Genomic DNA, 54,129 nt, shown 5'->3' with positions numbered 1-54,129 from the left:
TTCCTCCGCGAGATCCTGGCCGGGCGCCTGCCCGCCCCGCCGATCGCCGCCACCCTCGGCTTCACCCTGGAGGAGGCCGAGCACGGCCGGGCGGTCTTCGTACTGGTGCCGGGCGAGGAGCACTACAACCCGATCGGCAGCGTCCACGGCGGCGTCTACGCCACGCTCCTCGACTCGGCGGCCGGCTGCGCGGTGCAGTCCGTGCTGCCCCAGGGCATGGGATACACCTCGATCGACCTGACGCTGAAATTCCTGCGCCCGATCACCGTCGACACCGGCAAGGTCCGTGCCATCGGCACCGTCCTCAACAGCGGCCGCCGCACCGCCCTCGCCCAGGCAGAACTCCGCGACTCCGACGACCGGCTGCTGGCCCACGCCACCAGCAGCTGCATGCTCTTCCCGGTCCCGGCCCGCTGACCACCCCCGGTGTCGCCGGGAAGACGGGAGCGGAACACTGAGACCGAGACACCGAGAGCGGAACACCGCGACCGGAACACCGGGACCGGAACACCGCCACCTCCCACCCGTTGGGAACCGGCCCCGGTCGGTCTATCGTCGGAATTCTCAGGCCAGAACGAGGAGGACGGCCGGTGATGCCGCAGGACGAGGCCGTGGTCGGCTGTACGGGCAAGGTGCTCATAGGGACGCGGGGATCCGCGGGTCCCGGTGAGGTCCTGGTGCGGGTTCGAGGCGGCTCCGAAACGTTTCTGGCATGGTCCGAGGATCCCCTGCCCGCGGGCGCCACGGTCCTCGTGATCGAATCACGGGGATGCCGCGAGGTCGGCGTCATCGAGTGGGTGGATCCATTGGACGCGCTCGGCGGAGAGGCCGCCGGCGCAAGCTGAGGAGTACAGGTATGTTCGGATACCGCGTTCCCGCTCCCGACGAGGCGATGTTGATCTCGGGGGGCCGGCGGGGACTGGGGGGCGCTCCGTTCCGCGTGGTGACGGGCCACGGAAAGTTCGTGCTCCCGGTCTTTCGCAAGGTCCGGTTCCTCACCCTCTCCATGTGTGAGGCCGAGGTCACCGAAACCTGTGTGACCAAGCAGGGCATCTCGCTGCACGTCCGCGCGGTCATCGCCTTCAAGGTCGGCAACGACCACGAGAGCATCATCAACGCCGGCCAGCGCTTCCTCTCCGACCAGGAGCAGATGTCCGTGCTCACCGGCCGGATCTTCGCCGGCCACCTCCGGGCCATCATCGGCTCGATGACGGTCGAGGAGATCGTCACCGAACGGCAGAAGCTCGCCGCCGAGGTGCTGGACACCTCCAAGACGGAGATGGCCAAGATCGGCCTGATCGTCGACTCGCTGCAGATCCAGTCCATCGACGACGGCGACACCGGCTACATCGACGCGATGTCCGCCCCGCACAAGGCGGCGATCCAGCGGCAGGCCCAGATCGCCCAGGCCCAGGCCACCCAGGCCGCGGTCGAGGCGGAGCAGGAGGCGGCCCGCAAGCAGGCCGAGTACGCCCGGCAGACCGCGATCGTCAAGGCCGAGTACTCGGCCGAGGTGGACCGCGCCCAGGCGCAGGCCGCGCAGGCCGGACCGCTGGCACAGGCCCACGCCCAGCAGGAGGTGCTCGCCGCCCAGACGGAACTGGCCCAGCGCCAGGCCAAGCTGCGCGAGCAGCAGCTGGTCGCCGAGGTCGTCAGGCCCGCCGAGGCCGAGGCCGAGCGGGTCCGGATCCTCGCCGCCGCCGAGGCCCAGCGCATGAAGATCCAGGCGGAGGCCGCGGCCTCCTACGACCGGGTCGCGCTGGACCGGATGCTCATCGACCAGCTCCCGCAGATCGTGAAGGAGGCCGCCGGCGGTCTGTCCGGCGCCAACGTCAACGTCCTGAACGGCGCGGACGGCCTCGGCGAGATCGCCGCCGGCCTGGTGTCCCAGGGCCTGACGATCCTCGACTCGGTCCGGCAGGGCCTGGGCCAGGACAAGGACGGCCAGGGCGGCCAGGGCACCAGGGGTGACGTCAACGGCCTGCTCCAGCTGCACTCCGGCAAGGAGCGGAAGTCGGACGACGGGCCGGTGGACGTCGACTAGGCGCTCCGCCGGCCTGGCCGGTCCGGGTCGTCTTTCGTGTGCCGCGCGTGGTGGCTGGTCGCGCCCGCGCGGCGGTAGCCGCATGTCAAAAACGGCCCCGCGCCCCTCAGGGGCGCTGATGTACGACCGTGATGTGGCGGTCCCGCCCCGGGCGCTCCAGCTCGTCCAGCACCGCGACCGCCAGGTCCTCGGCACTGATCCATGACCGGCCGCGGGCATCCGTCAGCAGCGTGTCGGTGCCGCGCCGGTAGCGGCCGGTGCGTTCGCCGGGTTCCAGTACGGCCGGTGGGCTCAGGTAGACCCAGTCGGTGTCGGTGCGGGCCCGGCAGGCGTGCAGCTGGGCGAGGCCGGCGAGCGCGACGGCGCGGTACTCGTCCGGCACGTACGCGGGGTTCTCGGCGACCGGCAGCTCCCGGTCGCCGGGGCTGCGCAGGGCGCCCGCGCCGCCGATCACGAGGACCCGGATGCCGAGCCGGGCGGCGGCGTCCAGCACCGTGCGGGTGGCGCCGACCAGGAACTCCCGGTCGGCCGGGAACGTCCGCACGGTCAGTACGACGGCGTCGGAGCCGGTCAGCGCCTCCGGTACGGCGTACGGGTCGGTCGCGTCCAGCGCGACCGGCGTCACCTCAGGGTCGGCGCTCGCCGGCGGCTTCCGGGACAGCGCCAGCACGCGGTGTCCGCGCGTCCTCGCCTCGCCGGCCACCCGGGCGCCGACCATTCCGGTGGCCCCGAGCACGGCGATCGTCATCGATCCTGTCCTCACCGAGTTCCTCCTCCTTCGTCCGGGGTCCCGTGGGACCGAGTTGCGCGGCCACCAGCGCGGTCAGCGCCAGGGCGAAGCCCAGGGTCTGCGGCAGGCTCAGCGACTCGCCCAGCGCGATCCCGATGACGGCCGCGACGAGCGGGGACAGCAGCACGAGCGGTGCGGACGCGGCGACCGGCAGCCGGCCGATCCCGCGGAACCACAGCGTGTACGCGATCAGTCCGCCCATGCTGCCGAGCCACAGATAGCCGCCGGCGGCGCCCGCGTCGATCCGCTGCGGCACCCCCTCGACCGCCAGGGTGAGCGGGAGCAACAGCAGCCCGCCGACGGTCAGTTGCCACCCGGTCAGGGCGAGCGGGCCGACACCCGCAGGCCGGCCCCAGCGCTTGGTGAGAACGACCCCGCAGGCCATGGTGGTCGTATGGCCCAGCCCGGCGAGCACACCGACGGCGTCCAGCCGGGCCCCCGGCCCGAGGACGACCAGCCCGACGCCGAGCACACCGAGCACGCCCCAGCTCAGCCGCCAGGCCGTGGGCCGGTCGTGGAGCACGGCGAGGCCGATTCCCGCGGCCAGCAGCGGCTGGACGGCGCCGAGGGTGGCGGCCACCCCGCCGGGCAGGCGTTCGGCGGCCACGAACAGCAGAGGCATGGCGCCGATGTTGAGGACGCCGAGGACCGCGGTCTTCCACCACCACACCCCGCGCGGCAGCACCCGGGTGATCAGCAGCGCGAGCAGTCCGGCAGGCAGGGCCCTCATCAGGCCCGCGAACAAGGGGTGCCCGGGCGGGAGCAGCCGCGTGGTGACGACGTAGGTGGTGCCCCAGGACGCGGGGGCGAGCGCGGTCAGCAGGACGGTCGCCGCCTGGGCCTTGTACCGATGCATGGGGGAAGTGTCGGCCGGGCTCGGCAATGCTTCCAAAGCATGGTTGTCATCGCAGCCATGAACAATCACGATTGATTCGTGGATCTTCAACAGCTGCGGTACGTCGTCGCCGTCGCCGACACGCTCAACTTCACGCGTGCCGCGGAACGGTGTCAGGTGGTGCAGTCCGCGCTGAGCCACCGGATCGCCGCGCTTGAGCGGGAGTTGGGGGTGCGGCTGTTCGCCCGGTCCAGCCGCCGGGTGGAACTGACCGGCGCCGGCGCGGCGTTCCTCGTGGGCGCGCGCGAGTGCCTGGCCGCCGCCGACCGTGCGGTCGCGGACGCCGCCGCCGCGACCGGCGTGGTGCGCGGGCGGCTCGCGGTTGGCGTGATCGTGACCACGGCGGCCGTCGACGTACCCGAGTTGCTGCAGCGCTACCACGCCCGGCATCCGGAGGTCAGGGTCGTCCTGCGGTCCGGCCGCAGTGACGAGATGGCGGCGGCGATCCGCGCCGGGGAGCTGGACATCGCGTTCCTGGGCCTGCCGGAGGGTGAGCGGCCGGCCGGACTGGAGACGGTCGTACTCGATCACGACCAGCATGTCCTGGTGGTGCCGGCCCAGCACCGGCTGGCGGGCGCGTCCCGGGTCACGCTGGCGGAGATCGCCGGCGAGACCTTCGTGGACTTCGTGGCCGGGACGCCCGCCCGCGCCCAGTCCGACCGGGCGTTCGCCGCCGCGGGCCTGTCGCGTGACGTCGCGTACGAGGCGGGGGTCGTGGAGCTGATCATCCGGCTGATCGGGCGCGGGCTCGCCATCGCCCTGCTGCCGTTGGCTTTCATTCGGCCGCTCGCCGACGGCGATCCCCGACTGGCCCTGGTGCCGGTGGTCGACGGGCCGCGACGCCTGGAGTATCTGGCCTGGAGCCGGTTCAACCCGAGCCCGGCGACCCGGGCGATGCTCGACGTCCTCGGGGTCAGACAGCCGTCGGCGCGGTCCTAGTACCCGCGTACGGGTCGGCGCAGGTAGGCGTCGGCCAGTTCGCGCAGCCGGCCCGGGCCGAAGGGGCGGCCGTGGCCGGGCAGGACGACGCGGACGTCCAGGTCCGCGAGGCGCGCCAGGCTCCGGCGGTAGGCGGCGGGGTCCGACTCGGGCAGATCGTCGATGAGGTCGCCCTCGTAGAGCGCGTCACCCGTGAACAGCGCGCCCGTGCGCTCCTCGTACAGGGCGATGCAGCCGGGGGTGTGTCCGGGCAGGTGGAGGACGGTCAAGGCGCGGCCGCCGACGTCGAGTTCGTCCCCGTCCAGCAGGGTGCGGGTCACCGGCAGCGGGCCGACGCGATAGGTGCGGGGGTCGTAGCCGGGGTGGGGCAGCGCGTCGATCAGCAGATCCGGTACCGGCTCGCCGCCCGCGTCGATGCCGAGTCGTGCGTACAGCTCGGGGCCGTACAGGCTCGCGGGCACACCTTCCGCCAGGGCCTCGGCGGCGGCCGGGTGCGCGGCCCGCACGCGGAACTCGTGGGCGCCGCCGACATGGTCCAGGTGGGCGTGGGTGAGGACGGCCAGCGGGTCCCGGTCGAAGAGGCGCGGCAGCTGCCGGCGCAGCGCGGCCACGCCGAGCCCGGTGTCCACGACGAGGTCCCGCCCGGTGCCGCGCAGCCACCACACGTTCCCCCGCAGCAGCGGGTGGACATGGGGTTCCCTGATCCGTACGACGCCGTCGGCCGGTTCCGTCAGCTCGTACCAGCCGTCCACGAGAGCAGTCATGGGCGGGATCCCACCAGGGCGCCCGCCGGCCGGGCGAGACATTTACCGTAGGGCGAATGTTGCTGCTCCGGCTCGATGTCGACGACCTGGCCTCGGTGCGGTTCGCGAGTTCGCCGCTGACCGAGACCGTCCTCAGCCTGTGGGCGTGGCAGAACCCGGTGCGGCACGCCGAGCACCAGCCCTTCCTGCGCCGCTCCGCCACGCTGCTACGACAGCTCGACTGGCCCCTGCTGCAGGCTCTGGTCGGCCCGCGCAGGCGGATACCCGACTTCCTCACTCCGCACCCGGCGTCGCCCGTCCCCGACATCGACGACGAGTTCACCGCCCTGCGCGCGACCCCGGCCGACCGGGTGGCGGCCGAACTGGCCGACGCATCGGCCGACTTGGCGCCGCACCCCCTGCTACGGCCCCCGCACGGGGACCCGGCGGCCCTGCTCGCGCGGATCGCCGACGCCCTGCACGCGTACTGGACGCTGGTGATCGCCCCCAACTGGCCGCGGATGCACGCCGTGCTGCGGGCCGACGTCCTGCACCGCGCCCGGCGGCTGGCCGACGGCGGCGCCGCGGCGCTGTTCGCCGGGATCGACCCGGGACTGCGCTGGCGCGGCGGCACGTTGGCCGTGGACGCGCTGCGCCACGAGCAGCGTGATCTCGCCGTGGACGGCCGCGGGGTGACGCTGAGCCCGTCGCTGTTCTGCGACCGCGTCATCACCCTGGTCGACCCCGCGCTCCCGCCCCGGATCGGCTACCCGGCGCGGGGCCGCGGCACCGTCTGGGACCCGCCCGCGCCGGCTCCGCCGGCCGCGCTGGCCGAGCTGCTCGGCCGGACCCGGGCCCGTCTGCTGGCCGCGCTCGCCGAACCCGCGAGCACGACCGATCTGGCCCGCCGGCTGGGCCTGAGCCCCGCCGCGGTCAGCCGGCACCTCGGTGTGCTGCACCGTGCCGGTCTGCTCACCCGGGCGCGGGACGGGCACGCGGTCCTCTATCTGCGCAGTGCCCTCGGCGACCGGCTGTGCGGCTGAGGGCCGCGGGTCGCCGTGCTGCCCAGCGGACGCAGGGCCGCGTCGGACGGCGAGCCGGGCTCGGCCGTGGAACCTTACACCCGAGGTACAGGTGCGGACCGGGTGACGGGCTCACAGTGCGGGAACTCACCGCTGTGGCTGAACAGTTGGCCGACCGCAGGGCCGCCTCCTTCGGGGCGCCGCAGCGAAGGGTGCCGGTCAGGTCCGCGCGGCGCCGGTCCGTCGTACCGCGTCCGCCAGCTCCAGCAACTCCCCCACCCCCCACTGGTCATACGCGTGCTCGCCGTACTTCGCGGCGAGCACGCCGCCGTCCGCGGCGATCAGGAAATCCGCGGGGAGGCCGAGCCGGCCGCCGTGCGGGCGGGACGCCGGGGGCCGCTCGCGGCCGCGCAGGATCGTCCAGGTACTGCGCAGCACCGCCCGCAGGATCGGCCCCCACACCCGTGGGTCCAGCAGCGCCCGGGGCGCCGACTCCACGCCGAACTCGACGTACAGCCGCTTGTCGGGGTCGGCGACGACGGCGAAGGGCAGGTCCGCCGTATGGGCCCGCAGTTCCTCGGCGGGCGAGTGGAAGACGACGACCTCCCTGATGCCGGCCGCCTCGATCTCCGCGTGCCGCCGTGCGAAGGACCGCAGGTGCAGATTGCAGACGGGGCAGCCCGCGAAGCGGCGGAACTGGAGGTGGACCAGGCGAGCCGGGTCGGGCACGGGGAGCGGCGGGCCGAAGACCGGGGTGAGGTCGCGGGGGCCGAGCCGGGAGCCGGGGCCCAGCGGCCGCCGGGGCGTGGACGGCGACATGGGCAACTGCCTCCCTCGTGGGCACGGCACGGACGCGTAGGCGTATGGCGTACACCTACGAGCGTAAGCGTATGCCGTACGCTGTCAAGCACCATGCCCCGACCCCGCTCCCTCACCCCTGACCGACTGGCCTCGGCCGCGCTCGCGGTCCTCGACCGCGACGGACTGGCCGGGCTGTCCATGCGTACGGTCGCCAAGGAACTCGGCATGAGCACGATGGCCCTCTACCGGTACGTGGCCGACCGCGAGGAACTCGAGCGGCTCGTCGTGGAGTTCGCGCTCGGGGCGGTCGACACCGGGGCCCCGTCGGCGGACCTGCCGTGGCGCGAGCGCGTCGAGGTGATGGTGCGGCGACTGCGGGACACGCTGCGCACGCATCCGTCGGCGATCCCGCTGTCGGTCGCCCACCGGCACCACTCCCGCGCCGTGCTGCGCTGGTCGGAGACGGTGCTCGGCATCCTCACGGACGCGGGCTTCGCGGGCGAGCGCCGGGTCGTGGCCCTGCGCAGCCTGGTCGCCTACGTCAACGGCGCCCTGCAGCTGGCGCAGCTCGGCTCCCTGTCGGGCGCGGGCACGGTGGCCATCTCCGCGCTGGATCCCGAGAAGTTCCCACTCATGTCCGCCACCGCGCGGCATGCCCAAGGCGTGGACCCCGAGCGGGAGTTCTTCGGCGGCCTCGCCGTGCTGCTGCGCGGCCTGGAGCCCTGAGGGACGCTCCCGGTTCAATCCAGCTGGAGCCGGTCCGCCAGGCCCGCCTCCTCGAACGCCTCCACCACGTCCTCGCGGGTCTCGGTGAAGTGGGCCCAGCTGTCGCAGTGGGCCGGGACCACCCGGCGGGCGGCGAGCAGCCGGGCGGCGGCGGCCGTCCCCTTGCCGTCTAGGACGAGGAGGGCGTCGTCGAGGACGGGCATCCGGGGTGCGCCGGCGAAAAGGACGGCGGTGTCGACGGGGGCGTACCGGTCGGCGATCTCCTGGACCAGTTCCAGGGATGCGTTGTCGCCGCTGACGTAGACGCTGGGCAGGTCGGCGGAGGTCAGCAGGAAGCCGGTGACCTCGCCGACGAGCGGCTCGGAGCCCTTGGGGCCGTGCAGGGCCGGGGCGGCGGTGACGGTGACCGTGCCGCCGTCGGGGCGGGGCAGGTCGACGGACTGCCAGGGCATGAGCGGTTCGGTGGTGCCGCCGAGCCGCGCGGCCGCTGCCGGCGTGGTGAGGGTGCGCGGGGTGGCGGCCAGCAGGGCGCGGCCGGAGTGGTCGAGGTTGTCGGCGTGCTGGTCGTGCGAGAGCAGGACGACGTCCACCGGGCCGAGTTCGGCGGCGCTCGTGCGGGGCGGGGCGGTCTTGGTCAGGATGCGGCCGCTGGGGGACGGGTAGTCGCCGGGGTCGTCGAAGGTGGGGTCGGTGAGGAGGCGGAGTCCGCCGTACTCGATGAGGACGGTGGGGCCGCCGAGGACGCGCACGGGAATCTGCTCGCCGGAATCGGCGGAAGGGGCGGCCATGGCGGTTCACCTCACGGATAGAAGAACTGACATCCGTGAGGGACGCTACTCCTTTCTCATGGATGACAGCAACCCGTACCATGAGAACCGTGAACCCCGTGCGCCCAGTGACCCCCGCCGACACGGAGGAGAGCGCCGAGCGGGCCGCCCTGCCGCCCGCGCCCGGCGCCGCCCGGCATCCCGCTCTCGACCTGGCCAACAGCCTGGTCGTCCAGCCCGGCGGACAGCGGGTCGACCTGCTCGACACACCCGCCGCCGCCCAGCGCTGGCTGGTGGAGCGCGGGCTCGCGCCGGCCGACGCAGACCTGCGCGAGACCTGCGCGAGCCGGCTGCGCTCACTGCGTGACCGGATCCGCCCCCTGCTCGCGTCCCGCGTCGAGGGCCGCCCCGCCCCCGCCGACGCCCTCGCCGCCGTCAACGAGGCCCTCACCCTCGTCCCGGCCGCCCTGCTGCTGCACTGGTCGCCCGAGCGCGGCCTCTACCGCTCGACGGCCCACCCCACCACCCAGATCGTCGAACACGCGCTGGCCGCCCTCGCCGCCGACGCCGCCGACCTGCTCACCGGCCCCGATGCCGACCGCCTCACTGCCTGCGGCTCCGCCCCCTGCAACCGGTACCTGCTGCGCCACGGCCGCCGCCACTGGTGCTCCACCCGCTGCGGAGACCGCGCCCGGGCGGCCCGCGCCTACGCCCGCCGCACGGCACGGCCCCAGGGCGACTGAGCGCACCAGAAGCGTGGTGCGTGCACACACCTATCGTGATCGTCACCCACAACATGCAGCAGGCCGCCCGCGTCTCCGACCAGTGCGCCTTATTCCTCGCCGAGCAGGGCACGCCCGGCGGGATCGTCGCGCACGGCCCCACGGAGCAGATGTTCGGCTCCCCGGCGGACGCACGCACGGCGGACTATGTGGCGGGCCGCTTCGGCTGATCCGCCCGCTCACCAGATCCCCCGAACACACCCGGCGCACCGGCCGGGGAGTGACAGCCGACACACCGCGCGGCGTTGTCCGGACGTCAGCGGCGCCGACCCCGGCGGACCCTACGTATTGTAGGTTCCCAACCGCCGGCGGTCGCAGGGCTGTCCATTCGTCTGTTCATCGGGGGATTCATGCAGGACACGGAAACGGAGGCCGGCGGGCAGGTCTGTGCGCGCAGTCTGGCACCGACGCTGACCTTGCTGGTCGTCAGCCTTCTCGTCGCCGCCGTCGGCGTGTACGAGCTGTGCGGGTTCGGGCTGCACAGCCTCGACCGGCGGCCGCATCTGTTCAGTGACGGGCTCGCGACCGGCGGGGTGATCGTCGCCGCGGTCGCGGCCGGCGCGGCGGTGGGAAACCTGGCCTGGCATCTGGCGGCGGCCCGGCGCGGCGGGGGAAGGTCCGGGTAAGAGGCACCGCACGGGAAGGTCCGGGTAAGAGCGATTGTAGGTACGCTCCTCTGCGAACACCGCCCCAACCGGGCTACCCTACAGGCTGTAGGGTCAGGGTGGCCCCGACCGGGGTCTCCCCGTCCCCCTCCCCCCCAAGGTGACCAGTCACCATGCCCGCTCAGCAGCAGACCATGCCCACCCCACAGGTCCCCGCACAGCGCGGCACGCGCCGTGCGCCGCGGCTGCCCGTGCCCGGCCCCCGCCTGCGCGCCCGGGCGGCCTCGGCCACCGTCTGGTACCTGCGGCTGATAGCCGTCTTCAACATCATCGCGGTCATGTCGCTGCCGTTCCGCAAAGAGGTGCAGGAACACAACGACGGCAAGCTCTTCACCGCCCGCCACGTGCACGCGCACACACACCACGCCGGCCAGTTCTTCACCCCGTACCTGGCCACCGCCGGCCTGGCCTCGGCCGCGGCGGCGATCTTCCTGGCGCTGGTGATGCGACGCGGCAAGCGCGCCGCCTGGGTGGTCAACCTGCTGTTCGCGGGTCCCCTGTTCGTGCTCTATGTCCTCGCGCTCACCCAGCACCCCTTCCGCGACCACGCCTTCAACTGGGTCTCCACCGCCCTCACCGGCCTCTTCGTGGCAGCGCTGCTGATCGGCCGCCGTGAGTTCAACGCCATCGGCGACCCCTCCAACCCGAAGCTCGCGCTGGCCGTGGGCGCCGGCGGCATCCTGGTGACCGGCGGGCTCGGCACGCTGCTCGTGCACGCCACCAACAAGCTGCCCCGCGCCCCCTGGGGCGAAGAACTCGCCTACACCCTGCTGCGCGGCATCAGCGTCGGCCCGCTCGCCGACCGGGTCGACTCCGTGCACGCGCCCCGCTGGGCCGACATCATCATCAACGTCCTGCTCGCCGCGGCCTTCCTCCTGGTCCTGTACGCCTGCTTCCGCTCCCCGCGCGGTCGCCGACGGCTCACCGAGGAGGACGAGACCCGGCTGCGGGCCCTGCTCGACAAGCACGGCGCACGCGACTCCCTCGGCTACTTCGCGCTGCGCCGCGACAAGGCCGCCATCTTCTCCCCCACCGGCAAGGCCGCCATCACCTACCGCGTCGTCGGCGCCGTCTCCCTCGCCTCCGGCGACCCGATCGGCGACCCCGAGGCCTGGCCCGGCGCCATCGACGCCTGGCTCGCCGAGGCCCGCCGGCACGCCTGGACCCCGGCCGTCATGGGCGCGAGCGAGGAGGCCGGCACGATCTACGCCCGGCACGGACTGGACGCCCTCGAACTCGGCGACGAGGCGATCGTCGACATCGCCGACTTCACCCTGGAGGGCCGCGCCATGCGCGTGGTCCGCCAGGCCCACAACCGGGTCAAGCGGGCCGGCTACACCGTGCGCATCCGCCGCCACGAGGACATCCCCGCCGACGAGATGGCCCTGCTCATCGAGCGCGCCGACCACTGGCGCGACGGCGCCACCGAACGCGGCTTCTCCATGGCCCTCGGCCGCCTCGGCGACCCGGGGGACGGCCGCTGCGTGATGCTGGAGTGCCGCGACGCGAACGACGAGCCGCGCGCCCTGCTCAGCTTCGTCCCCTGGGGCGAGCACGGCCTGTCCCTGGACCTGATGCGCCGCGACCGCGACTGCGAGAACGGCCTGATGGAGTACATGGTCGTGGAGCTGCTGCTGCGCGCGAAGGAGCTGGGCATCCAGCGGGTGTCGCTGAACTTCGCGATGTTCCGCTCGGTCTTCGAACGCGGCGCCCGCCTGGGCGCGGGCCCCGTCCTGCGCCTGTGGCGCTCAACCCTCACCTTCTTCTCACGTTGGTGGCAGATCGAGTCCCTCTACCGCGCCAACGCCAAGTACCGCCCGGTGTGGGAGCCGCGCTTCCTGCTCTTCGCCAAGAGCAGCGACATCCCGAGGATCGGTCTGGCGAGCGCCCGGGCGGAGGGCTTCCTCGAACTGCCGGGGATGGGCGGCCGGCAATCCTGAGCCGCACGCCCACCGCAGGTCACCGTCGTACGACGCCGATCCGGCACGCTGCTGGCCCACTACCGGCCGGCAGGGTGCCGACGGAGAGGGAGTACGGGGGCCGGGCCGGCCGGTACGCCTGCTCAGCCGCCCCGGTGCTCAGCCGCCGACCGTGAAACCGATCACCGCTCCGCCGCCCTCCCGCCGGAAGGCGAACGGTGCTCCACCATGGGCCATGGCGACCTCGCGGACGATGGACAGACCCAGCCCCGACCCCGGCAGGGAGCGCGCGTCGGCGGCGCGGTAGAAGCGGTCGAAGATCCTGATCAGGTCGCCCTCGGCGATACCCGGCCCCCGGTCCAGCACCTCCACCCGCACGGTCCCCGTCCGCGCGGGCCCGGTGATGTTGACCTCGATGGGCCCCTTGCCGTATCGGTCGAACTTGGCCGCGTTCTCCACCAGGTTCGACATGGCCCGCTGCAGCATCCCGGGCCGCCCGTCGGTGATCGTGTCACCGCTGGTGCGCAGCAGGATCTCGCGCCCGGTACGGCGTCTGGCGAGCCCCACGACGTCCTCGGCGATGTCGGCGAGGTCCACCCGCTGCGGCGGCTCGGTGTCGGACTGCCCCGCCGCGAGGTCGACCAGCTCGTTGACCAGGTCGGTCAGCTCCCGCGCCTCCTGGCTGAGGTCGGCGACCAGTTCCTCCCGGGTGGCGGGGGGCAGTTCGTCGATGCGGCGCAGGAGAGAGATGTTGGTGCGCAGGGACGTCAGCGGCGTACGCAGCTCGTGCCCCGCGTCCTGCACCAGCCGTCGCTGGTCCTCCTCTGACTGCGCGAGCCGGCCCAGCATCCGGTCGAAGGCGCGGCCGAGGCGCCCGACCTCGTCCAGCCCCGCCACCGGCACCTCGATGCCCAGCCGGCGGGTGCGGGCCACGTCCTCCGCGGCGGAGGTGAGGATCACCAGGCGCCGGGTGATCCGGCGGGCCAGCCACCAGCCGAACAGTCCGGCCGCCACCACGACCGCCGACATCAGGATCAGCGTCCGCTGCTGCAGCGTCCGCAGCAGATCCTCGGTGTCGCTGAACTCCTGCGCGACCTGGACCGCGCCCCGCCCGTCGCCGAGCGAGACGGTGGCGATGCGGTACACGTCCGAGTCCACCGGCACGTCCTTGTGCTGGACCACCTTCCCGGCCGTCGTCGCGAGCGCCATGGCCTTGTCGCGGGAGGTGACGGGCAGGCTCGGGTTGCCGTGGTCCACGATCTGCCCCTGCGCGCCCAGCACCTGCACATCGGTGCGGGCGGGCCGGACCAGGTCGTGCCCGGGGCGGGAGGAGGAGAAGTCCTCGGGGACCATCTCGTGCTGCCGCACCTCGCCCCGCACGTCCTGCACGACCTGTGTGAACACCGACTGCTGGTCGACCCGGACGAGCCGTGCGGCGCTGCCGTACGACAGGATGCCGACGAGGATCGTGACGGCGGCGGTGACGGCCGCGAAGGAGACGGCGAAGGTGGTGCGCAGGGAGACCAGCTTGGGCCGGCCGGGGGCCAGCAGCCGCCGCAGGCGGCCCACCTAGTCCTCCCGGAGCACGTAACCCACGCCCCGCACGGTGTGGATGAGCTGCGGGGCGCCGGGCTCGTCGAGCTTGCGGCGCAGGTAGCCGACGTAGACGGCGAGGTTCTTCGAGCCGGGCCCGAAGTCGTAGCCCCAGATGCGGTCGTAGATCGTGGAGTGGTCGAGCACGATGCCCGCGTTGCGCACGAGCAGTTCCAGCAGCTCGAACTCGGTTCGGGTCAGCTCCAGCTCGCGCTGGCCGCGCCAGGCCCGGCGGGCCTGCAGGTCCATGCGGATGCCGGCGGCCTCGACCTGCCGGTCGGAGATCTGGACGTCCCGGCCGCCGTTGTCGCCGCCGGTGGCGCCGCTGCCGGCGGGCACCGGGCTGGTGCGGCGGAGCAGGGCGCGCAGCCGCGCGAAGACCTCCTCGACGTCGAACGGCTTGACGACGTAGTCGTCGGCGCCGGCGTCCAGGCCCGCGATCCGGTCGGCGGTCTCCACGAGGGCGGTGAGCATGAGGATCGGGGTGCGGTCGCCCTCGGCGCGCAGCACCCGGCAGACCTGGAGGCCGTCGATGCCGGGCATCATCACGTCGAGCAGGAGGACGTCCGGCGGCGTCTTGTGGGCCTGTGCCAGCGCCTCGACGCCGTCGGCCACCGCCGTCACCTCGTACCCTTCCAGGGTCAGGGCACGCTCCAGGGCATGACGGATGGCACGGTCGTCTTCAGCGAGCAGCACAGTCTGGGGCACGCACCCAGTTTGCCAAGGCCCGCAGCGGTTCGGTCGAGGCGAGCGGACCTACGATCACCCTTTTTACCCCTCTCTCACCGTCAGACGGGCAACCCGGCCCGCCGCCCTACCGTCTTTTCACCTTGCCTGAGCGCCCGGACTAGGCGCCGAGCCGGGCGAGCTGTTCCTCGAACGGCACGACCTGCGGCTCGGCCTGCTGCCCGGCTCCGCCCGCCCGCAGCCCCGACATCAGTGCGGCCAGCTCCCCCGCCGCCCGCTCGATCCGCCCGGCGAGCCCTTCCTCGCCCCAGTCCTCCGACGCCGCGTACACCGCCGTGGGGACGATCACGGCCCGCAGGTAGGCGAACAGCGGCCGCAGGGCGTGTTCCAGCACCAGCGAGTGCCGGGCCGTGCCGCCGGTGGCCGCGAGCAGCACCGGCTTGCCCACCAGGGCGTCCTTGTCCAGCACGTCGAAGAACGACTTGAACAACCCGCTGTACGACGCCGAGAACACCGGTGTGACGACGATCAGCCCGTCGGCGCTCGCCACCGCGTCCTGCGCGGCGGCGAGCGCCTTCCCGGCGAACCCGTTGGTGAAGTTGTGCGCGATCTCGACGGCGAGGTCCCGCAGCTCGATCACCTCCACGTCCGCCTCCGCCCGCCGCGCCACCGCGGCGGCCAGCCGGTCGCCCAGCAGCCGGGTGGAGGAGGGGACGCTCAGTCCCGCGGACACGATCACCAGCTTCATACGGCGCTCGCCTCCTTCGCGGCCAGCAGGGACCGGTGGGTCGGCGCCTCCGGCACGTCCGCGGGCCGGCCGTTCGCGAACTCCTTGCGCAGCACGGGCACGACCTCCTCGCCGAGCATGTCGATCTGCTCCAGCACGGTCTTCAGCGGCAGCCCGGCGTGGTCCACCAGGAACAGCTGGCGCTGGTAGTCACCGGCGTAGTCACGGAAGGACAGGGTCTTCTCGATGACCTGTTCCGGGGTGCCGACGGTGAGCGGGGTCTGGTCGGTGAAGTCCTCCAGGGAGGGCCCGTGGCCGTAGACCGGCGCGTTGTCGAAGTACGGCCGGAACTCGCGTACCGCGTCCTGCGAGTTCCTCCGCATGAAGACCTGGCCGCCGAGGCCGACGATCGCCTGCTCGGGGGTGCCGTGCCCGTAGTGCGCGTACCGGGTCCGGTACAGCTCGACCATCCGCTTGGTGTGGTCGGCGGGCCAGAAGATGTTGTTGTGGAAGAAGCCGTCTCCGTAGTAGGCCGCCTGCTCGGCGATCTCCGGGGAGCGGATGGAGCCGTGCCAGACGAAGGGCGGTACGCCGTCCAGCGGGCGCGGGGTGGAGGTGAAGCCCTGCAGCGGGGTGCGGAACTTGCCCTCCCAGTCCACGACGTCCTCGCGCCAGAGCCGGCGCAGCAGGGCGTAGTTCTCGATGGCGAGGTTGATGCCCTGGCGGATGTCCTGGCCGAACCAGGGGTAGACCGGCCCGGTGTTGCCGCGGCCCATCATCAGGTCCACGCGCCCGTCGGCCAGGTGCTGGAGCATCGCGAAGTCCTCCGCGATCTTCACCGGGTCGTTGGTGGTGATCAGGGTGGTGGACGTGGACAGGATCAGCTTCTCCGTCTGCGCCGCCACATAGCCGAGCATCGTCGTCGGGGACGACGGCACGAACGGCGGGTTGTGGTGCTCACCGGTGGCGAAGACGTCCAGGCCGACCTCCTCGGCCTTGAGCGCGATGGCGACCATGGCCTTGATCCGCTCCGCCTCGGTCGGCGTACGCCCCGTGGTGGGGTCCGGCGTGACATCGCCGACCGTGAAGATCCCGAACTGCATGGTCGCTCACCCTCCAGGTTGTTTACGGTTCAACTATATCCGCTGAACCGCCACCCCTGCCGGGTTATTCCGGTCACCCCGCGAGTCCGCCACCTCAGAGCTCAGGGCACGAGCACCAGCCGCCCGCGCACCCCGCCCTCCGCGAGCCGCGCATGCGCCTTGGCCGCCTCCCCCAGGGCGTACGTCTCGGCCACCCGCAGGGTCAGCACCCCCTCGTCCACCAGCCGCACCAGCAGTGCGTAGCTGACCCGAAGGGAAGAGCCCATGGCGACCATGACCGCCGCCCAGCGCCGCGAGCAGGCCCGCGCCGACTACGACGCCTTCCTGCGCGAATGCCCCACCAACCAGCTCCTCGGCCGGCTCAGCGACAAGTGGGTCAGCCTCGTCGTCGCCGCCCTGGCCACCGGTCCCATGCGCTACAGCGACCTCGGCCGCAAGATCGCCGGCGTCAGCCCCAAGATGCTCACCCAGACCCTGCGCACTCTCGAACGGGACGGCATCATCAGCCGCACGGTCACCCCGTCCGTCCCCGTCCGCGTCGACTACGAACTCACCCCGCTCGGCGGCAGCCTCGCCGCCCTGCTGACCGCCGTGAAGGACTGGGCCGAGACCCACTTCGAGGAGGTACGAGCGGCCCGCGAGCGCTACGACGCGCAGAACCCCGCCTGAGCCCCCGATCGGCGGGCCTCAGAAGGCGTACGCGTCCCCGGTGTCCAGCACCAGCACCTTCGCCTGGTCGTTCGTGCGGCCCTCGTCCGTCGCGCCACCGGCCCACACCGTGTCGATGTCCAGCGTGACCTCCGACGGCTTCTCCTTCAGCCGCACCGGCACATCCAGCTGCTCCCCCACCCCGTTCGCGGCCAGCGCGCCCGTGCCGCACAGCACCGTCCGGTCGTCCTCCCGGACGCACCGCGCGGGCAACCGCTGTTCCTCGGCCAGCGCCACCGACCAGCGCAGCCGCACGGTCGCGTCCGGCACGGCGGCGGGCCCGCCGTTGCGCGGGGTCAGCTTCACCTCCACCCGGTCCCCGTCCATCACCGCGCTCCCGTGGAACGCCAGACCGGCCGCGGGCACGGGCGCCGGAGCGGCCACGGCACCCCCCGCCCCCAGCACCACACCGGCCAAGGCCCCCGCCGCACCCCAGGTCCACATCCGCACGCCGCTCACCACTCCACGCATCCGATCCGACTGGCGTAGGGATGTATGCCACGCGGACAACGGGGCAGGCGCCGTCCATCAGGTGACAGGCCGCGCCGGGGCCCCCGCGGCCCGCATGCCAAGCTGCTGACCATGTCGATCCTCCGCTCCGCCGCCCTGTTCGTCGTCGCCGCCGTCTTCGAGATCGGCGGCGCCTGGCTGATCTGGCAGGGCGTGCGCGAGCACCGGGGCTGGCTGTGGATGACCGGCGGGGTCCTGGCCCTCGGCGCGTACGGATTCGTCGCCACCTTCCAGCCGGACGCCCACTTCGGCCGCATCCTGGCCGCGTACGGCGGCATCTTCGTCGCCGGCTCACTTCTGTGGGGCGCGATCGCGGACGGCTACCGCCCCGACCGCTACGACATCGTGGGCGCGCTGATCTGTCTCGCCGGGATGGCCGTGATCATGTGGGCCCCGAGGAACGGCGCCTGAGCCTCACTTACGCTGGACGGAGCCGATAGCCACCAGAACTCCAGGAGCTGCCCATGGCCCCCGCCTCCCGCATCGCCGTCGTCACCGGTGCGAGCAGCGGCATCGGCGCCGCCACGGCCCGGCAGCTCGCCGCGGCCGGCTACCGCGTCGTCCTCACCGCCCGCCGCAAGGACCGTATCGAGGCGCTGGCCGAGGAGCTGACCAGGGCGGGCCACTCGGCGGTCGCCTACCAGCTGGACGTGACCGACCGCGCGGCCGTCGACGAGTTCGCGACGGCCTTCCAGACCATCGGCGTCCTGGTCAACAACGCGGGCGGCGCCCTCGGCGCGGACCCGGTGGCCACCGGCGACCCCCAGGACTGGCGCACGATGTACGAGACGAACGTCATCGGCACCCTGAACCTCACCCAGGCCCTGCTGCCCAAGCTGGTGGCGAGCGGCGACGGCGTGGTCGTGGTCGTCTCCTCCACCGCCGGCCACGGCACGTACGAGGGCGGCGGGGGCTATGTCGCCGCCAAGCACGGCGCCCATGTCCTCGCCGAGACCCTCCGCCTGGAGATCGTCGGCCGCCCGGTCCGCGTCATCGAGATCGCCCCCGGCATGGTCAAGACCGACGAGTTCGCCCTGACCCGCTTCGCCGGCGACGAGGCGAAGGCGGCCAAGGTCTACGAGGGCGTGGCCGAGCCCCTCACCGCCGACGACGTGGCCGAGACGATCACCTGGGCGGTCACCCGCCCCAGCCACGTCAACGTCGACCTGCTCGTCCTGCGCCCCCGCGCCCAGGCGTCCAACACCAAGGTCCATCGGGAGCTGTGATGCCCGAATCCCCCGAGACCCCCGACGCCGCCGACTCCCTCGAGAAGGCCCGCCTCGCCCAGGAAACAAAGGACGAACGCAAGGTCTGGTACTTCCTCGGCTACTTCCTCTTCGGCATCCACATCGTGGCCTTCGTGATGATCTACGCGGTACGGCACGCAAAGTGAGCCCGGCCCCCGGCACCGGCCGGGGGCCTTTGCGTGTCAGCCCTTCACGCAGACAACCTGCTTCAGCTTCGCCACCACCTCAACGAGGTCGCGCTGCTGCGCCATCACCTGGTCGATGTTCTTGTAGGCACCCGGAATCTCGTCCAGCACGCCGGAATCCTTACGGCACTCCACGCCCCGGGTCTGTTCCTCCAGGTCCTTGGTCGTGAAGTGACGCTTCGCCGCGTTACGGCTCATTCGCCGACCCGCCCCATGCGAGGCGGAGTTGAAGGCCTTCGCGTTCCCGAGCCCCTTCACGATGTACGAGCTGGTGCCCATCGAGCCGGGGATGATCCCGAAGTCACCGGATCCGGCCCTGATCGCCCCCTTACGGGTGACGAGCAGGTCCACGCCCTCGTACCGCTCCTCAGCAACGTAGTTGTGATGGCAGGAGATCTCCTGCTCGAACGTCGGCTTGGCCTTCTTGAACTCCTTGCGGACAACGTCCTTCAGGAGCGCCATCATCAGCGTGCGGTTGTACTTGGCGTACTCCTGCGCCCAGAACAGGTCGTTGCGGTAGGCCGCCATCTGCGGGGTGTCCGCGACGAAGACGGCGAGATCGCGGTCGATCAGGCCCTGATTGTGCGGCAGTTTCTGGGCCACGCCGATGTGGTGCTCGGCAAGTTCCTTGCCGATGTTCCGGGAACCGGAGTGAAGCAGGAGCCACACCGAATCGGACACGTCAATACATATCTCGACATAGTGGTTCCCGGCGCCGAGTGTACCCATCTGCAAAGTCGCCCGCTCCCGCCGGAACTTCACAGCATCGGCGACCTGGTCGAACCGCCCCCAGAAGTCCTCCCACCCCGCCGTCGCCAGCCCATGGAAGTCCCCCGGCTCCACGGGATCCTCATGCATCCCCCGCCCCACCGGAATCGCCTGCTCGATCTTCGACCGCAGCCGCGACAGGTCACCCGGCAGGTCGTTCGCCGTCAGCGACGTCTTCACCGCCGACATCCCGCACCCGATGTCCACCCCGACCGCCGCCGGGCACACCGCGCCCTGCATGGCGATGACGGAGCCGACCGTCGCGCCCTTGCCGTAGTGCACGTCCGGCATCACGGCCAGGCCCTTGATCCACGGCAGGGTCGCCACGTTCTGGAGCTGACGCAGGGCCACGTCCTCGACCGTCGCGGGGTCGGTCCACATCCGGATCGGGACCTTCGCGCCCGGCATCTCCACGTACGACATACGTTCCTCATTCCCCCGAAAATGACAACAAAGGCTTACGCAAGGCTCATAAGCAGCAAAGCGGAAAAGCGGCGCCGGCGCCGGTGAAAAAGGACAAGGGACCGGCGGCCACGGCAGCGCGTGCGATACACATTGTCTCCAGGGGACGCCCCGCTGCGGCAAGCGAATAACCAGCGGGGACACTGGAGCACCAAGCGAGCGCACACCCGAGAGGAGCCCGACCGTGCAGCGGAAGGCGTACGTAACCGGCACCGCCGCCCTCCTCGCGGCGCTGCTGGCCGGCTGCACGAGCGGCACGAGCGGCGGCAGCCCGACGGACAACGCCAATCCGGGCAACGCCGGCACCGCCTCGCCCGTCGCCCAGCCCGGCAAGTACCGCACGCTGCCCGAACCCTGCCGCGCGATCGGCCACGACACCCTCGACTCGATGCTGCCCGGCATCAAGCAGATCGCCGACCCCGGCCAGCGGGACAAGGCCTACCAGGGCCAGGCCGCGCTCACCTATGACACCGATCGCAAGGTCGGCTGCCACTGGAAGGTGGAGTCCACGGACGCCACCGACCGCCTCTCGGTCGACTTCGAGCGCGTGGTGTCGTACGACAACACGGTCAGCGACGACGACCAGGCGAAGAAGCTGTTCGAGGGCAAGGAGTCGGCCGCCGACCTCCCCGCGCCGAGCAGCTCCTCGACGACGGGCGGGACGACCGGCACGAGCCGGACGAGCGGGACGAGCACGCCGACGCCGACGTCCTCGCCGTCGCCCAGCGGCTCGGCCTCCTCCTCCGCGAACGCCGGCGCCTCCGCCTCCGGCTCCTCCTCCGCCTCCTCCTCGGATTCCGCCGCGGCCGATCTGCAGCCGCGGGTGCTGACCGATCTCGGTGACGAGGCGTATATCGACGACCAGCTCGGTTCGTCCGGTTCGACGGCCGAACAGCGGACGGTGACTGTGGTGTTCCGCACGTCCAACGTGGTCGTCACCATCGAGTACGAGGAGCAGCCGACGACCGTGGGAACGGCCCCCGACAGCAAGGAAATGCAGGACAGGGCCCGTAAACTGGCCGCTCAACTGGACGACACGCTGGGCGGTTGACCGCCACGGGAGCCGTTCGCCGCACCGCGCGGAAAGCGCCCGAACCGAAACCGCACAGCTCCTTCACCGCGTACCGTGGGCCCCCGCAGGAACCCGCACGAACACCGAGCGTCATGAGTGAAGGAACCATGCAGCGAGCAGCCCAGCGAGACGACCGTGCCCAGCGAGAGATGCGTGGCAAGCGCCTGAGCCGTGTTCTTGTCTGCGCCGCAGCCGTGCCGGCGGTGCTGATCACCGCCGCCTGTTCGTCGGACTCGGGCGATTCCAAGGGCAAGGCCACGGACAGCAGCGCGCAGCAGTCCACGGGCGGCGGCACGACGCCCTCGGCGGGCGCGTCCGCGTCCGTTCAGGCGGCCGCGTACCAGAAGCTGCCCGACGCGTGTGCGGTGCTGTCGAAGCAGACCCTGACGGATCTGGTGCCGAAGGACACGTCGGGCAAGAAGGGCGGTTCGGACGATCCGTCGTCGCGGACCTCCTGCTCCTGGAGCAGCCTGGACAACAACGGGGTGAAGGGCTCGCAGTTCCGGTGGCTGAACGTGTCCCTGCTCCGGTACGACTCGGACAGCACGCGCGGTGCCGGGGACACGCAGGCCCACACGTACTTCGTCCAGCAGGTCAAGGATTCCGCGTCGGTGGCCGGCGCGCAGAACGTCAAGCAGCTCCCGCTGTCCGGCACGGGCGCGGAGGCGACGGCGGTGCGCTACGACCTGAAGAAGAAGGAAGGCCTGTTCAAGCAGCAGACGGTGGTCGCGCGGGTCGAGAACGTGGTCGTCACGCTCGACTACAACGGCGCCGGTCTCGCGGGCGAGAAGACCCCGGACGCCGACGCCCTGACGAAGGCCGCGGAGAGCGCGGTCAAGGAGGCGGTGGGCGCGGTGGCGTCCGCCAACGGCGGCTCGTCGTCGGCGGGTTCCGCGTCGTCGGCCCCGTCGAAGTCGGCCTCCCCGTCCAAGTCGGCCTCTTCCAGCGCTTCTCCGTCCAAGTCGGCCACGAAGAAGAACTGACCGAGGGGTCCGGAGGGGTCCGAAGCCCCGACCGGTACCACGTTCGCCGTTCGCGTGTGCCACCCTGTTGCGCGCAACAACAGGCAAAGGGAGGGGAGTACGCGTGGCCGCGCCACTGCAGCTGACTCGGATGCACCGCGTTCTCATCGGCGTGGTCGTGACCGGCGCCTTGATCATCGCCGGCATCGGCTTCGCGGGTTCCTACGCGGCCGTCCGTGCGCTGGCCCTCAAGAAGGGCTTCGGGAACTTCTCCTATGTGTTCCCGGTGGGCATCGACGCAGGCATCTGTGTCCTGCTGTCCCTGGACCTGCTGCTGACCTGGATCCGCATCCCCTTCCCGCTGCTGCGCCAGACGGCGTGGCTGCTGACGGCGGCGACGATCGCGTTCAACGGCGCCGCCGCCTGGCCGGACCCGCTGGGCGTCGGCATGCACGCGGTGATCCCGGTGCTGTTCGTGGTCGCCGTGGAGGCGGCCCGGCACGCGATCGGCCGGATCGCCGACATCACGGCGGACAAGCACATGGAGGGCGTCCGGCTGACCCGCTGGCTCCTCTCCCCCCTGCCCACCTTTCTCCTCTGGCGCCGTATGAAGCTGTGGGAGCTGCGCTCCTACGACCAGGTGATCAGGCTGGAGCAGGAACGTCTCGTCTATCAGGCGCGCCTGCGCTCCCGCTTCGGCCGCGCGTGGCGCAGGAAGGCTCCCGTGGAGTCCCTGATGCCCCTGCGGCTGGCGAGGTACGGGGTCCCGCTGGCAGAGACGGCCGCGGCCGGCCTCGCGGCGGCGGGCATCGAGCCGAGCCTGATACCCGCCGCGTCAGCGGGCAGTCGTGCCGCCGGTGCGGCCCCCCTCCCACAGCAGGCGGCACCCGTCGGCGGGCAGCGCCCCGAACTGCCCCGCCAGAACACCGGGCAGCCGGAAAGCGCTCCCGTGGACGAGCAGAGCCCCTGGTTCCAGACCCCGCGCGAGGTCGAGTACCACGGCGGCTACGACCCCACCTACGACCCGATGCTGCAAGAACCTCAGTACGCCCCCGAGGAGCAGTACGAGGAGTGGTACGAGGAACAGCCCCCCGAGCAGTTCCAGCAGCCCTCGCCGGAGGAGACCGGCAGCTTCCCCATCCCGGTGGGCCCGAACCGCACCCGTGAACTGGGCGAGGGCGGCGGCCCCCCCGAACCCGACGAGGAGGCCTACTACCAGGTCTTCCGCCAGTCGATCGACGGCAGCTACCCCACGCCCCGGGTCCTCGGCGACAACATCCAGGCGACGTTCGGGACGACGCTGAGCCCCAGCGCGCTGAAGGCCCTCGCGGAGCGCTTCCAGCAGCGCCACTCCGCAGAACTCGAAGCGGACCACATCGCGTGACGCAGACGAGGAGGGGGCGCCCGGTGTCACCGGGCGCCCCCTCCTCGTATGTCGCGGCTACTCCCCGAGCAGGGCCCGCACCCGCTCCTGCCCCACCGCGAGCAGCAGCGTGGGCAGCCGGGGGCCGGTGTCCCGCCCGACGAGCAGGTGGTACAGCAGGGCGAAGAAGGACCGCTGAGCCGTCTTGATCTCGGCCGGCAGCTCCTTCGGTGTGGCGTCGGCCGGGAAGCCGGCCTGCACCTTGGGCACTCCGTACACGAGGTGGGTCAGGCCGTCGAGCGACCAGTGGTCGGCGAGCCCGTCCAGCAGCAGCCGCACCGACTGCTGGGAGGCCTCGTCGAGGGACTTCAGCAGCTCGGCGTCGGGCTCCGCGCGCACGATGGTCCGCTGGTCGGCGGGCACGTGCGTGTTGATCCAGGCCTCGGCCCTGTCGTACCGGGGCCGCACCTCGTCCAGGGACGCGAGCGGCTGGTCCGGGTCCAGTTCGGACAGGATCCGCAGGGCCTGGTCCTCGTGCCCGGCGGTGATGTCGGCGACGGACGCGAGCGTGCGGTACGGCAGCGGGCGCGGCGTCTTCGGCAGCTCACCGGCGGCCGTGCCGACCGCGCGGGTGTACGCGGCCACGTCGGCCGGCAGCGCGGAGCCGTCGGCGACCTTCCCGGCCAGCTTGTCCCACTCGTCGTAGAGCCGCTGGATCTCCTGGTCGAAGGCGATCTTGAAGGACTGGTTGGGCCTGCGGCGGGCGTAGAGCCAGCGCAGGATCTGCGGCTCCATGATCTTCAGCGCGTCGGCGGGGGTCGGGACCCCACCGCGCGACGAGGACATCTTCGCCATGCCGCTGATGCCCACGAACGCGTACATCGGGCCGATCGGCTGCTTCCCGCCGAAGATCCCGACGATCTGCCCGCCGACCTGGAAGGACGAGCCCGGCGAGGAGTGGTCGACACCGCTCGGCTCGAAGACGACGCCCTCGAACGCCCAGCGCATGGGCCAGTCGACCTTCCAGACCAGCTTGCCGCGGTTGAACTCGCTGAGCCGGACCGTCTCGGCGAAGCCGCACGCGGTGCAGGTGTAGGCCAGCTCTGTGGAGTCGTCGTCGTACGAGGTGACGGTCGTCAGGTCCTTCTCGCAGTTGCCGCAGTACGGCTTGTACGGGAAGTACCCGGCGGAGCCGGAGCTGCCGTCGTCCTCGGACGCGGCGCCCGAGCCCTCCTCGGCCTCCAGCTCGGCCTCGTCGACGGCCTTCTGCTGCTGCTTCTTCGGGGCCTTCTTCGTGCGGTACTGGGCGAGGATCGCGTCGATGTCGCCGCGGTGCCTCATGGCGTGCAGGATCTGCTCGCGGTAGGCGCCGGAGGTGTACTGCGCCGTCTGGCTGATCCCGTCGAACTCGACACCCAGCTCGGCGAGCGAGGCGATCATCGCGGCCTTGAAGTGCTCGGCCCAGTTCGGGTACGACGACCCGCGCGGCGCCGGCACCGAGGTCAGCGGCTTGCCGATGTGCTCGGCCCAGGTCTCGTCGATGCCCGCGACGCCCGCCGGGACCTTGCGGTAGCGGTCGTAGTCGTCCCAGGAGATCAGGTGCCGGACCTGGTACCCGCGGCGGCGGATCTCGTCGGCGACCAGGTGCGGGGTCATGACCTCGCGCAGGTTGCCGAGGTGGATCGGGCCGGAGGGGGAGAGGCCGGACGCGACGACAACGGGTTTACCCGGGGCCCGGCGCTCCGACTCCTCGATGACCTCATCCGCGAAACGGGAGACCCAGTCGGTGGTCTCGGTGCTCTGAGCCACGATCGGCACGTCCTTCTTTCTGAACGGGGTGGCACTCCGTCTGATCGGGGTGACACTCCATTCTCACAGACCGGGATGCGACGGCGAAAACGGCTTTACCTGCCGTGGGATACTGGCTGGGTCTATCCATTCCCACGAGGAGAACGGCACCCATTCCTATGGCCTCGGTCACGTCCCTCAGCGACAACGTCCAGCAGCACCTCGCGTCCGCCCTCTCGGCCACCCTGCCTCAGGCCGCCGGCGCGGACCCGCTGCTGCGACGAAGCGACCGGGCCGACTTCCAGGCCAACGGGATCCTGGCCCTGGCCAAGAAGGCGAAGGCCAACCCGAGGGAGCTGGCGACGCAGGTCGTCTCCCAGGTGGTGACGGGTGACGAGCTGATCAAGGACGTCGAGGTCTCCGGCCCCGGCTTCCTGAACATCACGATCGCGGACCGCGCGATCACCGGGAACCTGGCCGCGCGGTACGCGGACGAGACGGGCCGCCTCGGCGTGCCGACCGCCGCGCAGCCGGGCACAACGGTGATCGACTACGCGCAGCCGAACGTGGCGAAGGAGATGCACGTCGGCCACCTGCGGTCGGCGGTGATCGGCGACTCGGTGGTCCAGCTCCTCGAGTTCACCGGCGAGAACGTGATCCGCCGCCACCACATCGGCGACTGGGGCACCCAGTTCGGCATGCTCATCCAGTACCTGGACGAGCACCCGCACGAGCTGGACCACAAGGCGTCCACCGAGGACACGCTGGCTTCGGGCGAGGAGGCGATGTCGAACCTCGACCGCCTCTACAAGGCCGCGCGGAAGCTCTTCGACTCCGACGAGGAGTTCAAGACGCGGGCCCGCCGCCGGGTGGTCGACCTCCAGGCCGGCGACCCGCACACCCTGGCCACGTGGCAGAAGTTCGTGGACGAGTCGAAGATCTACTTCTTCTCGGTCTTCGAGAAGTTGGACATGGAGATCCGCGACCCCGACATCGTCGGCGAGTCCGGTTACAACGACATGCTGGCCGAGACCTGCCGCCTCCTGGAGGAGTCGGGCGTCGCGGTCCGCTCGGAGGGCGCCCTGTGCGTCTTCTTCGACGACATCAAGGGCCCGGACGGCAACCCGGTCCCGCTGATCGTCCAGAAGTCGGACGGCGGCTACGGCTACGCGGCGACGGACCTGTCCGCCATCCGCGACCGCGTCTTCAACCTGAAGGCGAACAACCTCGTCTACGTGGTGGACGCCCGCCAGGCCCTGCACTTCAAGATGGTCTTCGAGACGGCGCGCCGGGCCGGCTGGCTGAACGAGGACGTCACCGCCTTCCAGCTGGCCTTCGGCACGGTCCTCGGCAAGGACGGAAAGCCGTTCAAGACGCGTGAGGGCGAGACGGTCCGCCTGGTCGACCTCCTCGACGAGGCGATCGACCGCGCCTCGGCCGTCGTACGGGAGAAGGCCCAGGACCTGTCCGAGGAGGAGATCGCCGAGCGGGGCGCCCAGGTGGGCATCGGCGCGGTGAAGTACGCGGACCTGTCGACGTCGGCGAACCGGGACTACAAGTTCGACCTGGACCAGATGGTGTCCCTGAACGGCGACACGTCCGTCTACCTGCAGTACGCGTACGCCCGTATCCAGTCCATCCTCCGCAAGGCCGGCGGGACCCGCCCGGCCGCGCACCCGGAGCTGGAACTGGCGGAGGCGGAGCGCGCCCTGGGCCTGCATGTCGACGCCTTCGCGGAGACGGTGGCGGAGGCGGCGGCGGAGTACGCCCCGCACAAGCTGGCCGCGTACCTCTACCAGCTGGCGTCCCTGTACACGTCCTTCTACGACAAGTGCCCGGTCCTGAAGGCCGAGACGCCGGCCCAGGTGGAGAACCGCCTCTTCCTGTGCGACATCACGGCCCGCACCCTGCACCAGGGGATGGCCCTGCTGGGCATCAGGACGCCCGAGAAGCTCTGACTCCCTGACGGGCAGCCGGCGCGCGGGTCGGGAGCGGAATTAGGACGGCAGCTGTCCTACTTGCGCCCTAGGGTCCTCCTCATGACTACGGAGACCGCTTCCGCACCCGCGTTCCGCTACGCCGCCGTCACCTTCGACTGCTCCGACCCTGCCGAAATGGCCCGTTTCTACGGCGAGTTGCTCGGCATGTCCATCCAATACTCCACCGACGACTTCGTCCTCCTCGGCAAGGAGGGCGCGACCGGCCTCGGCTTCAACCGCCTCGCGGACTACCGCCCGCCCACCTGGCCGGACCCGGCGCAGGAGAAGCAGGCGCACATCGAGCTGGGCGTGGACGACCTGGACCTCGCCGAGAAGCGGCTGCTGGAACTGGGCGCCGCCAAGCCGGAGTTCCAGCCGGGCGGGGAGCGGTGGCGGGTGCTGCTGGATCCGGCCGGGCACCCGTTCTGCATCACGACGCTCGTCTGAGGAGGTTCCCCGCTCCCCCGCTCCTCCTAACCGGTGGCCGGCGGGGTGTACGGCTGCCACTCGTCGGCGCCGTCGGCGTTGTACCAGTAGGCCTTGTCGCCCCTCATGGCGACGGTGCGGAACGGTTTTCCGTGGTCGTCGATCCGGGCGGTGCCCTGCTGGTCGCCGCTGCTCCAGCTCAGTTCGAGGTACCAGGTGACGTCGTGGCCGTCGGTGCTCGCGTCGATGTTGAGCACCTCCGGGTCGTCCACGGACACCTTGTACGGGAAGTTCGTCGCGCTGCCCTCATCACCGGGCACCGGCCGCGCATTCGGGGACGGTGCGTCGAGGTCGACGGCGAACGAGGAGGGGGTGAGGCCGCCGCCGCACTGGCTGCCCATCGTGTAGGCGTTGCCTCTCGGGGCCGCCCCGATGCTGGTCGTCACGACCCTGAGCGCGTGCAGCACCACGGGCCGACTGTTGCTGCCCTGCACGGTGACCTGCAGCCGCAGATGCCCGGCGGGTACGGCATCCTCCGCGGCGGCCCAGCCGCCGGTGGCCTGACTCGCCGGCGGCGGAGGCACCCTGCCCGGCGGCCGCTGGACGAGGAACCACTGGTCGCAGGGCATGTCCCAGTTGTTCGTCAGGACGTTCACATGGAAGGGCGGTGTGGTGCCGGCGCCTGGGGTGCCGCCGCCCGAGGACACGTCGGCGTCCGCCGCCGTCCCGGCGGAGGGGCGGGCGTGTGCCGACGGGGACGGTGACTTGCCGGAAGGCGGGGCGGAGGTTCCGGCCGGGGCGCGCCCGGAGGCGGTCACCCCGTGACGCGTGGCACCGGGTCCTCCGGCCGCGTGCGTCGTGCTCCCCCGCCGGCCGCCGGTGTCCGAGCCGGACTGTGCTGCCACGGCGACCACAGCGGCCGAGACGGTGACGGCACAGGCGACGGCGGCCACGAGGGCCGACCGGCGACGGCGGGTCCGGGCGGCCGGAGCGGGGAGAGCGGCCGTCGGCGCGAGGTCGCTGCCGGCTTGGGCGGGCGCCGGAGCCTCGGCGGCCAAGGGGGTGCCGGTGGCCAAGGGGGTGTCGGAAGCCTCTCCCACCCCTGCAACGGCGTTCTCCGCCCGGTCCCCGGCCTCCGGCACCCTCCGCCGAGCGGCGTCCGCCAGGATCCAGCGGCGGTGCAGTTCCACCAACTCGTCCGGGGTGGCCCCGCACACCCGCGCGAACCGCTCCAGCGGGGCGTACTCGTTCGGCACCGTCGTGCCGTTGCAGTAGCGGTGCAGCGTCGACGTACTGACGTGAAGCCGCTTGCCGAGCGCACCGTAGCTACGGCCGGAGCGCTCCTTCAACGCGAGCAGCAGCTCGCCCAGTTCCCGGGACTCGTCCGCCATCGTCTCTCCCCACCGTCCCGGAACGGCGTTCCAGGCCCCCACGTTTCCCCAGTTCAGACGGGGCGGAACCGTTCCAGGGTTCCCAACTCCCCCGGAAATCTAGCGCGTGGGACGAATCGCCCCGCACGGTTCAGGTCATCGGCCGGTTCACCCGATCCGGCCCCGAGCGAACCAACCAACGGGAGAAGCACCACATGTCCTTCCAGCGCGTTCTCACCTCCGCGGCCACCCTGGCCCTCGGCTCCCTCGCCCTCGTCGCCTGTGACCCCGCCTCCGCCACGGGTGCCGCCCCCACCGGCACGGCCACCACCGCCTCGGCGGCGAAGACGCCCGCCTCGGCCTCGCCCGTCTCCGGGTCCTCGCGTGGCTCCGCCGGCACCGCGGCCGGGGGCGGCAGCTCGGCCGGGGCCGCGCCGACCGCCGGGAAGAAGCCCGGCCCGCACGGTTCGGGCACCGCGTCCGGATCGGGCACCGGCAGCCGGGCCGGGCTGTGCCGGGCGGGGCAGCTGACGGTCACCGCCGCGCCGGTCTCACAGCCGCTCAACCACCTGCTGATCACCGCGAAGAACACCGGCGGCACGCCCTGCGACCTCGGCATCATCGGCCTCGTGACCTTCGACGGTCACATCCGGGCCACCACCCCCGACGGCATCGGCGGCGGTCCCGACATCCTGCGTCCCGGGCAGTCCAACTACGAGGGCGTCGCACTCGACCAGCAGGACGCACCGGGCCAGGGCAGCGACACCTCGTACCTCACCGTCAGGCTCGACAGCGGGGACACCCTCCGCATCCCGGTGAAGGCCCACGTTCACGCCCCCCGGATCTCGGTCTGGGAGCCCTCCGCGGCCGACGCGCTCTCCGCCGCGTAGGCGTCCGAGGTGCCCCGGTACCACTCGCACCACACCACCTTGCCGGGGCACCGCTCGGCCACCCCCCACTTGTCCGCCAGCGCCGACACCAGCAACAGCCCACGTCCGCCCTCGTCCGGATCGTCCACGACCTCGGGAACACCGGTTCCGCTGTCGTGCACCTCGACCCGGACGAGGGCGCCGTCGTACCGGAGACGGAGGAGAAACCCGCGCCCCGGCGGCACTCCGTGCGTCAGCGCGTTCGTGGCCAACTCGCTCACGCACAGCGACACGTCCGCGCTCCGCTCCCATGCCGCCAGCCCCCAGTAGGTCAGGGACCAGTCGGTGAACCGCCTGGCGGCGGGGACGGATCGGCGGGTGCGGCCGTAGAACTGGTCGCGCTGGCAGGGGAGTTCGATGTGTGCGTTCACGAGGCGAATGTCGCGCAGGGTGACTAGTCTGGATCAGTGCGTGATCCCGTACAGATTGTTTGTACGGGTTCGTGCGGGGTGGTGCCGGGCACGTGCGGGGAGTTCAGCAGGCATGACGCCTACGCGGAGGAAGAACCGGTCGGCCATGAAGATGCTGGGCCGACAGCTGGCGGCGGCGCGGCGGGCGGCGGGCTTGAGCCAGTCGGCGCTGAGTGCCGCACTGAACCTCAACGAGGAGACGATCGCGTCCATCGAGCAGGGTCGGCGACTGCTGAAGCCGGACATCGCCGAGCTGCTCGACGCGTTCCTGGGGACGAAGGGCACACTGGCGGCCGGGGTGGCCAACCTGCCGGAGATCGACCAGTTCCCGCTGTGGGCCGAGGAGTACATGGAACAGGAGAAGGTGGCCATCAGCCTGTCCTGGTACGACAACGCCGTCATCCCGGGTCTGCTCCAGAACGAGGCGTACGCGCGGGCCGTCCTGCAGAACCGCGTCCCCCCTTACGAGGAGGAGGACCTGGAGAAGACGCTCCGGCTGCGTCTCGACCGTCACGAGATCCTGAACCGCAGGTGTCCGCCGACGCTGAGCTTCGTGGTGTGGGAGCCCGCGTTGCTGCTGCGGATCGGCACGCAGGAGACCCGCAGGGAGCAGTTGCGGTTCCTGCGGGAGATGGCACGCCTGCCCTGCCTCTCCCTCCAGATCCTGCCGCTGGACAGCCCCTTCCACGCGGGGCTCGCGGGACCCTTCGCGCTGCTCGAAACCCCCGACCACCAGCACCTCGCCTACACCGAATCGCAGCGCGGCAGCCAGTGGGTTTCCGACGCGGAAGAGGTGTCCATCCTGGCGCGCAAGTATGCGATGCTGCGGACACAGGCCCTGACGACTCAGGACTCGTCGGGTCTGCTCGACCGCCTGCTAGGAGAGCTATGAGCAGCCAAGCACTTCAGTGGTTCAAGTCGACGTACAGCAGTGACGAAGGCGGCGCGTGCCTCGAAGTGGCCGTCGCCTGGCGCAGGTCGAGCTACAGCGGCAGCGAGGGCGGCCAGTGCGTGGAAGTCGCCGCCTGCCCCCACACCATCCACGTCCGCGACTCAAAGAACAGCCCCGCCGCGAGCCCCGCCCTGCACCTCGCGCCAGCCACCTGGGCCGCCTTCACCGCCTCCCTGAAGTGACCGTCGGCCCCGTCTGCCGCGAGGCGTCCGTTGGGGCCAGAACAGGACATACGCCGCCGAGCCGATGCAGAACGCCAGTCGGATGAGGCCCCGGGTGGAGTCCGAGGGGACCAGCAGGGCGCTGCCGTAGAGGGAGATGAGGGCGATCCAGCTGACCCAGGGGACCAGGCGGCGCTGGCCGATCGAGTCCCAGATGAGGGTGCCCAGGAGGACCGAGGCGTTGTAGTACGTGTACACGCTGGGGTCGAGCAGGATGCGGGCGTCGGCGGCCAGGAAGACCACCGCCGGCCAGCGGCTTCGTCGTACCGCCAGCGCGCCGAGCCCCATGCCGAGCGCCATCTGCGCGGGGCGGTCCCACCAAGGGGTCGCGGGGGCGTTCACGCCGAACCAGCGCAGTGAGGACGCCCGTTGGTTGGGGATGGTGAAGCGGGCCGCTTGCAGGGTTTCCAGGTGGGTCAGGTAGAAGGGCAGCCAGGCCACCGCCACCAGGCCGACGGTCCAGGTCGCCGCGCGCAGGCGGGTGGGCCGGGGAAGGGCCAGGAGCAGGGGCAGGAAGCCGACCGCCCAGGGTTTGGAGTCGACCGCCAGGGCCAGGAAGACACCCACCGACGTCGCGTTGCCCCGGACCAGTGCGCGGACCGCGAGGGTGGTGAAGAACAGGGTGAGGACGTCGTCGAGGTGGGCGAAGCGGACCGAGACCTCGACCCACATGGGGATGAAGGCCGCTCCGGCGATCAGGACGCGTTGCTGGAGGCGTTTGTGGTTGACGCCTGTGCCGAGGTAGTGGTCGGCCGCCGCACGGCCCACCAGGACGAGCATGTAGAGGCCCAGGCCGGACATGAACGCGTCGGCCAGTTTCTCACCAAGAGCGGCGGGGAAGGGTGCGAAGAGTCCGGCGACCAGGAAGCTGACCGGTCCGATCTGCAGCTCGGGGTGGTTGGCGTAGAGGGCGAGGCCGCCGCCGTCGCCCTGGCCGAAGAGCAGTTGCTCGCCCTCGCGCAGATAGTGCCAGGACACGGCCGCGTGGCGCTCGGCCACCACGAACCAGACGGCCGTCCACAGGGTGAGCAGCACGATGTGCCACCGCACCGGGTAACGCCCGATCCGCACGTTCCTCCGTCCTTCCCGTCACACGGTCACCGTGTCCCCGCCCATCACAACACCCTCCGGTAAGAGCGGTTGCGGCGGTCATGGGTTCATCGCATACGCAGCTCAACGGCTTTGTCAGTGGCGGGCCTTACAGTCACGGGTATGGCGACTCTTCCCAACCCGCTGCCCAAGCTGGCCACCGACCCCAGCGGCCGTACCCTCGGGCTTCAACTGCCGCCCGGCAGGCTCGTCGACATGACGTACGACGGGCCCTGGCACGAACCTCTGCTGTGGCATGCGGAGAAGCCGGCCGCGCCGGGCACGTGGAAGGCGCTGGGCGCGCCGGCGGCCCGCGCCGGTCTGCTGCCGGTGCTCGTGGACCTGGCGGCGTCCCGGGGCGGACCGGAGGACTGGGCGCTGCGCCCCGGCGAGACGTCGTACCCGGGCGATCACGACGCCGAGGAGGTCCTGGCGGAGTACTGGGAGGAGGAGACGCAGGACGGCGAGCTCGACGAGGAGATCGAGCCGTTCGGGGGTGAGTGGCCCGGTCTCGCACCGGCCGGCTCCCTCTCCGCGGACCCGGACACCCGCGCCGCGCAGGTCGCCGACGCGCTCAAGGGCGGTCGGGGCGCGATGATCGAGGAGGCGCACCTCGCCCTGGTCCCGGCCCGCAGGTCCGCCGACATCCCGGCGGTGATCGGCTGGACAGGCCCGGTGAACTACGAGAGTGACGTGGCCCGGATGTGCGCGGTGCTGCGTTCCTGGGAGGACCGCTTCGGCATCCGGGTGGTGGCCCTCGGCCTGGACTCCCTCGTCGTCTCGGTGGCGGCTCCGCCGGCCACCGAGGAGGACGCCGAGGCGGTGGCGGCGGAGCACTTCGCGTTTTGCCCGGACAACGTGCTCCAGGGCGAGCAGGACACCTTCCGCGCCTATGCGAAGGATCTGATAGGTGCACCCGCCTGGGCCTTCTGGTGGGACTGACCCCGGCCGGAACTCCCTGACAAGCCGCCCGACAAGCACGCGGCCCTCGGCCCGGCTCCACTCCGAGCCGGGCCGAGGGCCGCGGCATGCTCGCATCCGGTTCAGCGCAGCTTCTGCGCCACCTCGGTCGCCCAGTAGGTGAGGATGTTCCGGGCCCCGGCGCGCTTGATGCCGGTCAGGGTCTCGAAGACGGCCTGGTCGCGGTCGACCCAGCCCTTCTCGGCGGCGGCCTCGATCATCGCGTACTCGCCGGAGATCTGGTAGGCGGCGACGGGCACGTCCACGGCGTCCGCGACCCGGGCGAGGATGTCGAGGTACGGCCCGGCCGGCTTGACCATGACCATGTCCGCGCCCTCCTCCAGATCGAGGGCCAGCTCCCGCAGGGCCTCGCGCCAGTTGGCCGGGTCCTGCTGGTACGTCTTGCGGTCGCCCTGCAGCGACGACGCCACGGCCTCGCGGAAGGGGCCGTAGAAGGCGGACGAGTACTTCGCGGTGTAGGCGAGGATCGCCACGTCCTCGCGCCCGATCTGGTCGAGCGCGTCGCGGACGACGCCGATCTGACCGTCCATCATCCCGCTCGGGCCGACAACATGGGCGCCGGCGTCGGCCTGCACCTGGGCCATCTCGGCATACCGCTCCAGGGTCGCGTCGTTGTCGACACGACCCTCGGCGTCCAGGACCCCGCAGTGCCCGTGGTCGGTGAACTCGTCCAGGCACAGGTCGGACATGACGAGCAGGTCGTCGCCGACCTCGGCGCGTACGTCCCGGAGGGCGACCTGCAGGATCCCGTCCGGGTCGGTGCCCGCCGTCCCCTGCGCGTCCTTCTTGGCCTCCTCCGGCACGCCGAACAGCATGATCCCGGAGATCCCGGCCTCGACGGCCTCCAGCGCGGCCTTCTTCAGGCTGTCGCGGCTGTGCTGGACGACACCGGGCATGGTGGCGATCGGCACGGGCTCGCTCACGCCCTCCCGGACGAACGCCGGAAGGATGAAGTCGGCCGGGTGCAGGCGCGTCTCGGCGACCATGCGGCGCATGACGGGCGACGTGCGCAGCCGCCGGGGACGCGTACCGGGAAAGGATCCGTACTTCGTCATGCCTTCTACGCTACGCCCGCCGGGCCCCCGCCTTTGCCGACGCCCTGTCGGCCCGGTCGCTGAGTCCTAGGCACCCCACAGCGGGCATTCACGGGCAAACCGGCGCCGTCATACGAAGTCTTTGCGCTCTCCTGGGGATCCCTGGATCCCCGCGCCTCCCCAGCGTTCTACGCGCGTGGTGTCATGCCCGCGCCACCCCTCCTCGCCCGTGAGCCTAGGAGTCACGCATGCTGCGGAAGGTCCTCACCCGCGCGGCCATCGCCCTGACCGCCGGCGCCGCCGTCGTCGCCACGGCCGTCCCTGCGAACGCCGCGAGCTACTCGGCCTTCGCCTTCTCCCAGACCGGCAGCCAGCCCACGATCTACGACTTCATCGACTCGGCCACCAGCACGCTCGACATGACCATGTACGAGCTGGAGGACACCACGGCCGTCAACGACCTGATAGCCATGAAGAACAAGGGCGTCACCGTCCGGGTCATCCTCGACCGCCAGCACCAGAGCGCCAACAACTCGGCGTACACGTCCCTGAAGAACGCGGGCATAGGCGTGGTCTGGTCGTCCTCGGCCTTCGTCTACACCCACCAGAAGACGATCACCGTCGACGGCGTCAAGTCCCTGGTCATGACCGGCAATCTGACGGCGCAGTACTACACGACCAGCCGCGACTACGGCGTCTTCACCGACGACACGCGCGATGTCGCCGCCATCGAGAAGGTGTTCAACGCCGACTACACGGCGACCTCGGTCACCCCGACCGACGGCGACCACCTGCTGTGGTCCCCCAACGACTCCCGCAACCGCCTGGTGTCCTTCATCAACTCCGCGACCAAGAGCCTGGACGTGGAGGAACTGGAGTTCAGCGACAGCACGGTGGTCAACGCGATCGTCGCGCGGGCCAAGGCGGGCGTGAAGGTCCGCGTGGTCCTGGAGAATCCTTCCAGCTACTCCAGCCAGGTCTCCGCCGTCAAGGCCGCCGGTGGCACGGTCGTCGGCTACTCCGACCCCAACGGCTTCTACATCCACGCCAAGGCCATGGTCGCCGACTACGGCCTGAGCACCCAGGAGGTCGAGGCCGGCTCCATGAACATCAGCAGCAACTCCCTGAGCAACAACCGGGAGCTCGGCATCATCCTCACCGGCACGGGCGTGGCCGAACCGGTGGCCCAGACGATCGAGACGACGTTCAACAGCGACTACGCAGGCGGCACGGCGGCCTGACGGGCGCGAGCGGCAGGCGAATGCCGTCTGGCACCCGCCTGCCGCTCAGCGTTCACCGAGATCCTCGAGGATGCGATCGATCAGCTCGACCCGGTCGGGGGCGTGCCGCATCCGGGAACGGCAGTCCTCCAAGCGCCGCACCACACCGAACGGAACATTTTCCGCTCGCACGTCCTCCACGCCTCTCCCGACGGCCTGCAGCCCCCAGTACTGGTTGAAGGGAAGCGGTTCGCCGGTCACCGCGTCGACCAACGCGTCCAGCACCTCGGGCTCGGGCAGCGCATACAGGCGCGCATAGGCGGCCAGGCGCAGTCCGGCGTCCTGGGATCCCAGCAACGCGCCCGCGTCGAAGTCCCGCACGCGCTGCGTCGCGCGCACCAGACGGGCGAAGACCTGGTCCATCCGGCGGGTCCGCGCCCGGCCGCTGGGCAGTTCAAGACGTACCTTCACGTACTCGGCGGCGAGTTCCCTGACCGTGTCCCAGGCCTCGGTGTCGTCCACGGCCCCGCCCTCGGGGCCGTCCCCGACGAGAGCCGCGTTCGCTGCCCGCTCGACGGCCTCGAGCCTGCGCTCCCAGAACTCGACCCTCCCGAGACCCGGCACCTCGATACTGCGGAACAGCTCTCCGAGCCACGGCACCGCCGCCACCGCGAGCAGCGTGATCGTGACGCCGTCGATCCTCAGCCCGGGCGCCAGCACGTGCAGGACAGCGACTCCCACTCCGACGCACGTCAACGCCACCGCGGCAGCACGCCGCCGTATCCAGGAGCCCGCGCCCGCGCCCCGCCCCCGATCTCCCTCACCCATGCCGATCAGCATCGCAGACGCGGGGTTACGAAAGGAGTGATTCAGCGGCCCACCCTCCAACCGACTCGGTCGGCTGGAGGGTGGGCAGGCAAGCGGAGCCCCCTGGCGCCTCAGGTCGTCGTACGACGCCGGCGCGCCCCCGGCCGGCGCTCGCTGGGTCGCGTCACCGGGTCCCCGTTCTCCAGCGCGACGGCGCGCCGCTTGAGGCCGAAGTCGGCCAGCGCCTCGGCCAGCTTGTGGACGGACGGCTCCGGGGCCATGACGTCCACCCGCAGGCCATGCTCCTCGGCCGTCTTCGCCGTGGCCGGGCCGATGCAGGCGATCACGGTCACGTTGTGCGGCTTGCCCGCGATGCCGACCAGGTTCCGGACCGTGGACGACGACGTGAAGAGAACGGCGTCGAAGCCACCGCCCTTGATCGCCTCGCGGGTCTCGGCCGGCGGCGGCGAGGCGCGGACCGTCCGGTAGGCGGTCACGTCGTCGACCTCCCAGCCCAGCTCGATGAGGCCGGCGACCAGCGTCTCCGTGGCGATGTCGGCCCGCGGGAGGAACACGCGGTCGATCGGGTCGAACACCGGGTCGTACGGCGGCCAATCCTCCAGCAGGCCCGCGGCCGACTGCTCGCCGCTCGGCACCAGGTCCGGCTTCACGCCGAAGGCAACCAGCGCCTTGGCCGTCTGCTCGCCCACCGCGGCCACCTTGATGCCCGCGAAGGCGCGCGCGTCGAGGCCGTACTCCTCGAACTTCTCCCGCACCGCCTTCACCGCGTTGACCGACGTGAAGGCGATCCACTCGTAGCGGCCGGTGACCAGGCCCTTGACCGCACGTTCCATCTGCTGCGGGGTGCGCGGGGGCTCCACCGCGATCGTCGGGACCTCGTGCGGCACCGCGCCGTAGGACCGCAGCTGGTCGGAGAGCGACGCCGCCTGCTCCTTCGTGCGCGGCACGAGCACCTTCCAGCCGAACAGCGGCTTGGACTCGAACCACGACAGCTGGTCGCGCCGGGCGGCGGCGCTGCGCTCACCGACCACGGCTATCACCGGCCGGCCGCCGTCCGGGGAGGGCAGCACCTTCGCCTGCTTCAGGGTCTGCGCGATCGTGCCGAGCGTCGCCGCCCAGGTGCGCTGGCTCGTCGTCGTACCGGCGATCGTCACCGTCAGCGGGGTGTCCGGCTTGCGGCCCGCCGAGACCAGCTCGCCCGCCGCCGCGGCCACCGAGTCCAGCGTCGTGGAGACGACGACCGTGCCGTCCGACGCACCCACCTCGGTCCAGCAGCGGTCCGAGGCCGTACGGGCGTCCACGAACCGGACGTCCGCGCCCTCGGCGTCCCGCAGCGGCACACCGGCGTACGCGGGCACACCGACCGCCGCCGCGACACCCGGGACCACCTCGAAGGGCACCCCCGCGGCGGCGCAGGCGAGCATTTCCTCGGCCGCGTACGTATCAAGTCCCGGGTCCCCGGACACCGCACGGACGACCCGCCTGCCGCCCCGCGCAGCCTCCATGACAAGATGAGCGGCATCCCGGGCAGCGGCCGGGACAGCGGCGGTTGTTGACGTGCCGTCAACGACCGTCAGCTGGGGCGTGCCCGTGCCCGGCGGCGAGACCGAAGAAGGGTCTGCGTCCGTCCGTACGACGGAGACGCCCTGTCGGGCATGCGTCCGGATCACGTCGAGCACCTCGTGCTCGGCGACCAGGACGTCCGCGTTCGACAGCGCCTCCACGGCGCGCAGAGTCAGCAGTCCCGGATCTCCGGGTCCGGCACCGAGGAAGGTGACGTGCCCGTGTTCCGGACCGGCGGCAGGAAGGGCGGTGGGGCTCAATGTGCTCGCTCCCCCATCAGACCGGCCGCGCCCTGGGCGAGCATCTCGGTGGCGAGGTCGCGACCGAGTGCCAGCGCCTGGTCGTGCGTCTGGGGCACGGGACCGGTGGTGGACAGCTGCACCATGCGGGTGCCGTCGGTCGTGCCGACGACGCCGCGCAGGCGCATTTCTTTGACAAACTGCCCGTCGGCCAGCAAGTCGGCCAGCGCGCCCACAGGGGCGCTGCAGCCGGCTTCCAGGGCGGCGAGCAGTGACCGTTCGGCGGTCACGGCGGCCCGTGTGAACGGGTCGTCGAGTTCGCCGAGCGCCGCGATCAGGTCCGCGTTGTCCGCGGCACACTCGATCGCCAGTGCCCCCTGGCCGGGGGCGGGCAGAACCGTGTCGACCGACAGGAAGTCGGTCACCTCGTCGATCCGGCCTATCCGGTTCAGTCCGGCGGCGGCCAGTACGACGGCGTCGAGTTCGCCGTCGTGGACGTACCGGATCCGGGTGTCGACGTTGCCGCGGATCGGGACCGTCTCGATGTCCAGGCCGTGGGCGCGGGCGTACGCGTTCAGCTGCGCCATGCGGCGCGGCGAACCCGTGCCGATGCGCGCCCCGCGCGGCAGGTCCGTGAACTTCAGCGCGTCCCGGGCGACGATCACGTCCCGCGGATCCTCGCGCACCGGTACGGCGGCCAGGACCAGTTCCTCGGGCTGCGTGGTGGGCAGGTCCTTGAGCGAATGAACCGCGAAGTCGACCTCACCACGTATCAGCGCGTCGCGCAGCGCCGTGACGAACACGCCGGTGCCGCCGATCTGGGCGAGGGCCTCGCGGGAGACATCGCCGTACGTGGTGATCTCGACCAGCTCGACGGGCCGCCCGGTCACCCGGTGGACGGCCTCCGCCACCTGCCCGGACTGGGCCATGGCGAGTTTGCTGCGCCTGGTCCCCAGCCTCAGTGCCTTCTCAGTCATGCCGGTCGGTCCTTCTTGTCTGTGCTGTCCTCGGCCCGGGAGACGGCGGCGACCGTCTCGGGGTCGAGGTCGAACAGGGTGCGCAGCGCGTCCGCGTACCCGGCGCCGCCGGGCTCGGCCGCGAGCTGCTTGACCCGTACGGTCGGCGCGTGCAGCAACTTGTCGACGACCCGGTGCACGGCCTGCCGGATCTCGCCGCGCTGGCGTTCGTCCAGGTCGGGCAGGCGGCCGTCGAGCCGCGCGATCTCACCGGCGACGACGTCGGCGGCCATGGTGCGCAGCGCGACCACGGTCGGCGTGATGTGTGCCGCCCGCTGTGCCGCGCCGAAGGCCGCGACCTCGTCGGAGACGATACGCCGGACCTGGTCCACATCGGCCGCCATCGGCGCGTCGGCGGAGGCTTCCGCCAGCGACTCGATGTCGACGAGCCGCACCCCGACCAGCCGGTGCACGGCCGCGTCGATGTCCCGGGGCATGGCCAGGTCGAGCAGGAAGAGGGAGGGCGCCGGGCGCTCGGCCGGCGGCTCCGGCCTGCGCCGCTCGGGGATCCGGCCCACGCTCGCGGCGGTGGCGGCGAGCGCGGTGATCAGCTCGGCGTCCGCCTCGGGGGTACGGCGGCCGGGGCGGTCGATCGTTCTGCCTGCGGCCCAGGCCGCGTGCTGCTCCAGGGTGGCCGCGTCCATGCCCGCCACGGCGGCCTCGCCCATGAGGGAGAAGCCGGGCTGCACGGCGGCCAGGTCCAGCGGGCAGTTCTCGTCGGCGCCGCCGGTGGTGGGCGGCAGCGGGGCCTCGGTCTTCCCGGCCTTCACGGCCGTGAGACCGGTGTCGGCGACGGGGGCGCCGGTGCCGCCCTCGACCGCCTTCGCGACCGCCTCCGCCGTGAGCACCAGGCCCGTCGCGCCGGTACAGGAGACGACGACGTCGGCACGTGTCAGCTCGTCCGGCACGGCGTCCATCCGTACCGCGCGGGCGGTCACCGCGTTGTCGTCGGTCTCGGCCAGTATCTGCGCGAGCCGCTCGGCGCGCTCGAAGGTGCGGTTGGCGACGACGACCTCGGCGACCCCGGCCCGCGCGAGCGTGGCTGCGGCCAGCGAGGACATCGACCCGGCGCCGATGACCAGCGCCTTCTTGCCCGCGGCCCAGTCCTCGACGGATCCGCCGACGGCCAGCTGCTCCAGGCCGAAGGTGACCAGGGACTGTCCGGCGCGGTCGATGCCGGTCTCGGAGTGGGCGCGCTTGCCGACCCGCAGGCCCTGCTGGAACAGGTCGTTCATCAGCTTGCCGGCGCTGTGCAGCTCCTGCGCCTTGGCCAGGGAGTCCTTGATCTGGCCGAGGATCTGCCCCTCGCCGACGACCATCGAGTCCAGGCCGCAGGCCACCGAGAACAGGTGGTGGACGGCCCGGTCCTCGTAGTGCACGTAGAGGTACGGGGTGAGCTCCTCCAGGCCGACGCCGCTGTGCTGGGCGAGCAGCGTGGACAGCTCGGCGACACCGGCGTGGAACTTGTCCACGTCGGCGTACAGCTCGATGCGGTTGCAGGTGGCGAGCACCGCGGCCTCGGTGGCCGGCTCGGCGGCGACCGTGTCCTGCAGCAGTTTGATCTGGGCGTCCGCGCCCAGCGCGGCCCGCTCCAGCACGCTCACCGGGGCGCTGCGGTGGCTCAGCCCGACGACGAGGAGACTCATGCCGGCATCACGGCGGGTACGTCCCCGTCGGGCCCCTGGTCGGCGGACGCGTCGTGCGCGGTGGCGGGCAGCGAGCCGACGTCACCGGCCGTGGTCTCCTCGCCTGCCTTGCGCTGCTCGTGGAAGGCGAGGATCTGGAGTTCGATCGAGAGGTCGACCTTGCGCACGTCGACGCCGTCCGGGACGGACAGCACGGTCGGCGCGAAGTTCAGGATGGAGGTGACCCCGGCGGCCACGAGCCGGTCGCAGACCTGCTGGGCGGCACCGGCGGGAGTGGCGATGACGCCGATGGACACCCCGTTGTCCTTGATGATCTTTTCCAGGTCGTCGGTGTGCTGCACCGGGATACCGGCGACGGGCTTTCCGGCCATCGCGGGATCGGCGTCGATCAGCGCGGCCACCCGGAAACCACGGGAGGCGAACCCGCCGTAATTGGCCAGGGCGGCGCCGAGGTTACCGATACCGACGATCACAACCGGCCAGTCCTGGGTCAGGCCGAGTTCACGGGAGATCTGGTAGACGAGATACTCCACGTCGTAGCCGACACCGCGCGTTCCGTAGGAGCCCAGGTAGGAGAAGTCCTTGCGCAGCTTGGCGGAGTTGACCCCCGCCGCGGCCGCCAGCTCCTCGGAGGAGACCGTGGGTACCGAGCGCTCCGACAGTGCGGTCAGGGCTCGGAGGTACAGCGGAAGCCTGGCGACGGTGGCCTCGGGAATCCCTCGGCTACGGGTCGCCGGTCGGTGTGTTCGGCCAGTTGCCACGGTGCTCCTGCGGGTAGAGCGGGGCTGCAGGCGGTCATACGTCCCCAGACCGCCCCGTCGACAGCAGGCTATGTCTTTGTGAACGCGTGCACAAAGATGGTGTCCGATTTGCCCGGCAGAAGTGACCGGGGTCACGCACCTTTCACGCCCTTGACGGGAACCGGTGCATACGCACCGACGTTCCTTCGTTACTGGGGGCAAAACCGCACACTCTCCTCACGAATCCCGCCCCCGAGATCAGACCGCCGTCGATCCTAAGCGACTTTCCGACCGGTTTGGACTAGTCGGTCAGTGCCCGGCGCAGCCGCTCCTCGTTCACGCGCCAGAAGGTGTGCTGTTCACCATCGACCAGTACGACCGGGATCTGCTCCCAGTACTGGTCATGGAGGGCCCGGTCCTCGGTGATGTCCTTCTGCTCCCAGGACACGCCGAGTTCTGCGCAGACCTTCTCGATCACGACCTGCGCGTCGTCGCAGAGATGGCAGCCGGGCTTGCGGATGAGCGTGACCAGCCGGTCACGGGGGTCGGCGGGGGCGGCCTTGCGGCGGAAAAGCGGACTCATACCGGCCATTGTCGCGCGCGCCGTGCACGCTTCGGATCAGCTCTTTAACGGCCCGGTCGCGGAGAGTTCACGCGCATCCAACCTCGCGACTGACGGAACCACCGAACAAACTGGCTATGCTCACGACATGGCCGCTCTCGGATGGCTCACTCCCCGTAGGCGCTCCGCCACCGCGCGCAGCGTGTTGGCCGGCGAAGCCTCGGCGGAGGCTGCCCGCAAGTCCTCGCAGGAAGCGCAGGGAACGCCGCAGGTCACCGCCAGGGAACCGGAGTTCCCCGTGATCGGGGACGAGAAGGCGGCTGCCTTCTTCGACCTCGACAACACCGTCATGCAGGGCGCCGCGCTGTTCCACTTCGGCCGGGGCCTGTACAAGCGGAAGTTCTTCGAGACGCGCGACCTCGCCAAGTTCGCCTGGCAGCAGGCGTGGTTCCGGCTGGCCGGCGTCGAGGACCCCGAGCACATGCAGGACGCGCGCGACTCGGCGCTGTCGATCGTCAAGGGCCACCGGGTCGCCGAGCTGGAGGCGATCGGCGAGGAGATCTACGACGAGTACATGGCCGACCGCATCTGGCCCGGCACCCGAGCCCTGGCCCAGGCTCACCTGGACGCGGGCCAGAAGGTGTGGCTGGTCACGGCGGCCCCGGTGGAGATCGCCCAGGTGATCGCCCGCCGCCTGGGCCTGACCGGCGCGCTCGGCACGGTGGCCGAGTCGGTGGACGGCGTCTACACGGGCAAGCTGGTCGGCGAGCCGCTGCACGGGCCCGCGAAGGCGGAGGCGGTCCGCGCCCTGGCCGCGGCGGAGAGCCTCGACCTCTCCCGCTGCGCGGCCTACAGCGACAGCCACAACGACATCCCGATGCTGTCCCTGGTCGGTCACCCCTACGCCATCAACCCCGACGCCAAGCTGCGCAAACACGCCCGCGAGAAGGACTGGCGCCTGCGCGACTACCGCACCGGCCGGAAGGCGGCGAAGGTCGGCATTCCGGCGGCGGCGGGGGTCGGCGCGGTAGCCGGGGGCACCGCGGCGGCCATCGCCCTGAGCCGACGGCGCCGATAGCGGCTCAGCGGCACCTCCCATCGGGCAGCGCCCCGAACTCACCCAGCCTCGGCACCGGACCCGGATTATGCCGCGGCCACTTCAACACGCGCTGTACCTCGCCGAAACCGGCCAGATTTCGGTCAACAAGCGATCACGATACGGCACTTGAGCTGGCGTCAATCAGTAACAGAAGCGACGCAATCGATGATTTGAGCAACTCGGTGTAGCAGTGCCTGCACGAAGCGTTATTCTCCTCAGACGCAAACCGGTACCCCTCCGTCGCTACGACGGGTGAACGGTCCCGCACTGCACGTGATGGAAGCTCTGCCTCTGGGAGTCCCGTGTACCCACACGTCGGGGTTGACGCCTCGGGCCTGGCTACGCTGCGCGCGACCGTCGCAGCGGTCAAAGAGACGCTGCGCGGCCTCGCCCCGACCGCGTACGCCGTCCCCGCCTTCGCCGCCACCGCGCCCGTAGGCCCCTGCTACGCACTGGCCGAAGGCAGCGCCGCCGTGGGCAGACGCGGGCGCTCCGCCGGCGCCGCCACCGCCCGCCGCCCGGCCGCCGACAGCGACAGCGCCCGGATGATGGACCTGGTCGAGCGCGCCCAGGCGGGCGAGGCCGAGGCCTTCGGCCGGCTGTACGACCAGTACAGCGATACGGTGTACCGGTACATCTACTACCGCGTCGGCGGCCGGGCCACCGCCGAGGACCTGACGAGCGAGACCTTTCTGCGGGCCCTGCGCAGGATCGGCACCTTCACCTGGCAGGGCCGCGACTTCGGAGCCTGGCTGGTCACGATCGCCCGTAACCTGGTCGCCGACCACTTCAAGTCCAGCCGCTTCCGCCTGGAGGTCACCACCGGCGAGATGCTGGACGCCAACGAGGTCGAGCGCTCCCCGGAGGACTCCGTCCTGGAGTCCCTGTCGAACGCCGCGCTGCTCGACGCGGTGCGCCGGCTCAACCCGCAGCAGCAGGAGTGCGTGACGCTCCGCTTTCTCCAGGGGCTCTCGGTCGCCGAGACCGCCCGCGTCATGGGCAAGAACGAGGGCGCCATCAAGACCCTCCAGTACCGCGCCGTACGCACACTGGCCCGACTGCTGCCGGACGACGCCCGCTGAACCAGGCAACTCTCGGCAACATTCAACTCACGCTCCGTGAAGGCCCGTTGCCGCCACGATTCGGGCATCCGCCGTCCGTAACCCAAGTGCCGCGCCAGTCGTTGTGCGGGATACAGGCTCCCTGTGGTCACGTCCTGGCAGACCCTGATCGCTCGATCGTGTGAAGTGGTCGCGGACGTGCAACCCTCAGGACCCCCTGGGGAGTCGACCGTCATGACGAGAGGAGGTGCCGCCAGTGATCGCGAACGTATCGGCGCACCGGCGGGCGAACGCCTTCGCCCAGGCCCTGGAGGAGCAGTCCGACCGGGACACGGCGGCCCAGCAGTCCGTAGGCCCGGCAGGTTCTCCGCCGACCGCCGAGGAGCAGACCGAGCGGGGCGAGCTACTGGCCCTGGCCGCGGGCCTCGGCGCGCTGCCCAAGCCGCAGCTCGACCCGGAGGTCAAGGTCGTGCAGCGCGCCCAGCTGGTGGCCGCGATGGAGGCCATGCTCAAGGAGGGCACGGGGGCGGCGGACGCGTCGGTACCGGATCAGCGTTCTTCCCGGTCCCGAGCCGCCCACCGGGCGAGTCCGCTGGGCAAACTCCGCCCGCGTTCCCGGCTGACCAAGGGGCTGGCGGCGGGCGGGCTGAGCGTGGGCGTGGCCGCGGGAGCCTTCGGCGGAGTCGCCGCCGCCAGCTCGAACGCCCTGCCAGGTGATTCCCTCTACGGCCTCAAACGCGGCATCGAGGACTTCAAGCTCAATTACCTGACCAACGGCGACGACCAGCGCGGCCAGACCTACCTCGACCAGGCCTCCACCCGGCTCAACGAGGCCCGCCGGCTGCTGGAGCGCGGACGCGGCGGCCACCTCGACCACGAGTCCATCGGCGAGATCCGCCGCACGCTCTCCGGCATGCAGCAGGACGTCACCGAGGGCCACCGCCTGCTCCACGAGGCCTATGAGGCCGACCCCCACTCCCTCGGCCCCATCCAGGCCCTGTCCACGTTCTCCCGCTCCCACCGCGAGGTGTGGACCGCGCTCAGCGACAAGCTGCCCGTGCAGCTCGGGGACGTCAAACAGCAGGTCTCGTCGGTCTTCGACGCCATAGACCAGGAGGTCGCCCCGCTGCAGTCCCTGCTCCCGCAGCCACCCGCCCAGGGCGGCGGCGGCAAGCACCAGGGCTCCGGCTCGGCATCCACCGGCTCCTCCGGCGGCGCCCGGTCGACGGCGCCCAGCTCCGCCGGCACCACCCCGTCCACCGGCCGGCACGCACGCCCGGGCGACCCGAGCGGCTCGGCCACCGGCAGCAGCGGCGAGGGCCTGCTCGGCGGCGACACGGGCGGCCTGCTGGAGCCACCGAAGACGGGCACCGGCACCAGCGCCCCGTCCACCGGCAAACCCCCGTCCACCGCCCCCGACATCACCCTCCCCCCGCTCCTCCCCGGCCTCCTCCCGGGCCTGGGCATCGACAGCGAGGACACACACTGACGCCGTTACGGCAACGACGCCGGGGGTGCCCCACCCAGGTGGGGCGCCCCCGGCGTTCGCCTGCTGGACGCGCCGAACGGCCGACCGTTTAGAAGAACACCGAGCGCCGCTGCACCAACAGCTTGTACAGCGTGTGCTGAATCTGCTCCCGCACCTGATCGGTCAGGTTGAACATCAGCATCGGATCCTCGGCCGCCTCCGCCGGATACCCGTCCGTCGCAATCGGCTGCCCGAACTGGATCGTCCACTTGGTCGGCAACGGAATCGCACCGAGCGGCCCCAGCCACGGAAACGTCGGCGTCAACGGGAAGTACGGAAAGCCCAGCACCCGCGCCAGCGTCTTCGCGTTGCCGATCATCGGATAGATCTCCTCCGCGCCCACGATCGAGCACGGAATGATCGGCACCCCCTGCCGCAGCGCGGTCGACACAAAGCCACCCCGCCCGAACCGCTGCAGCTTGTACCGCTCGCTGAAAGGTTTCCCGATGCCCTTGAAGCCCTCCGGCATCACCCCGACCAGCTCCCCCTGAGCCAGCAGCCGCTCGGCGTCCTCCGCGCAGGCCAGGGTGTGCCCCAGCTTGCGGGCCAACTCGTTGACCACCGGCAGCACGAAGACCAAGTCGGCCGCCAGCAGCCGTAGATGACGGTCGGCCGGATGATGGTCGTGCACCGCGACCTGCATCATCAGCCCATCCAGCGGCAGGGTCCCGGAGTGGTTGGCGACGATCAGCGCCCCGCCCTCGGCCGGGATGTTCTCGATGCCCTTCACCTCGACCCGGAAGTACTTCTCGTACACCGGCCTCAGCAGTGACATCAGGACCTGGTCGGTCAGCTCCGCGTCGTAACCGAAGTCGTCGACGTCGTAGTCCCCGGTCAGCCGGCGCCGTAGAAAGGCCAGCCCGGCCGCCACCCGCCGCTCCAGGCCGCCGTCGTCCCGCCCAGCGGCACCCGACCGCTCCAGCGGCTCCTCCGGCTTCTGGGGCTTCTCCTCGCGGCTCACAGGCCCATCTTCCCGTGCCCGGCCCCGGCCCGGCAGAGGCTGGACCTCACCCATCTCCCGGGCCCCGGCCTCGCCTAGGGCACCGCGCCGGCTGCCCGTGCTCCGGCGCCGCGCCGGGCGTTGCACCGCGCCCCCGCGGGACCGGTCGTCGTCGAACGGAATGACCTTGGCGTCCGCCATCGTTGCTGCGCTCCTCGGTTGGCGCTAGTCGGCGCTGTGCGTCGTGGGCCGGCCGCCGCCCTTCGCGGCCAGCGCGGCGATCCGGTCGACGGCCCCCGCGAGGGCCTGAGGCGGCACCAGCCCGGGGCCCTGGCCGCGCGCGAAGTCCGCGAACGTCTCCGCCGTCGTGTACCTGGGCGTGAAGCCCAGCGTGTCGCGCATCTGGACCGTGTCCACCACCCGCCCGTGCGTGAGCAGCCGGATCTGCTCCGGCGAGAAGTCCGTCATACCGAGCGTACGCACCAGCGACCCCGCCCAGGTGACCGCCGGCAGCAGCAGCGGCACCGTCGGGCGCCCGAGCCGCCGGGAGCACTGCGAGAGCAGCAGCACACCGTCCCCGGCGATGTTGAAGGTGCCGCTGTTGAGGGTGCCCCGGCGCGGTTCGTGCGAGGCGATCCTGAGCACCTCGACGACGTCGTCCTCGTGCACGAACTGCAGCCGCGGGTCGTAGCCGAACACGGTCGGCAGGACGGGCAGCGCGAAGTAGGAGGCGAGCGGGGTGTCCGCGGCGGGGCCGAGGATGTTGGCGAACCGCAGCACGCACACGGCGACGTCCGGCCGCCGCCGGGCGAACCCCCGCACATACCCCTCGACCTCGACGGTGTCCTTCGCGAAGCCGCCGCTCGGCAGCGACTTCGGCGGGGTCGTCTCGGTGAACACGGCCGGATCGCGCGGCGCCGAGCCGTACACGTTCGTACTGGACTTGACCACCAGCCGCTTCACGGTCGGCGACTTCTGGCAGGCGCCGAGCAACTGCATGGTGCCGATGACGTTGGTCTCCTTGACCGTGGCCCGGTTGCCGCTGCCCAGCGCCGTGCCGGTCACGTCCATGTGGACGACCGTATCGGCGCCCGTCTCGGCGAGCACCCGGGCGATGGTCGGCTGCCGGATGTCGGCCTGGATGAAGTCCGCACCGCCCAGATGGTGCGCCGGCGGCACCGCGTCCACGGCGATCACCCGGTCGACCTCCGGATCCCGCTGGATCCGCCGTACGAACCGGCCGCCCAGTTGCCGGGCCACTCCGGTGACGAGCACGACCTTCCCCAAGATCAGCGCCTTCCCTCGTACGTGATGCGTACGGCCAACCTAGCGGGTCGATGTTGCGCTGTGATGACCACCCGATGCACGAAGTGACGCAAATTCACTCATCGGAACATGCCGGGTTCCCCCGGACATGCCTGCCACCCCCGGCAGCCGGCCCCGGATATGCCTGTGGCCCCCCACCAGTGCTGATGGGAGGCCACAGCGTGACACGCTCTCGCGACGCCGCTTACTTCTTGTTGCGGCGCTGAACGCGCGTGCGCTTGAGCAGCTTGCGGTGCTTCTTCTTGGCCATCCGCTTGCGCCGCTTCTTGATAACAGAGCCCACGACTACCCTCGCTCACTTCTCATCACTCGGTTGTTTGGGCGCCATGGGCCCACACGACCTACGAGGGGCTAGCCTACCCAACCGAGCGCCGAGGTCGTAATCGAGGGGGGTACCCCGGGTCACCCGGGGGTCACCCTGGGGTTGCCGTCAGGCAGTCTCCACCCCCACATAGCTGTCACGGAGGTACTCGTGTACCGCTTGCTCCGGGACACGGAACGACCGCCCGACCCGGATCGCGGGCAGATGACCGCTGTGCACCAGGCGGTACACGGTCATCTTCGACACTCGCATCACCGAGGCGACCTCCGCCACGGTAAGGAACACGACCTCGTTCAGAGGCCTCTCGTCAGCTGCAGCCATGACACACCTGAACCTTCCGCACTCGACGGCCACCGGCTTCCCCTTCCGGTGACTCTTCGTCGTTGCGTGCTCACTCCCCAATGTAGGGGCGGGTGATGCAAGTGGGGAAGAGGTGCACCCATCGCAGGCCTACTGTGACAGACACGCTCGTTTGAGTACGTAGCGGGTGAGCGGCCGGTAGTACTCAGACCGCACGGCGTCATCAAGCGGAACGACGACGGACACGCGCCCCTCTGCCTCCCCCACGAACAGCGCCGGATCATCGGTGTCGGCGAGCCCGATGGTCTCGAACCCCAGCTGACCAGCGCCGCACACCCAGCCGTGATCGCCGACGACCAGTTCGGGCAACGGCCCACCGCCCTCCGCCACGGCCTCCAGCACGACCCGAACCGGCAGCGGCGAATGACTGTGCACGCCCGGCTCACAACCCGGGCGCTCGTCGTCGGTTTCCCGCACCAACCCAACCCGCCGTGCGTAGCCGAGGTGATACGTACGTAGACCGAACCGGGTCAATATGTCGACACGGCGACCCTGCGCGGGAGTGAGCACGTCACACCCCGCCGCCGAGAGCGCGTCCGCCAAGTCGGCGTAGAACCCGAGCAACCGCTGCGGATGCCCGGTCCCGAACAACACGGGCGCGCCACGCCGGGCCACCTGCCGGATCCGCCCCGCGAAGGCATCCAGCGCGGCCAGCGTCCGCTCCGGATCGATCACATCCGGCCCCGAAGTGTGCCGGGGATCGCCCGATACCCCACACTTCTGCGCCATCAGCTCAAGCAACTCCGGCTGCTCCCAAGTCCCTTCGGGATCGAGCCCGATCAGCACCCGGGGATCCCGGGCCGCGAACAGCCGATAACTCCGCAGACTGTCCTCCCGAGAGGTCCCCACCTCCCCGGCAAGCCGAACAGCCAGCAGATGCGCACGCAGAGCTCCGCCGGTCGACATGGGTGCGATGGTGACGCATGGCTGCGGGAGAGGGGGCGCAAACGCGGGAAGTGCGCACGGTTGGCGTAACGGAGGCGAGAGCAGCCACCCCGGGCGGAGCCCCCGGTCCGTTCAGGGGAGCAGCCCCCGCAGCGGGAACACCGCCCGACGAGTGGCCCGTACCGCCTGATCAAGCCGGTCCGCGGGGTCGTAACCCGACTCCCACGACGCCCAGTTCACCGGCCACCGCCCATCGGTCATCCGCTGCGGCCCGAACTGCCGGGTCCGAGCGAACACCTCCTGCCGCCACGCCTCCGGAATCATCGCCTCCGGTGCCACCGGCCGCCCCGCCGCGATCCCCACCAGATGCGTCCACGACCGCGGCACGACATCGACCACCGCGTACCCGCCGCCCCCCAGCGCGACCCACTTCCCCCCGGCGTACTCGTGCGCCAGCTCATGGCACGCCACCTGCACCGCCCGCTGCGCGTCCAGCGACACGGCAAGGTGCGCGAGCGGATCCTCGAAGTGCGTGTCCGCCCCGTGCTGCGACACCAGCACCTGCGGCCGGAACTCCGCCAGCAACTCCGGCACCACCGCATGGAACGCCCGCACCCACCCCGCGTCCCCGGTCCCCGCCGGCAGCGCGACGTTGACGGCCGCCCCCTCACCGGCCCCGGCACCCGTCTCCTCCGGCCACCCGGTCTGCGGGAACAACGTGCGGGGATGCTCGTGCAGCGAGATCGTCAGGACCCGCGGATCCTCCCAGAACGCCGCCTGCACCCCGTCCCCGTGATGCACGTCGACATCCACATAGGCGACCCGCTCGGCCCCCAGCTCCAGCAACCGGGCGATGGCCAGCGAGGCGTCGTTGTACACGCAGAACCCGGACGCTCCCCCCGGCATCGCATGGTGCAGCCCGCCCGCGAAATTCACGGCGTGCTCGGCATCCCCCCGCCACACCGCCTCTGCCGCCCCCACCGACTGCCCGGCGATCAGCGCGGACACCTCGTGCATCCCGGCGAAGGCCGGATCATCGAGGGTCCCCAGCCCGTACGACCCGATCGCCGACGCCGGGGCGGCCGACGCGGCCTTCACCGCGTCGATGTAGTCCTCCCGGTGGACCAGCCGCAGCGTCGACTCCCCGGCCGGCTTGGCAGCGACGACCTCCATCTCCCGGTCGAGCCCGAAGGCCTCCACCAGTTTCCGGGTCAGTGTCAGCCGGACCGGATCCATCGGATGGTCCGGGCCGAAGTCATAGCCCGTTACTGCCTCGTCCCACATCAGCTGTGCGCGGCCGCTCATGCCCGCCACCGTATCGGTCCTGTTGAGCGGCGAACGACCTGGCGTACACCAACGTCACCAGCACCAACACCATCGGCACGAGCATGGCGCCCCGATAGCTCCAGGCATCGCCGAGAGCACCGACCAACGGCGAACCGATCAGAAAGCCCACGTAATTGAAAATGTTCAGCCGCGCGATGGCCGCGTCCGAAGCCCCAGGAAACAGGCGCCCCGCCGCCGCGAACGTCTGCGGCACCAGCACGCACAACCCCAGACCCAACAGTGTGAACCCGAGCATCCCCACCCACGCCCCGGGCGCCGAGGCCACCACCGCGAACCCGCCGGCCGCCACCAGCGTCCCGAGCCGTACGACCGCCACCGCCCCGAACCGCCGCACCCCGAGGTCCCCGATGGCCCGCCCCAGCAATGTCGTCACCATGTACACGTTGTACGGCACCGTCGCCAGTTGCTCCGAGCTGCCCAGCACGTCCTTCAGATACTTCGCGCTCCAGTTGGAGACGGTCGAGTCCCCGATGTAGGCGAAGGTCATCACCAGGCACAGCGGCAGCAGCAGCTTGAAGACGACACCGGTGCCCCGACCCTGGTCCTGGTCCTCCCCCACCGGCGCCGGATCCCCGTCGACGTACCACCGGCTCCCCACGAGCGTCGCCGGCAGCAGCACGGCCACCACCGGCAGATACGACACCCACAGCGCGAGATGCCAGTGCGCCCCGCCCCAGGCCAGCGAGGCCCCCAGGATCCCGCCCAGGCTGTACGCGGCGTGGAAACTGAGCATGATGCTGCGCCCGTACGACCGCTGCAGGCTCACCCCGAGCATGTTCATGGACGCGTCCAGCGCCCCCACAGCCAGCCCGAACGCGCCCAGCGCCACCGCCAGCTCCGCGATGTGCCCGCCCGCCCCGGCGCCGAGCAGCGCCAGCAGGACGACCGGCTGGGACCAGCGCAGCAGCCGGCTGGGCCGTATTCGCCTCACCAGCTGCTCGGTGGTCACACTGCCGACACCGGCGAGGATCGGTACGGCAGCCAGGAAGGCCGGCAGCAGCGCGTCGGAGACGCCGTACCGGTCCTGGATGGCCGGGATGCGCGTCACCAGGAGGGCGAAGGTGGCGCCTTGGGCGAAGAAGCTGAACGCCAGCGAGGCCCTGCCGCGCCGCAGCACATCAGTCATGGCGGCGAGCGTAGGGCCCCGGGCTACCTGTGGGTAGATCCGGCCAAAGATGAATTTCCTTCAGCTTTACCGAACGCGGGCTCAGGCGGTTGCAGGGACCTCGGGCGTCCCGGCCTTGGTCACCTCGGCCTCGACCTCGGCGTTGAGCATCTTCTCCATCGGCTCCACGGCCAGCCCACCGCCGACCACGAATCCGATCACCATCGCGCCGACGAGGAAGACACTGCCGAGCCACACCATCGTGTCCACGGGAATGGTGTACGCACCCACAACCCGGGCGACACACTCGGCGAGCAGCACCAGCCCCCAGACGACCGAGAACGCCTTCTCCTTGCTCCGGAAGGCCGCGGACCGGTCCGACGCGCCGGAGACGAGCCGCTCCCAGGCGGCCTCCTTCGCCGCGTCGCCCTTCACCAGGAACGGCTTCATACCCGCGGTCATCATCGGCTTGCCCAGCCGGACGGAGACGAGGATGCCGAAGGCGACGACACTGCTGACCCCGCTGTCCTTGGCGAGCATCAGCCGCGGGTCACCGGACACGAAGCTCAGCAGCAGCGAGACGACGTTGACGACCAGGATGAGGCCGGCCAGAGCATTGGTCCTCCGCTCCTTGACCAGGCTCCACGCGGTCCTCAGCGCCGGCACCACACTGCTCCAGGCGAGGGCGGCGAAGGTGCTCATCCCGAACGCGTCCTTGAAGAGGTAGTACGAGCCGAGCGGCACCGCCACGTCCAGGAGCAGCGGCCTGAAGTTGGCCAGCACGCTCGGTTCCTGCTTCTGCCGCTGCTCGGTCCGACTCTGGATCCCCGTGTTCTTCGTCATGCCCTCAGCTTCGCCGCCACGCGGGGTGCGGCAGTAGAAACGATCGTCCGGACGTCCGCATGACAATTGTCAGGCACCGGGCGATGGCTTTCGTCAAACCAGCAGGTCGGCCAACTCACCCATCGAGGAGAAGAGTTGGTGGGCTGCCGCCAGCTTGGCCGCCGGTGTCATCGCGGTGAACCCGTAGACGGTCATGCCGGCCGCCACGGCCGCCTGGACGCCCAGCGGCGAATCCTCCACGACCAGGCACCGCTCCGGCGTCACCCCCATACGCTCCGCCGCGTACAGGAAGAGATCGGGCGCCGGCTTCCCACGCCCCACGTCCTCGGAACTGAAGATCCGGTCCTCCGTGAACCACCGGTCGAGCCCGGTCGTGCGGTGCCCGACCCGGATCCGCGCATGACTCCCCGAGGAGGCCACGCAGTACGGCACCCCGTCCGCGGCCAGCTTCTCCAGTACGCCGGCCACACCGGCCACGGGCTGCAGCTCCCGCTCGAACGCGGCGAACACGCGCGCGTGGAAGACGTCGTCGAAGTCGTCCGGCAGCCGCTGACCGGTCCGCTCCAGCACGAGCTCATGGATCCGGTGCATCGCCGAGCCCATGTAGTCCCGGATGGAGTCCTCGTACGACGTCGGGTGCCCCAACTCGGTCAGGTAGCCGGCCAGATGCCGGTTGGAGATGGGCTCGCTGTCGACGAGCACGCCGTCGTTGTCGAAGATGATCAGGTCATAGCGCATGGGCCAACCCTAAACGCAGAAAGGCCCACGCCATCCGGCGTGGGCCTTTCCCAAGAATTGTTCGGCGGTGTCCTACTCTCCCACAGGGTCCCCCCTGCAGTA

At 71.2% G+C, this 54,129-nt stretch carries 57 protein-coding genes and 2 pseudogenes (1 of these 59 only partly in view); 27 read left to right on the top strand and 32 right to left on the bottom strand.

Going from position 1 to position 54,129, the window contains the following annotated elements; all coding sequences use genetic code 11:
- The 3 genes from ACZ5NH_RS40780 to ACZ5NH_RS40770 all read left to right on the top strand — a co-directional run.
- Positions 1 to 417: the 3' portion of a PaaI family thioesterase gene (locus ACZ5NH_RS40780; protein ID WP_388621007.1), read on the top strand. It extends 78 nt beyond the left edge of the window; only the last 417 of its 495 coding nucleotides appear in the window; its start codon lies off the left edge, out of view; it ends in the stop codon at positions 415 to 417.
- 176 nt (positions 418 to 593) lie between these two features.
- Entirely contained in the window at positions 594 to 845 is a 252-nt protein-coding gene (locus ACZ5NH_RS40775) for a hypothetical protein (protein WP_388619257.1), read from the top strand.
- Positions 846 to 856: 11 nt separating this feature from the next.
- A complete protein-coding gene (locus ACZ5NH_RS40770) occupies positions 857 to 2,044 on the top strand; it encodes an SPFH domain-containing protein (RefSeq protein WP_468782862.1) in 1,188 nt (395 codons plus the stop codon).
- Between the two features lie 106 nt (positions 2,045 to 2,150).
- On the opposite strand, the gene ACZ5NH_RS40765 is transcribed toward ACZ5NH_RS40770, so the two are convergent.
- On the bottom strand, positions 2,151 to 2,762 hold the full coding sequence (locus ACZ5NH_RS40765) for an NAD(P)-dependent oxidoreductase (protein ID WP_468782884.1): 612 nt from the start codon (positions 2,760 to 2,762) through the stop codon (positions 2,151 to 2,153).
- Complete coding sequence (locus ACZ5NH_RS40760) at positions 2,671 to 3,690, bottom strand: EamA family transporter (RefSeq protein WP_468782860.1); 1,020 nt, start codon at positions 3,688 to 3,690, stop codon at positions 2,671 to 2,673. Before ACZ5NH_RS40760 ends, ACZ5NH_RS40765 begins: the two co-directional genes overlap by 92 nt.
- Before the next feature lie 78 nt (positions 3,691 to 3,768).
- Here ACZ5NH_RS40760 and ACZ5NH_RS40755 point away from each other — a divergent pair, with 78 nt between their 5' ends.
- Positions 3,769 to 4,668: a LysR family transcriptional regulator gene (locus ACZ5NH_RS40755; RefSeq protein WP_468782858.1), complete on the top strand. Its 900-nt coding sequence runs from the start codon at positions 3,769 to 3,771 to the stop codon at positions 4,666 to 4,668.
- On the opposite strand, the gene ACZ5NH_RS40750 is transcribed toward ACZ5NH_RS40755, so the two are convergent.
- Positions 4,665 to 5,432 carry an MBL fold metallo-hydrolase gene (locus tag ACZ5NH_RS40750; protein ID WP_468782856.1) on the bottom strand — a complete coding sequence of 256 codons (768 nt, stop codon included), beginning with the start codon at positions 5,430 to 5,432 and terminating at the stop codon, positions 4,665 to 4,667. The two genes, ACZ5NH_RS40755 and ACZ5NH_RS40750, sit on opposite strands and share 4 nt — an antisense overlap.
- Before the next feature lie 56 nt (positions 5,433 to 5,488).
- On the opposite strand from ACZ5NH_RS40750, the gene ACZ5NH_RS40745 reads away from it, so the two are divergent.
- Positions 5,489 to 6,454, top strand: a complete 966-nt coding sequence (locus tag ACZ5NH_RS40745) for an ArsR/SmtB family transcription factor (protein WP_468782854.1) — start codon at positions 5,489 to 5,491, stop codon at positions 6,452 to 6,454.
- A 198-nt stretch (positions 6,455 to 6,652) separates the two neighbouring features.
- Here the strand turns inward: ACZ5NH_RS40745 and ACZ5NH_RS40740 are convergent, their stop codons facing one another.
- A complete protein-coding gene (locus ACZ5NH_RS40740) occupies positions 6,653 to 7,252 on the bottom strand; it encodes a peroxiredoxin-like family protein (RefSeq protein ID WP_468782852.1) in 600 nt (199 codons plus the stop codon).
- Between the two features lie 93 nt (positions 7,253 to 7,345).
- Here ACZ5NH_RS40740 and ACZ5NH_RS40735 point away from each other — a divergent pair, with 93 nt between their 5' ends.
- On the top strand, positions 7,346 to 7,960 hold the full coding sequence (locus ACZ5NH_RS40735; protein WP_468782850.1) for a TetR/AcrR family transcriptional regulator: 615 nt from the start codon (positions 7,346 to 7,348) through the stop codon (positions 7,958 to 7,960).
- Positions 7,961 to 7,974: 14 nt separating this feature from the next.
- Here the strand turns inward: ACZ5NH_RS40735 and ACZ5NH_RS40730 are convergent, their stop codons facing one another.
- A complete protein-coding gene (locus tag ACZ5NH_RS40730) occupies positions 7,975 to 8,748 on the bottom strand; it encodes an MBL fold metallo-hydrolase (protein WP_468782848.1) in 774 nt (257 codons plus the stop codon).
- A 98-nt stretch (positions 8,749 to 8,846) separates the two neighbouring features.
- On the opposite strand from ACZ5NH_RS40730, the gene ACZ5NH_RS40725 reads away from it, so the two are divergent.
- The 4 genes and pseudogenes from ACZ5NH_RS40725 to ACZ5NH_RS40710 all read left to right on the top strand — a co-directional run bounded on the left by ACZ5NH_RS40725 (position 8,847) and on the right by ACZ5NH_RS40710 (position 12,114).
- Complete coding sequence (locus tag ACZ5NH_RS40725) at positions 8,847 to 9,470, top strand: CGNR zinc finger domain-containing protein (RefSeq protein ID WP_468782882.1); 624 nt, start codon at positions 8,847 to 8,849, stop codon at positions 9,468 to 9,470.
- A 32-nt stretch (positions 9,471 to 9,502) separates the two neighbouring features.
- A pseudogene (locus ACZ5NH_RS40720) lies at positions 9,503 to 9,679 on the top strand (phosphate ABC transporter ATP-binding protein); the annotation flags it as partial.
- 180 nt (positions 9,680 to 9,859) lie between these two features.
- Positions 9,860 to 10,135: a hypothetical protein gene (locus tag ACZ5NH_RS40715; protein ID WP_468782846.1), complete on the top strand. Its 276-nt coding sequence runs from the start codon at positions 9,860 to 9,862 to the stop codon at positions 10,133 to 10,135.
- Positions 10,136 to 10,287: 152 nt separating this feature from the next.
- A complete protein-coding gene (locus ACZ5NH_RS40710; RefSeq protein WP_451552297.1) occupies positions 10,288 to 12,114 on the top strand; it encodes a phosphatidylglycerol lysyltransferase domain-containing protein in 1,827 nt (608 codons plus the stop codon).
- A gap of 138 nt (positions 12,115 to 12,252) precedes the next feature.
- On the opposite strand, the gene ACZ5NH_RS40705 is transcribed toward ACZ5NH_RS40710, so the two are convergent.
- The 5 genes and pseudogenes from ACZ5NH_RS40705 to ACZ5NH_RS40685 form a co-directional block, all read right to left on the bottom strand.
- Positions 12,253 to 13,662 carry a sensor histidine kinase gene (locus ACZ5NH_RS40705; protein ID WP_468782844.1) on the bottom strand — a complete coding sequence of 470 codons (1,410 nt, stop codon included), beginning with the start codon at positions 13,660 to 13,662 and terminating at the stop codon, positions 12,253 to 12,255.
- Complete coding sequence (locus tag ACZ5NH_RS40700; protein WP_388619217.1) at positions 13,663 to 14,394, bottom strand: response regulator transcription factor; 732 nt, start codon at positions 14,392 to 14,394, stop codon at positions 13,663 to 13,665.
- Positions 14,395 to 14,533: 139 nt separating this feature from the next.
- Positions 14,534 to 15,121 carry a CE1759 family FMN reductase gene (locus ACZ5NH_RS40695; protein ID WP_451552299.1) on the bottom strand — a complete coding sequence of 196 codons (588 nt, stop codon included), beginning with the start codon at positions 15,119 to 15,121 and terminating at the stop codon, positions 14,534 to 14,536.
- On the bottom strand, positions 15,118 to 16,203 hold the full coding sequence (locus ACZ5NH_RS40690; protein WP_468782841.1) for an LLM class flavin-dependent oxidoreductase: 1,086 nt from the start codon (positions 16,201 to 16,203) through the stop codon (positions 15,118 to 15,120). The genes ACZ5NH_RS40695 and ACZ5NH_RS40690 overlap by 4 nt, the downstream gene beginning before the upstream one ends.
- 101 nt (positions 16,204 to 16,304) lie before the next feature.
- Positions 16,305 to 16,442 (bottom strand): annotated as a pseudogene (locus ACZ5NH_RS40685) (zinc-binding dehydrogenase); the annotation flags it as partial.
- Between the two features lie 25 nt (positions 16,443 to 16,467).
- Between ACZ5NH_RS40685 and ACZ5NH_RS40680 the strand changes: the two are divergent.
- Positions 16,468 to 16,872, top strand: coding sequence for a winged helix-turn-helix transcriptional regulator (locus ACZ5NH_RS40680; RefSeq protein WP_450982876.1), 405 nt, complete (start codon positions 16,468 to 16,470; stop codon positions 16,870 to 16,872).
- An 18-nt stretch (positions 16,873 to 16,890) separates the two neighbouring features.
- Here ACZ5NH_RS40680 and ACZ5NH_RS40675 read toward each other — a convergent pair whose 3' ends face one another.
- A complete protein-coding gene (locus tag ACZ5NH_RS40675) occupies positions 16,891 to 17,370 on the bottom strand; it encodes a hypothetical protein (RefSeq protein ID WP_468782839.1) in 480 nt (159 codons plus the stop codon).
- Between the two features lie 123 nt (positions 17,371 to 17,493).
- Between ACZ5NH_RS40675 and ACZ5NH_RS40670 the strand changes: the two genes are divergently transcribed.
- From ACZ5NH_RS40670 to ACZ5NH_RS40660, 3 genes are read left to right on the top strand one after another with little or no spacing between them, the layout of a single operon-like run.
- Positions 17,494 to 17,832, top strand: coding sequence for a YnfA family protein (locus tag ACZ5NH_RS40670; RefSeq protein ID WP_388636674.1), 339 nt, complete (start codon positions 17,494 to 17,496; stop codon positions 17,830 to 17,832).
- 53 nt (positions 17,833 to 17,885) lie between these two features.
- On the top strand, positions 17,886 to 18,647 hold the full coding sequence (locus ACZ5NH_RS40665) for an SDR family NAD(P)-dependent oxidoreductase (protein WP_388636677.1): 762 nt from the start codon (positions 17,886 to 17,888) through the stop codon (positions 18,645 to 18,647).
- A complete protein-coding gene (locus ACZ5NH_RS40660; RefSeq protein WP_388636680.1) occupies positions 18,647 to 18,814 on the top strand; it encodes a hypothetical protein in 168 nt (55 codons plus the stop codon). The genes ACZ5NH_RS40665 and ACZ5NH_RS40660 overlap by 1 nt, the downstream gene beginning before the upstream one ends.
- Positions 18,815 to 18,850: 36 nt before the next feature.
- Here the strand turns inward: ACZ5NH_RS40660 and ACZ5NH_RS40655 are convergent, their stop codons facing one another.
- The gene (locus ACZ5NH_RS40655; protein WP_388636682.1) at positions 18,851 to 20,044 is read right to left on the bottom strand and encodes an RtcB family protein; all 1,194 of its coding nucleotides are present in this window, start codon (positions 20,042 to 20,044) and stop codon (positions 18,851 to 18,853) included.
- A gap of 223 nt (positions 20,045 to 20,267) precedes the next feature.
- Between ACZ5NH_RS40655 and ACZ5NH_RS40650 the strand changes: the two genes are divergently transcribed.
- The 3 genes from ACZ5NH_RS40650 (at position 20,268) to ACZ5NH_RS40640 (ending at position 23,501) form a co-directional block, all read left to right on the top strand.
- Complete coding sequence (locus tag ACZ5NH_RS40650) at positions 20,268 to 21,134, top strand: DUF3558 domain-containing protein (RefSeq protein WP_468782836.1); 867 nt, start codon at positions 20,268 to 20,270, stop codon at positions 21,132 to 21,134.
- Between the two features lie 128 nt (positions 21,135 to 21,262).
- Complete coding sequence (locus tag ACZ5NH_RS40645) at positions 21,263 to 22,138, top strand: DUF3558 domain-containing protein (protein ID WP_468782834.1); 876 nt, start codon at positions 21,263 to 21,265, stop codon at positions 22,136 to 22,138.
- Between the two features lie 130 nt (positions 22,139 to 22,268).
- The gene (locus ACZ5NH_RS40640) at positions 22,269 to 23,501 is read left to right on the top strand and encodes a DUF2637 domain-containing protein (RefSeq protein WP_468782880.1); all 1,233 of its coding nucleotides are present in this window, start codon (positions 22,269 to 22,271) and stop codon (positions 23,499 to 23,501) included.
- Between the two features lie 57 nt (positions 23,502 to 23,558).
- Here ACZ5NH_RS40640 and lysS read toward each other — a convergent pair whose 3' ends face one another.
- Positions 23,559 to 25,298, bottom strand: coding sequence for a lysine--tRNA ligase (gene lysS, locus ACZ5NH_RS40635; protein ID WP_468782832.1), 1,740 nt, complete (start codon positions 25,296 to 25,298; stop codon positions 23,559 to 23,561).
- 149 nt (positions 25,299 to 25,447) lie between these two features.
- Here lysS and argS point away from each other — a divergent pair, with 149 nt between their 5' ends.
- Positions 25,448 to 27,226 carry an arginine--tRNA ligase gene (gene argS, locus ACZ5NH_RS40630; RefSeq protein ID WP_388636694.1) on the top strand — a complete coding sequence of 593 codons (1,779 nt, stop codon included), beginning with the start codon at positions 25,448 to 25,450 and terminating at the stop codon, positions 27,224 to 27,226.
- An 81-nt stretch (positions 27,227 to 27,307) separates the two neighbouring features.
- The gene (locus ACZ5NH_RS40625; RefSeq protein WP_468782829.1) at positions 27,308 to 27,694 is read left to right on the top strand and encodes a VOC family protein; all 387 of its coding nucleotides are present in this window, start codon (positions 27,308 to 27,310) and stop codon (positions 27,692 to 27,694) included.
- 26 nt (positions 27,695 to 27,720) lie between these two features.
- On the opposite strand, the gene ACZ5NH_RS40620 is transcribed toward ACZ5NH_RS40625, so the two are convergent.
- Positions 27,721 to 29,064, bottom strand: a complete 1,344-nt coding sequence (locus ACZ5NH_RS40620; protein WP_468782827.1) for a helix-turn-helix domain-containing protein — start codon at positions 29,062 to 29,064, stop codon at positions 27,721 to 27,723.
- 194 nt (positions 29,065 to 29,258) lie between these two features.
- Here ACZ5NH_RS40620 and ACZ5NH_RS40615 point away from each other — a divergent pair, with 194 nt between their 5' ends.
- The gene (locus ACZ5NH_RS40615) at positions 29,259 to 29,933 is read left to right on the top strand and encodes a DUF4232 domain-containing protein (protein ID WP_468782825.1); all 675 of its coding nucleotides are present in this window, start codon (positions 29,259 to 29,261) and stop codon (positions 29,931 to 29,933) included.
- On the opposite strand, the gene ACZ5NH_RS40610 is transcribed toward ACZ5NH_RS40615, so the two are convergent.
- Entirely contained in the window at positions 29,873 to 30,343 is a 471-nt protein-coding gene (locus ACZ5NH_RS40610; RefSeq protein WP_388636704.1) for an ATP-binding protein, read from the bottom strand. The two genes, ACZ5NH_RS40615 and ACZ5NH_RS40610, sit on opposite strands and share 61 nt — an antisense overlap.
- A gap of 112 nt (positions 30,344 to 30,455) precedes the next feature.
- Between ACZ5NH_RS40610 and ACZ5NH_RS40605 the strand changes: the two genes are divergently transcribed.
- A complete protein-coding gene (locus ACZ5NH_RS40605; RefSeq protein ID WP_468782823.1) occupies positions 30,456 to 31,274 on the top strand; it encodes a helix-turn-helix domain-containing protein in 819 nt (272 codons plus the stop codon).
- Positions 31,271 to 31,516 carry a DUF397 domain-containing protein gene (locus ACZ5NH_RS40600; protein ID WP_468782821.1) on the top strand — a complete coding sequence of 82 codons (246 nt, stop codon included), beginning with the start codon at positions 31,271 to 31,273 and terminating at the stop codon, positions 31,514 to 31,516. The genes ACZ5NH_RS40605 and ACZ5NH_RS40600 overlap by 4 nt, the downstream gene beginning before the upstream one ends.
- Here the strand turns inward: ACZ5NH_RS40600 and ACZ5NH_RS40595 are convergent.
- Positions 31,436 to 32,626: a hypothetical protein gene (locus ACZ5NH_RS40595; protein ID WP_468782819.1), complete on the bottom strand. Its 1,191-nt coding sequence runs from the start codon at positions 32,624 to 32,626 to the stop codon at positions 31,436 to 31,438. The two genes, ACZ5NH_RS40600 and ACZ5NH_RS40595, sit on opposite strands and share 81 nt — an antisense overlap.
- 141 nt (positions 32,627 to 32,767) lie before the next feature.
- On the opposite strand from ACZ5NH_RS40595, the gene ACZ5NH_RS40590 reads away from it, so the two are divergent.
- Positions 32,768 to 33,586, top strand: a complete 819-nt coding sequence (locus ACZ5NH_RS40590; protein ID WP_468782817.1) for a DUF4253 domain-containing protein — start codon at positions 32,768 to 32,770, stop codon at positions 33,584 to 33,586.
- Positions 33,587 to 33,687: 101 nt separating this feature from the next.
- Here ACZ5NH_RS40590 and hemB read toward each other — a convergent pair whose 3' ends face one another.
- The gene (gene hemB, locus ACZ5NH_RS40585) at positions 33,688 to 34,680 is read right to left on the bottom strand and encodes a porphobilinogen synthase (protein WP_468782815.1); all 993 of its coding nucleotides are present in this window, start codon (positions 34,678 to 34,680) and stop codon (positions 33,688 to 33,690) included.
- A 227-nt stretch (positions 34,681 to 34,907) separates the two neighbouring features.
- On the opposite strand from hemB, the gene ACZ5NH_RS40580 reads away from it, so the two are divergent.
- On the top strand, positions 34,908 to 35,900 hold the full coding sequence (locus ACZ5NH_RS40580) for a phospholipase D-like domain-containing protein (RefSeq protein WP_450982896.1): 993 nt from the start codon (positions 34,908 to 34,910) through the stop codon (positions 35,898 to 35,900).
- Between the two features lie 45 nt (positions 35,901 to 35,945).
- Here the strand turns inward: ACZ5NH_RS40580 and ACZ5NH_RS40575 are convergent, their stop codons facing one another.
- From ACZ5NH_RS40575 to ACZ5NH_RS40550, 6 genes are all read right to left on the bottom strand, one after another.
- Positions 35,946 to 36,707 (bottom strand): hypothetical protein, encoded by a 762-nt coding sequence (locus ACZ5NH_RS40575; protein WP_468782812.1) that lies wholly within the window; start codon positions 36,705 to 36,707, stop codon positions 35,946 to 35,948.
- Between the two features lie 110 nt (positions 36,708 to 36,817).
- A complete protein-coding gene (locus ACZ5NH_RS40570) occupies positions 36,818 to 38,530 on the bottom strand; it encodes a bifunctional uroporphyrinogen-III C-methyltransferase/uroporphyrinogen-III synthase (RefSeq protein ID WP_468782810.1) in 1,713 nt (570 codons plus the stop codon).
- Entirely contained in the window at positions 38,527 to 39,486 is a 960-nt protein-coding gene (hemC, locus tag ACZ5NH_RS40565; protein ID WP_388636727.1) for a hydroxymethylbilane synthase, read from the bottom strand. Before hemC ends, ACZ5NH_RS40570 begins: the two co-directional genes overlap by 4 nt.
- Positions 39,483 to 41,171: a glutamyl-tRNA reductase gene (locus ACZ5NH_RS40560; RefSeq protein ID WP_468782808.1), complete on the bottom strand. Its 1,689-nt coding sequence runs from the start codon at positions 41,169 to 41,171 to the stop codon at positions 39,483 to 39,485. Before ACZ5NH_RS40560 ends, hemC begins: the two co-directional genes overlap by 4 nt.
- Positions 41,168 to 41,932, bottom strand: a complete 765-nt coding sequence (locus ACZ5NH_RS40555) for a redox-sensing transcriptional repressor Rex (protein WP_450982901.1) — start codon at positions 41,930 to 41,932, stop codon at positions 41,168 to 41,170. The genes ACZ5NH_RS40560 and ACZ5NH_RS40555 overlap by 4 nt, the downstream gene beginning before the upstream one ends.
- Before the next feature lie 280 nt (positions 41,933 to 42,212).
- Entirely contained in the window at positions 42,213 to 42,494 is a 282-nt protein-coding gene (locus ACZ5NH_RS40550) for a glutaredoxin family protein (RefSeq protein WP_451552319.1), read from the bottom strand.
- Positions 42,495 to 42,621: 127 nt separating this feature from the next.
- Between ACZ5NH_RS40550 and ACZ5NH_RS40545 the strand changes: the two genes are divergently transcribed.
- The 3 genes from ACZ5NH_RS40545 to ACZ5NH_RS40535 all read left to right on the top strand — a co-directional run bounded on the left by ACZ5NH_RS40545 (position 42,622) and on the right by ACZ5NH_RS40535 (position 46,122).
- Positions 42,622 to 43,551 carry an HAD family hydrolase gene (locus ACZ5NH_RS40545; protein ID WP_468782805.1) on the top strand — a complete coding sequence of 310 codons (930 nt, stop codon included), beginning with the start codon at positions 42,622 to 42,624 and terminating at the stop codon, positions 43,549 to 43,551.
- 323 nt (positions 43,552 to 43,874) lie between these two features.
- Positions 43,875 to 44,654, top strand: a complete 780-nt coding sequence (locus ACZ5NH_RS40540; RefSeq protein ID WP_468782803.1) for an ECF subfamily RNA polymerase sigma factor, BldN family — start codon at positions 43,875 to 43,877, stop codon at positions 44,652 to 44,654.
- A 235-nt stretch (positions 44,655 to 44,889) separates the two neighbouring features.
- Entirely contained in the window at positions 44,890 to 46,122 is a 1,233-nt protein-coding gene (locus tag ACZ5NH_RS40535; protein ID WP_468782801.1) for a DUF5667 domain-containing protein, read from the top strand.
- 88 nt (positions 46,123 to 46,210) lie between these two features.
- Here ACZ5NH_RS40535 and ACZ5NH_RS40530 read toward each other — a convergent pair whose 3' ends face one another.
- The 9 genes from ACZ5NH_RS40530 to ACZ5NH_RS40490 form a co-directional block, all read right to left on the bottom strand.
- Positions 46,211 to 47,302, bottom strand: coding sequence for a lysophospholipid acyltransferase family protein (locus tag ACZ5NH_RS40530; RefSeq protein WP_468782799.1), 1,092 nt, complete (start codon positions 47,300 to 47,302; stop codon positions 46,211 to 46,213).
- Positions 47,303 to 47,326: 24 nt separating this feature from the next.
- A complete protein-coding gene (locus ACZ5NH_RS40525) occupies positions 47,327 to 48,388 on the bottom strand; it encodes an NAD-dependent epimerase/dehydratase family protein (protein WP_450982907.1) in 1,062 nt (353 codons plus the stop codon).
- Between the two features lie 223 nt (positions 48,389 to 48,611).
- Complete coding sequence (locus tag ACZ5NH_RS40520; protein WP_003948845.1) at positions 48,612 to 48,710, bottom strand: 30S ribosomal protein bS22; 99 nt, start codon at positions 48,708 to 48,710, stop codon at positions 48,612 to 48,614.
- A gap of 147 nt (positions 48,711 to 48,857) precedes the next feature.
- A complete protein-coding gene (locus ACZ5NH_RS40515) occupies positions 48,858 to 49,070 on the bottom strand; it encodes a helix-turn-helix domain-containing protein (protein WP_159045602.1) in 213 nt (70 codons plus the stop codon).
- A 129-nt stretch (positions 49,071 to 49,199) separates the two neighbouring features.
- Positions 49,200 to 50,015: a phosphatase gene (locus ACZ5NH_RS40510; RefSeq protein ID WP_468782797.1), complete on the bottom strand. Its 816-nt coding sequence runs from the start codon at positions 50,013 to 50,015 to the stop codon at positions 49,200 to 49,202.
- A gap of 111 nt (positions 50,016 to 50,126) precedes the next feature.
- On the bottom strand, positions 50,127 to 51,299 hold the full coding sequence (locus ACZ5NH_RS40505; protein ID WP_468782787.1) for an acetoin utilization protein AcuC: 1,173 nt from the start codon (positions 51,297 to 51,299) through the stop codon (positions 50,127 to 50,129).
- A complete protein-coding gene (locus ACZ5NH_RS40500; RefSeq protein ID WP_388636759.1) occupies positions 51,250 to 52,467 on the bottom strand; it encodes an MFS transporter in 1,218 nt (405 codons plus the stop codon). The genes ACZ5NH_RS40505 and ACZ5NH_RS40500 overlap by 50 nt, the downstream gene beginning before the upstream one ends.
- Before the next feature lie 81 nt (positions 52,468 to 52,548).
- Positions 52,549 to 53,289, bottom strand: a complete 741-nt coding sequence (locus tag ACZ5NH_RS40495; RefSeq protein WP_468782785.1) for a VC0807 family protein — start codon at positions 53,287 to 53,289, stop codon at positions 52,549 to 52,551.
- 93 nt (positions 53,290 to 53,382) lie between these two features.
- Positions 53,383 to 54,027 (bottom strand): HAD family hydrolase, encoded by a 645-nt coding sequence (locus tag ACZ5NH_RS40490; protein ID WP_468782783.1) that lies wholly within the window; start codon positions 54,025 to 54,027, stop codon positions 53,383 to 53,385.
- Positions 54,028 to 54,129 lie beyond the last annotated feature (102 nt).

This window comes from Streptomyces sp. NPDC031426 (assembly GCF_055581585.1).
Note: the sequence above shows the minus strand (reverse complement) of the source record. Positions and strands in the feature narration are given on the sequence as shown.

Excerpts from the sequence above, each read along its gene's own strand:
- ACZ5NH_RS40775 (WP_388619257.1), top strand. The coding sequence starts at position 594 with ATGCCGCAGGACGAGGCCGTGGTCGGCTGTACGGGCAAGGTGCTCATA.
- ACZ5NH_RS40640 (WP_468782880.1), top strand. The coding sequence starts at position 22,269 with ATGCACCGCGTTCTCATCGGCGTGGTCGTGACCGGCGCCTTGATCATC.
- ACZ5NH_RS40530 (WP_468782799.1), bottom strand. The coding sequence starts at position 47,302 with ATGGCGGACGCCAAGGTCATTCCGTTCGACGACGACCGGTCCCGCGGG.
- ACZ5NH_RS40680 (WP_450982876.1), top strand. The coding sequence starts at position 16,468 with ATGGCGACCATGACCGCCGCCCAGCGCCGCGAGCAGGCCCGCGCCGAC.
- ACZ5NH_RS40545 (WP_468782805.1), top strand. The coding sequence starts at position 42,622 with ATGGCCGCTCTCGGATGGCTCACTCCCCGTAGGCGCTCCGCCACCGCG.
- ACZ5NH_RS40765 (WP_468782884.1), bottom strand. The coding sequence starts at position 2,762 with ATGGTCGGCGCCCGGGTGGCCGGCGAGGCGAGGACGCGCGGACACCGC.
- ACZ5NH_RS40730 (WP_468782848.1), bottom strand. The coding sequence starts at position 8,748 with ATGGCCGCCCCTTCCGCCGATTCCGGCGAGCAGATTCCCGTGCGCGTC.
- ACZ5NH_RS40670 (WP_388636674.1), top strand. The coding sequence starts at position 17,494 with ATGTCGATCCTCCGCTCCGCCGCCCTGTTCGTCGTCGCCGCCGTCTTC.
- ACZ5NH_RS40605 (WP_468782823.1), top strand. The coding sequence starts at position 30,456 with ATGACGCCTACGCGGAGGAAGAACCGGTCGGCCATGAAGATGCTGGGC.
- ACZ5NH_RS40665 (WP_388636677.1), top strand. The coding sequence starts at position 17,886 with ATGGCCCCCGCCTCCCGCATCGCCGTCGTCACCGGTGCGAGCAGCGGC.
- ACZ5NH_RS40615 (WP_468782825.1), top strand. The coding sequence starts at position 29,259 with ATGTCCTTCCAGCGCGTTCTCACCTCCGCGGCCACCCTGGCCCTCGGC.
- ACZ5NH_RS40710 (WP_451552297.1), top strand. The coding sequence starts at position 10,288 with ATGCCCGCTCAGCAGCAGACCATGCCCACCCCACAGGTCCCCGCACAG.
- ACZ5NH_RS40655 (WP_388636682.1), bottom strand. The coding sequence starts at position 20,044 with ATGTCGTACGTGGAGATGCCGGGCGCGAAGGTCCCGATCCGGATGTGG.
- ACZ5NH_RS40695 (WP_451552299.1), bottom strand. The coding sequence starts at position 15,121 with ATGAAGCTGGTGATCGTGTCCGCGGGACTGAGCGTCCCCTCCTCCACC.
- ACZ5NH_RS40560 (WP_468782808.1), bottom strand. The coding sequence starts at position 41,171 with ATGAGTCTCCTCGTCGTCGGGCTGAGCCACCGCAGCGCCCCGGTGAGC.
- ACZ5NH_RS40625 (WP_468782829.1), top strand. The coding sequence starts at position 27,308 with ATGACTACGGAGACCGCTTCCGCACCCGCGTTCCGCTACGCCGCCGTC.
- ACZ5NH_RS40550 (WP_451552319.1), bottom strand. The coding sequence starts at position 42,494 with ATGAGTCCGCTTTTCCGCCGCAAGGCCGCCCCCGCCGACCCCCGTGAC.
- ACZ5NH_RS40600 (WP_468782821.1), top strand. The coding sequence starts at position 31,271 with ATGAGCAGCCAAGCACTTCAGTGGTTCAAGTCGACGTACAGCAGTGAC.
- ACZ5NH_RS40770 (WP_468782862.1), top strand. The coding sequence starts at position 857 with ATGTTCGGATACCGCGTTCCCGCTCCCGACGAGGCGATGTTGATCTCG.
- ACZ5NH_RS40580 (WP_450982896.1), top strand. The coding sequence starts at position 34,908 with ATGCTGCGGAAGGTCCTCACCCGCGCGGCCATCGCCCTGACCGCCGGC.
- ACZ5NH_RS40660 (WP_388636680.1), top strand. The coding sequence starts at position 18,647 with ATGCCCGAATCCCCCGAGACCCCCGACGCCGCCGACTCCCTCGAGAAG.
- ACZ5NH_RS40505 (WP_468782787.1), bottom strand. The coding sequence starts at position 51,299 with ATGAGCGGCCGCGCACAGCTGATGTGGGACGAGGCAGTAACGGGCTAT.
- ACZ5NH_RS40515 (WP_159045602.1), bottom strand. The coding sequence starts at position 49,070 with ATGGCTGCAGCTGACGAGAGGCCTCTGAACGAGGTCGTGTTCCTTACC.
- ACZ5NH_RS40620 (WP_468782827.1), bottom strand. The coding sequence starts at position 29,064 with ATGGCGGACGAGTCCCGGGAACTGGGCGAGCTGCTGCTCGCGTTGAAG.
- ACZ5NH_RS40740 (WP_468782852.1), bottom strand. The coding sequence starts at position 7,252 with ATGTCGCCGTCCACGCCCCGGCGGCCGCTGGGCCCCGGCTCCCGGCTC.
- ACZ5NH_RS40690 (WP_468782841.1), bottom strand. The coding sequence starts at position 16,203 with ATGCAGTTCGGGATCTTCACGGTCGGCGATGTCACGCCGGACCCCACC.
- ACZ5NH_RS40715 (WP_468782846.1), top strand. The coding sequence starts at position 9,860 with ATGCAGGACACGGAAACGGAGGCCGGCGGGCAGGTCTGTGCGCGCAGT.
- ACZ5NH_RS40575 (WP_468782812.1), bottom strand. The coding sequence starts at position 36,707 with ATGGGTGAGGGAGATCGGGGGCGGGGCGCGGGCGCGGGCTCCTGGATA.
- ACZ5NH_RS40510 (WP_468782797.1), bottom strand. The coding sequence starts at position 50,015 with ATGTCGACCGGCGGAGCTCTGCGTGCGCATCTGCTGGCTGTTCGGCTT.
- hemC (WP_388636727.1), bottom strand. The coding sequence starts at position 39,486 with ATGACTGAGAAGGCACTGAGGCTGGGGACCAGGCGCAGCAAACTCGCC.
- ACZ5NH_RS40495 (WP_468782785.1), bottom strand. The coding sequence starts at position 53,289 with ATGACGAAGAACACGGGGATCCAGAGTCGGACCGAGCAGCGGCAGAAG.
- ACZ5NH_RS40500 (WP_388636759.1), bottom strand. The coding sequence starts at position 52,467 with ATGACTGATGTGCTGCGGCGCGGCAGGGCCTCGCTGGCGTTCAGCTTC.
- ACZ5NH_RS40490 (WP_468782783.1), bottom strand. The coding sequence starts at position 54,027 with ATGCGCTATGACCTGATCATCTTCGACAACGACGGCGTGCTCGTCGAC.
- ACZ5NH_RS40645 (WP_468782834.1), top strand. The coding sequence starts at position 21,263 with ATGCAGCGAGCAGCCCAGCGAGACGACCGTGCCCAGCGAGAGATGCGT.
- argS (WP_388636694.1), top strand. The coding sequence starts at position 25,448 with ATGGCCTCGGTCACGTCCCTCAGCGACAACGTCCAGCAGCACCTCGCG.
- ACZ5NH_RS40745 (WP_468782854.1), top strand. The coding sequence starts at position 5,489 with ATGTTGCTGCTCCGGCTCGATGTCGACGACCTGGCCTCGGTGCGGTTC.
- ACZ5NH_RS40735 (WP_468782850.1), top strand. The coding sequence starts at position 7,346 with ATGCCCCGACCCCGCTCCCTCACCCCTGACCGACTGGCCTCGGCCGCG.
- ACZ5NH_RS40750 (WP_468782856.1), bottom strand. The coding sequence starts at position 5,432 with ATGACTGCTCTCGTGGACGGCTGGTACGAGCTGACGGAACCGGCCGAC.
- ACZ5NH_RS40760 (WP_468782860.1), bottom strand. The coding sequence starts at position 3,690 with ATGCATCGGTACAAGGCCCAGGCGGCGACCGTCCTGCTGACCGCGCTC.
- hemB (WP_468782815.1), bottom strand. The coding sequence starts at position 34,680 with ATGACGAAGTACGGATCCTTTCCCGGTACGCGTCCCCGGCGGCTGCGC.
- ACZ5NH_RS40590 (WP_468782817.1), top strand. The coding sequence starts at position 32,768 with ATGGCGACTCTTCCCAACCCGCTGCCCAAGCTGGCCACCGACCCCAGC.